Consider the following 57,495-nt stretch of genomic DNA (forward strand, 5'->3'; position numbering starts at 1 on the left):
TCCGGTGGTTACAAGCAGTCTTCGGTGGAGCGGTAGTTCAGTCGGTTAGAATACCTGCCTGTCACGCAGGGGGTCGCGGGTTCGAGTCCCGTCCGTTCCGCCACTTATTAAGACGTTAAGCCTGCCAGTAATGGCAGGCTTAATGGCAAAAAACTTTAGGGGCGTAGCTCAGTTGGTAGAGCACCGGTCTCCAAAACCGGGTGTCGCGAGTTCGAGTCTCTCCGCCCCTGCCATATAGAATCCTTTGCTTCGGCAAAGGATTTTTTTTGCCTGAAACCTGGTGAAACTTCACCATTCTTAAATGCAGCCAGCATCCCTGCTGGCCTCAGCATCAATCCATTATATTGATTTTTAATAGATCTTTTATCTGCGATTGCTTGTCGCTATTTTGCAGCCAAATTGCATACAGCGGCCGCGAAAGGGTGGTTGAATCCACCACGGTATGCAGTCCAGGCCTGGTGTCTGCCCAACGGACTGGTAACCAGGTGCAACCCTTCAACAGGGGAAGTTGCTGACAGGCAATCTCGGCAGAACTGGTTGTTAACTGTGGAACATCATCAGGTGCAATCAATCCCGTCTCATGCTGCTGAAAATCAGGTCCCCATTCCAGCCGCAAATAGTTCAGGTCTGCCTTCATCATTGAGGGTTCAGAAGCATAAAGAGCCAGACCGAACTGCCCTACAATCTGGCTGCTAAATTCGTCCATCTTGGGGGCTTCTGTTGTAATAAGCAGATCCAGCTGACGCTCATGGAGTTGCTTAACCAGCGACTGACGTTGCGCAATTCTGGCTTCAAATTGTAAATGGCCATGAGAGTGATATAGCCGGGTAAGCCACTGACTGAGCATGCATTCCCACAGAGATGCGCTGGCCCCTATCGAGAACTCGTTGTGCCTCGACGTATGCGCAACCTCTTTGCGCGCTGCCTGCCAGGTATTCATCAATGTCTCCGCATACGGAAGCAGTTTTTCACCGGCAGGCGTGAGACGGATGTTGTTGCGATGGCGGGTAAAAAGATTCACACCCAGTTGATTTTCCAGCTGTCGAATACGAAAACTGACTGCTGACTGCGTCAGGTAAAGGGCTTCAGCGGCTCGCCCGAAGTGACGCGTTCTGCTCACTTCAAGGAAAGTTTTTAGCAATTCCGTATCCACATCTTTCTCCGCAAAATAATTTGTCGTTATGATTTAAATGTTTTGTTTTACACTCTGTCAAGCGTAACTAATACTCCGCGCCATAAATAGCTCGGCCAAAGAATTAGGAGCGTGTAGGATGGCGGAAAGCTTTACGACGACTAATCGTTTTTTCGACAATAAACATTATCCGCGCGGGTTCTCTCGTCACGGCGATTTCACCATCAAAGAGGCGCAGCTGCTTGAGCGTCATGGTTATGCCTTTAACGAGCTGGATCTGGGTAAACGTGAGCCTGCAACTGAAGATGAAAAGCAGTTTGTTTCAGTGTGCCGTGGTGAGCGTGAGCCGCAGTCTGAAGCAGAACGTGTATGGATCAAGTACATGGCTCGCATTAAGCGTCCAAAACGTTTCCATACGCTGTCTGGCGGTAAACCGCAGATGGAAGGTGCAGAAGACTACACCGAGTCTGACGACTAATAAAAAAGGGGCTGCGGCCCCTTTTTTATGCCAATAACTTTTGCAGATGCAAAAGCAAACGATCGATCGCCCGATAGCTCAGCGCCTCCTGCAAGTGTTTCCTCTCAATGTCAGCACAGCCCTCCACGTCCGCAATGGTTCTGGCCACTTTCAATAAACGCTGCCACGCACGTATGGAAAGCCCAAAGCGCGTCAACGTCTCCTCCAGCCACGCCGCATCGTCAACGTCAAGAGAACAAAACTGTCGGATCCCGGCATTATCCAGCCGTGCATTCAGCCTGTTTTGACGGGCATACTGTCGCGCCTGCGCCGCGATAACCCGCTCGCGAACGTGCGCGGAGCTTTCACCCAGTCTATCGGTCTGCCTGAGCAGGCCCGGCGGCGGAAGGGGGATTTCCAGTGATAAATCGAAACGGTCGAGAAACGGGCCAGACAGCTTTCCCAGATAGCGCAGCGTCTGCTCTGGCGTACAGCGGTTATGGTTGCCCTGATAATGCCCCGTCGGGCTGGGATTCATCGCCGCCACGAGCTGAAAACGGGCGGGATAGCTTATTTTGGCTCGCGTGCGTGAGATATGTATCTCACCGGATTCAATGGGCTCCCTCAGTGCATCCAGCACGCGGCGCTCAAATTCAGGCAGCTCATCGAGAAACAGAATGCCATTGTGTGCCAGCGAGATCTCACCCGGCCCCGGAATAGACCCACCGCCGACCATTGCCGTCAGCGAAGCGCTATGATGCGGGGAACGAAAGGGACGTCGACGCCACTGTTTGTGCAATGACGTCGAACCGATCAGGCTGTAGATGGCGGCGCTTTCCAGCGCTTCATGGTTATTAAGCGGCGGGAGCAACCCGCTCAGCCTGCTTGCCAGCATGGTTTTGCCCGTACCCGGCGGGCCAATCAGCAGAAGATTGTGACCACCCGCTGCCGTAATCTCCAGCGCCCGTTTCCCTTGCTCTTGTCCCATGATCTCGCTGAGGTCTTCTGGCGCATCCGCTATAGCCTCGTCACTTTCTTCCGGCTCGGACAGTTCATGGCGGCCTTCCAGCCAGGCGCACACTTCCTGAAGATGCCCGGCGATGAGGCATCCTTTTTCTGCAATAAGACTCACTTCTGATGCGTTTTCATTGGCCACAACGATTTTCCGCCCTGCACGTATGGCTTCCAGCGCTCCCGATATCGCACCGGGAACGCCTCTCAGCGCGCCTGTGAGCGCGAGTTCACCCACGAACTCATACGAGCCTAGCCTGGTCGTATTAAGCTGCTCAGAAGCCGCGAGAAGCGCAATTGCGATAGGTAAATCGTATCGACCACCCTCTTTGGGCAGGTCGGCGGGAGCAAGGTTGATGGTGATCTTCTTTGCGGGGAAGGTATAACCGCTGTTTATTATTGCGCTACGAACGCGGTCCCTGGCCTCTTTGACCGTGGTTTCAGGTAACCCGACAAGCGTGAGTCCGGGCAGCCCATTACTCAAATGAACCTCAACGGAAATAAGCGGAGCCTTTACCCCGAGAGCCGCTCGCGTATAAACAACTGACAGTGACATTTGTACTACCTCCTGGTGTGACTATGCCAGTGCCTGTTTTTTCTGTTTAGCGTCTTTTTACGTATTTACGCCGCCTGTTCAGAGATTTTCAGGGCGCAGTGAAACCATTGCATAACCGTGGAAGAATACTCGCAAAATGTAAAAAGGCGCGCTTTCATGGCCAGGTCCGCAATAAAAAAATGAAAAATATTCATCCCCTAATTTCCTCATATAAAACAATGCTTTCAGAAAATATGATTCGCTTGCTAACCAAGCTCGTCATAAATAAATCTTGTGTTTGATTTAAAAACTGTGATAACTCTTTAGGTATTCCTTCGAACAAGATGCAAAAAGAACTGAAAATGACAGCCCTTCTACGAGTGATTAGCCTGGTCGTGATTAGCGTGGTGGTGATTATTATCCCACCGTGCGGGGCTGCACTTGGACGAGGAAAGGCTTAGAAATCAAGCCTTAACGAACTAAGACCCCCGCACCGAAAGGTCCGGGGGTTTTTTTATGACTAAAAAACTTAAACGAGGAGCAGAGCATGACGACTAGCACAAAATTCTGTTTCTTTAGATTTATGACGGGGAACTAACTATGAATGGGGCACAATGGGTAGTACATGCGTTGCGCGCGCAGGGAGTCGAAACCGTATTCGGTTATCCGGGTGGCGCAATTATGCCGATTTACGATGCACTGTATGACGGCGGCGTGGAACACCTCTTGTGCCGACACGAGCAGGGCGCAGCGATGGCAGCCATTGGCTATGCCCGCGCGACAGGTAAAACCGGTGTATGCATGGCGACTTCAGGTCCGGGCGCAACGAACCTGATCACCGGCCTGGCTGACGCGCTGCTCGATTCCGTCCCCATCGTGGCGATCACCGGTCAGGTGGCCTCTCCGTTCATCGGTACTGATGCCTTCCAGGAAGTGGACGTCCTCGGCTTATCGCTGGCCTGCACCAAGCACAGCTTCCTCGTTCAATCTCTCGAAGAGCTGCCGCGCGTCATGGCCGAAGCGTTCGAGGTTGCCAGTTCTGGCCGTCCTGGCCCGGTTCTGGTGGATATCCCGAAAGATATCCAGGTTGCACTTGGCGATCTGGAGCCGCACTTCTCTACCGTTGAAAGCAACGATGCGTTCCCGCATGCAGACGTCGAAGAAGCGCGTCAGATGATGGCGCAGGCGAAGCAGCCGATGCTGTACGTCGGCGGTGGCGTGGGCATGGCGCAGGCCGTTCCTGCCCTGCGCGAATTTATCGCGGTGACGCAGATGCCCGCTACCTGCACGCTGAAAGGTCTGGGCGCAGTCGACGCGGACTACCCGTACTACCTCGGCATGCTGGGAATGCATGGCACTAAGGCGGCAAACCTGGCGGTGCAGGAGTGCGATCTGCTCATCGCTGTGGGGGCTCGTTTTGACGACCGCGTCACTGGCAAGCTGAATACCTTCGCGCCGAATGCCAAAGTGATCCATATGGATATCGACCCGGCGGAGATGAACAAGCTGCGTCAGGCGCACGTCGCGCTGCAGGGCGATCTCAACGCGCTGTTACCGGCACTGCAGCAGCCGCTGGATATCAATGCATGGCGTCAGCACACCGCGGACATGCGCGCGGAGCACGCCTGCCGTTACGACCACCCCGGCGAGGCCATCTACGCGCCGCTGCTGTTGAAACAGCTGTCCGACCGTAAACCCGCAGACAGCGTGGTGACGACGGATGTGGGCCAGCACCAGATGTGGTCCGCCCAGCACATGACCTACACCCGCCCGGAAAACTTCATCACCTCCAGCGGCTTAGGCACCATGGGCTTCGGCCTGCCGGCCGCCGTCGGCGCACAGGTAGCCCGCCCGAACGATACCGTAATCTGTATCTCCGGTGACGGCTCCTTCATGATGAACGTTCAGGAGCTCGGCACCGTGAAGCGCAAGCAGTTACCGCTGAAGATCGTGCTGCTCGATAACCAGCGTTTAGGGATGGTTCGCCAGTGGCAGCAGCTGTTCTTCCAGGAGCGTTACAGCGAAACAACCCTGACCGATAACCCCGATTTCCTCACCCTGGCCAGCGCCTTCGGCATTCCTGGCCAGCACATCACCCGTAAAGACCAGGTTGAAGCGGCACTCGACACCATGCTGTCAAGCGAAGGGCCATACCTGCTTCATGTCTCAATCGACGAGCTTGAGAACGTCTGGCCGTTGGTACCGCCCGGTGCCAGTAACTCACAAATGCTGGAGAAATTATCATGATGCAACATCAGGTCGCCGTGCAGGCTCGCTTCAACCCGGAAACCTTAGAGCGCGTTTTGCGCGTGGTCCGTCACCGTGGCTTTCAGATTTGCTCTATGAATATGGAAACGGCCACCGACGCGCAAAACATCAGTATCGAATTAACCGTTGCCAGCCCGCGGCCGGTCGACTTACTGTTTAGTCAGTTATCAAAGCTGGTAGACGTTGCCCATGTTGCCATCTGCCAGAGCACAACCACATCACAACAAATCCGCGCTTGAGCGTAACAGGACGAAAAAATGACGACAAAAAAAGCTGATTACATTTGGTTCAATGGTGAGATGGTTCGCTGGGAGGACGCGAAAGTCCACGTGATGTCCCACGCGCTGCACTACGGTACCTCCGTGTTTGAAGGCATCCGTTGCTACGATTCTCACAAAGGGCCAGTGGTGTTCCGCCATCGCGAACACATGCAGCGTTTGCATGACTCAGCCAAAATTTATCGTTTCCCGGTTTCTCAAAGCGTTGATGAGCTGATGGAAGCCTGCCGCGACGTGATTCGTAAGAACAACCTGACCAGCGCCTATATTCGTCCGCTGGTCTTCGTGGGCGATGTCGGCATGGGCGTAAACCCGCCAGCGGGCTATAACACCGATGTGATCATTGCCGCGTTCCCATGGGGTGCCTACCTGGGTGCAGAAGCCCTGGAGCAGGGGATCGACGCAATGGTCTCTTCCTGGAACCGCGTGGCGCCAAACACCATCCCGACCGCTGCAAAAGCGGGCGGTAACTACCTCTCCTCACTGCTGGTCGGCAGCGAAGCGCGCCGCCACGGCTATCAGGAAGGTATCGCGCTCGACGTGAATGGCTACATCTCTGAAGGTGCGGGCGAAAACCTGTTTGAAGTTAAAGACGGCATTCTTTTCACCCCGCCGTTCACCTCGTCGGCGCTGCCGGGCATTACCCGCGACGCGATCATCAAGCTGGCGAAAGATCTCGGTATCGAAGTGCGCGAGCAGGTGCTCTCCCGCGAATCCCTGTATCTGGCCGATGAAGTCTTTATGTCCGGCACGGCGGCTGAGATCACGCCGGTGCGCAGCGTAGACGGGATCCAGGTGGGCGAAGGCCGCTGTGGTCCGGTCACCAAACGCATTCAGCAGGCGTTCTTTGGCCTCTTCACCGGCGAAACAGAAGATAAATACGGCTGGTTGGATCAGGTTAATCACTAAGTATAAATTTGGGACGGCACGCACCGTCCTATTAAATAGTCAGACGGGAGTAAATAAAGCATGCCTAAGTATCGTTCAGCCACCACCACCCACGGCCGTAACATGGCGGGAGCCCGTGCGCTGTGGCGCGCCACCGGAATGACCGACGCCGATTTCGGCAAGCCAATTATCGCCGTGGTGAACTCCTTCACCCAGTTTGTACCGGGCCACGTGCACCTGCGCGATCTCGGTAAGCTGGTTGCCGAGCAAATCGAAGCCTCCGGCGGCGTGGCGAAAGAGTTCAACACCATTGCGGTGGATGATGGTATCGCGATGGGTCACGGGGGCATGCTCTATTCGCTGCCGTCGCGCGAGCTGATCGCCGACTCCGTAGAGTATATGGTTAACGCCCACTGCGCCGATGCGATGGTCTGTATTTCCAACTGCGACAAAATCACCCCGGGGATGCTGATGGCCTCCCTGCGCCTGAACATTCCGGTGATCTTCGTCTCCGGCGGGCCGATGGAAGCGGGAAAAACCAAGCTCTCCGATAAAATCATCAAGCTCGACCTGGTCGATGCCATGATCCAGGGCGCGGATCCGAAAGTCTCGGACGAGCAGAGCGATCAGGTGGAACGCTCCGCGTGTCCGACCTGCGGCTCCTGTTCCGGGATGTTCACCGCCAACTCCATGAACTGCCTGACCGAAGCGCTGGGCCTCTCGCAGCCGGGCAACGGCTCGCTGCTGGCGACCCATGCCGACCGCAAGCAGCTGTTCCTCAACGCGGGTAAACGCATCGTTGAGCTGACCAAACGCTACTACGAGCAGGACGACGCCAGCGCGCTGCCGCGCAGCATCGCCAGCAAAGCCGCGTTCGAGAACGCCATGACGCTGGATATTGCCATGGGCGGTTCCACTAACACCGTTCTGCACCTGCTGGCCGCCGCGCAGGAAGCCGAAATCGACTTCACCATGAGCGATATCGACAAGCTCTCCCGCAAAGTGCCGCAGCTGTGTAAGGTTGCCCCGAGTACCCAGAAGTACCATATGGAGGACGTACACCGCGCGGGTGGCGTCATTGGTATTCTCGGCGAGCTGGATCGTGCCGGGCTGCTGAACCGTGACGTGAAAAACGTGCTCGGCCTGACGCTGCCGGAGTCGCTGGACCAGTACGACGTGATGCTGACCAAAGACGACGCGGTGAAAAAGATGTTCCGCGCCGGCCCTGCCGGTATTCGTACCACCCAGGCGTTCTCGCAGGACTGCCGCTGGGACACCCTGGACGATGACCGCGCCGAAGGCTGCATCCGCTCGCTGGAACACGCCTACAGCAAAGACGGCGGTCTGGCCGTGCTGTACGGTAACTTTGCGGAAAACGGCTGCATCGTGAAAACCGCAGGCGTGGACGACAGCATCCTGAAATTCACCGGTCCGGCGAAAGTGTACGAAAGCCAGGATGAAGCGGTAGACGCCATTCTCGGCGGCAAAGTAGTGGAAGGCGACGTGGTTGTCATTCGCTACGAAGGGCCGAAAGGCGGTCCGGGCATGCAGGAGATGCTCTATCCAACCACCTTCCTGAAATCCATGGGGCTCGGTAAAGCCTGTGCGCTGATCACCGACGGGCGTTTCTCCGGCGGCACCTCCGGCCTCTCCATCGGCCACGTCTCCCCGGAAGCGGCAAGCGGCGGCAACATCGCCATCATCGAAGACGGCGACCTGATTGAAATCGATATTCCGAATCGCGGCATCCAGCTGAAGCTGAGCGACCAGGAGATTGCGGCCCGTCGTGAAGCGCAGGAAGCCCGCGGCGACAAAGCCTGGACCCCGAAAGATCGCCAGCGTGAAGTCTCCTTCGCCCTGCGCGCTTACGCCAGCCTTGCCACCAGTGCAGATAAAGGCGCTGTGCGCGATAAATCTAAACTTGGGGGCTAATGATGGCCGAGTCTCAACCCTTATCCGCCGCCCCCGAGGGGGCGGAATACCTGAGAGCGGTGCTGCGCGCGCCGGTCTATGAAGCCGTGCAGGTTACGCCCCTGCAGAAAATGGAAAAACTCTCTTCGCGCCTCGACAACGTTATTCTGGTGAAGCGCGAAGATCGCCAGCCGGTGCACAGCTTCAAGCTGCGCGGCGCCTACGCGATGATGGCCGGGCTGACCGACGAGCAGAAAGCGCGCGGCGTGATTACCGCGTCGGCGGGCAACCACGCCCAGGGCGTGGCGTTCTCGTCCGCTCGTCTGGGGCTGAAAGCGCTGATCGTGATGCCGGTCGCTACCGCAGACATCAAAGTCGACGCGGTCCGCGGTTTCGGCGGGGAAGTGCTGCTTCACGGTGCCAATTTTGACGAAGCGAAAGCCAAAGCGATCGAGCTGGCGCAGCAGCAGGGCTTCACCTGGGTGCCGCCGTTTGACCACCCGATGGTGATTGCCGGGCAGGGCACGCTGGCGCTTGAGCTGCTGCAGCAGGATGCCCACCTTGACCGCGTCTTCGTTCCGGTGGGAGGTGGCGGGCTAGCGGCGGGCGTGGCGGTGCTTATCAAACAGCTGATGCCGCAGATCAAAGTCATCGCCGTTGAAGCAGAAGACTCTGCCTGCCTGAAGGCGGCGCTGGATGCCGGTCATCCGGTAGACCTGCCGCGCGTTGGGCTGTTTGCCGAGGGCGTGGCGGTGAAGCGCATTGGCGACGAAACCTTCCGCCTGTGCCGGGAATATCTCGACGATATCGTCACCGTAGACAGCGATGCTATCTGCGCGGCGATGAAGGATCTGTTCGAGGACGTGCGTGCGGTGGCGGAACCGTCCGGCGCGCTGGCGCTGGCGGGGATGAAAAAATACATCGCGCAGCACAACATTCGCGGCGAGCGTCTGGCGCACGTGCTTTCCGGCGCCAACGTGAACTTCCACGGCCTGCGCTACGTTTCCGAGCGCTGCGAGCTGGGCGAACAGCGTGAAGCGCTGCTGGCGGTGACCATCCCGGAAGAGAAGGGCAGCTTCCTCAAGTTCTGCCAGCTGCTGGGCGGTCGTTCGGTAACGGAGTTCAACTACCGTTTTGCCGATGCCAAAGATGCCTGCATCTTTGTCGGCGTGCGTCTGAGCCGGGGCGTGGAGGAGCGCAAAGAGATCCTCAGCCTGCTGCATAACGGCGGCTACAGCGTGGTCGATCTTTCTGACGATGAGATGGCAAAGCTGCACGTGCGTTACATGGTTGGCGGTCGTCCCTCAAAGCCGCTCCAGGAACGTCTGTTCAGCTTCGAGTTCCCGGAATCACCGGGCGCGCTGCTCAAGTTCCTGCACACGCTGGGCACGCACTGGAACATCTCTCTGTTCCACTACCGCAGCCACGGCACCGACTACGGCCGCGTGCTGGCGGCGTTCGAACTGGGCGAGCACGAGCCGGATTTCGAAACGCGGCTGAACGAGCTGGGCTATGAGTGCCATGACGAAACCCATAACCCGGCGTTCAGGTTCTTTCTGGCGGGCTAGTGGTTCGGCAATATCTGCCAGAACGCATCAATAAGCGGCTCATGCAGCCGCTTTTTTTGTGCGCACACGCCAAGCTCAAACGGCGTCTTCTCGTCGCTGCGCTCCAGAATCATCACGCGATTGCGCACCGGTTCCGGGCTGTTTTCCAGCACCACTTCCGGGAGCAGCGCCACGCCGCAGCCGAGCGCCACCATCGACACCATCGCCTCATGGCCGCTAACGGTAGCGTAAATGGACGGGTTGCTGATTTTCTGACGGCGGAACCACAGCTCGATGCGGCGACGCACCGGCCCCTGATCGGCCATGATAAACGGCACCGTTGACCAGTCCGGTTTTTCCACCGAGACCTGATTACGCACCGGGCAGGGCAGCGCCGGGGCAATCAGCACCACCGCCAGATTCTCCAGCATCGAGAACGCCACCGCGCCCGGCAGGGTTTCGGGTTTCCCGGCGATGGCGAGATCCGCTTCGCCGGTCACCACTTTTTCCATTGCGTCGGCGGCATCGCCGGTGGTGAGCTTAATTTCAACCGACGGATGCGCCGCGCGGAAGCGGTCAAGGATCGGCGGCAGATGGCTGTAGGCGGCGGTCACGGAGCAGAAAATATGCAGCTCGCCGGAAAGCGACGGTCCCTGCTGGTCAATGGCGTGCCGCAGCTGCTGGTACTGCAACAGCGTCTGCTGGGCAAAGATGCGCAGCTCTTCTCCCGCTTCCGTGAGGGTGACGGTACGGTTATCGCGCACGAAGAGCGGCTGGCCGAGGTCTTCCTCAAGGCGCTGGATCTGGCGCGAAAGCGTGGAGGGGCTAACGTGCATCGCCCGGGCGCTGCGGCCAAAGTGACGGCTTTCCGTCAGGTGCAGGAACATTTTTAGATCGCGTAAATCCACCGATTCCACTCCCTCTTTTTACATTGCAAAAATTGCAATGTGACGTTGTGAATATATCAATTTCCGCAATAAATTTCCTGTTGTAATGTGGGTACATTCTCGCTGAAACGCGAACCGAACAATAAGACACACAACATCACGAGGTATCACCCATGGCTAACTACTTTAATACACTGAACTTGCGCCAGCAGCTGGCGCAGCTGGGCAAATGCCGCTTCATGGCGCGCGATGAATTTGCCGATGGCGCGAGCTACCTTCAGGGTAAAAAAGTGGTCATCGTCGGCTGTGGCGCACAGGGTCTGAACCAGGGCCTGAACATGCGTGACTCCGGTCTGGATATCTCCTACGCCCTGCGTAAAGAAGCGATTGCCGAGAAGCGCGCTTCCTGGCGTAAAGCGACCGAAAACGGCTTCAAAGTGGGTACTTACGAAGAGCTGATCCCGCAGGCGGATCTGGTCGTTAACCTGACGCCAGACAAGCAGCACTCCGACGTAGTGCGCTCCGTACAGCCGCTGATGAAAGACGGCGCCGCGCTGGGTTACTCCCACGGCTTCAACATCGTTGAAGTGGGCGAGCAGATCCGTAAAGACATCACCGTAGTAATGGTGGCACCGAAGTGCCCGGGTACGGAAGTACGCGAAGAGTACAAGCGTGGTTTCGGCGTGCCGACGCTTATCGCAGTTCACCCGGAAAACGATCCGAAAGGCGAAGGCATGGCGATTGCTAAAGCGTGGGCTGCGGCCACCGGCGGCCACCGCGCGGGCGTTCTGGAATCCTCCTTCGTTGCCGAAGTGAAATCTGACCTGATGGGCGAGCAGACCATTCTGTGCGGTATGCTGCAGGCGGGTTCTCTGCTCTGCTTCGACAAGCTGGTGGAAGAAGGTACTGACCCGGCATACGCAGAAAAACTGATTCAGTTCGGCTGGGAAACCATCACCGAAGCGCTGAAGCAGGGTGGGATTACGCTGATGATGGATCGCCTGTCCAACCCGGCAAAACTGCGTGCTTACGCGCTGTCTGAACAGCTGAAAACCATTATGGCACCGCTGTTCCAGAAACACATGGACGACATCATCTCCGGCGAATTCTCTTCCGGCATGATGGCGGACTGGGCCAACGACGACAAAAAACTGCTGACCTGGCGTGAAGAGACCGGTAAAACCGCGTTCGAAACCGCGCCGCAGTATGAAGGTAAAATCGGCGAGCAGGAGTACTTCGATAAAGGCGTACTGATGATTGCGATGGTGAAAGCAGGCGTTGAGCTGGCGTTCGAAACCATGGTGGATTCCGGCATCATCGAAGAGTCTGCGTACTACGAATCTCTGCACGAGCTGCCGCTGATCGCGAACACCATCGCCCGTAAGCGTCTGTACGAAATGAACGTGGTTATCTCTGATACCGCAGAATACGGTAACTATCTGTTCTCTTACGCCTGCGTACCGCTGCTGAAAGAGTTCATGACCACCCTGCAGACGGGCGATCTGGGCAAAGCGATTGCGGAAGGTGCGGTAGACAACGCGCAGCTGCGCGACGTAAACGAAGCGATTCGCAGCCACCAGATCGAGAAAGTGGGCCACAAACTGCGTGGCTACATGACCGATATGAAACGTATCGCGGTAGCAGGTTAACATCAGGTGCGGGCTGATGCCCTCACCCCGCCCCTCTCCCACCGGGAGAGGGTGCAAACATTAAAGGCCTTCTCTTAGAGAAGGCCTTGCTGTTTATTTCCGATACAAGACCTTGATCACGTGATAACCGAACTGCGTATGCAGTGGGCCAGTCGGCTCCAGCACCGGGCAGGAGAAGACCACTTTATCGAACGCCGGAACCATCTGACCCTGACGGAATTCACCTAAATCGCCGCCGCGCTTGCCTGACGGACAAATAGAGTGCTTCTTCGCCAGCTTGCCGAAGTCGGCGCCGTTTTTGATCTGCTCCAGAAGATCCAGAGCCAGTTTCTCTTCTTTAACAAGGATATGCAGTGCTGCTGCTGTTTTTGCCATGATCGTGCCTTGAGTGGTATGGATTAGGCTCGCTATACTACCACGCTGTTATTCTCCCCTCCTGACTTTCATTGAGCGATCATTTATGCGTTTAAACCCCGGACAACAACAAGCCGTCGAATTTGTCACCGGACCGTGTCTGGTACTGGCGGGCGCAGGATCCGGTAAAACGCGCGTCATCACCAATAAGATTGCGCACCTGATCCGCGGCTGCGGCTATCAGGCCCGCCACATTGCGGCGGTTACCTTTACCAACAAAGCGGCGCGCGAGATGAAAGAGCGCGTCGGCCAGACGCTGGGGCGCAAAGAGGCGCGCGGGCTGATGATCTCCACCTTCCACACGCTGGGGCTGGATATCATTAAGCGTGAATATGCCGCGCTGGGGATGAAATCCAACTTTTCGCTGTTCGATGACACTGACCAGGTGGCGTTGCTTAAAGAGCTCACCGAGGGGCTGATCGAAGATGATAAGGTGCTGTTGCAGCAGCTGATCTCCACGATCTCAAACTGGAAAAACGATCTGATGACCCCGGCCCAGGCCGCGGCGATCGCCAAAGGCGAACGGGATCGTATCTTCGCCCACTGCTATGGTCTGTACGACGCGCACATGAAAGCGTGCAACGTGCTGGACTTCGACGATCTGATCCTCCTGCCGACGCTGCTTTTACAGCGAAATGAAGAGGTGCGCGAGCGCTGGCAGAATAAAATCCGCTACCTGCTGGTGGACGAATATCAGGATACCAACACCAGCCAGTACGAGCTGGTGAAGCTGCTGGTGGGGCAGCGCGCGCGCTTCACCGTGGTAGGCGACGACGACCAGTCAATTTACTCCTGGCGTGGCGCACGCCCGCAAAACCTGGTGCTTCTGAGCAAAGATTTTCCCGCGCTGCAGGTGATTAAGCTGGAGCAGAACTACCGCTCCTCCGGGCGCATCCTGAAGGCGGCAAACATCCTGATTGCCAATAACCCGCACGTGTTTGAAAAGCGTCTCTTCTCCGAGCTGGGCTACGGTACGGAGCTGAAGGTGCTCAGCGCCAATAATGAAGAGCATGAGGCGGAGCGCGTGACGGGCGAACTGATCGCCCACCACTTCGTCAATAAAACCGAATATAAGGATTACGCGATCCTCTATCGCGGCAATCACCAGTCGCGCGTCTTTGAAAAGATGCTGATGCAGAACCGCATTCCGTACAAAATTTCCGGCGGCACCTCGTTCTTCTCACGGCCAGAGATCAAAGATTTGCTGGCCTATCTGCGCGTGCTCACGAACCCGGATGACGACAGCGCGTTTCTGCGTATCGTGAATACGCCGAAGCGCGAGATTGGTCCGGCGACGCTGCAAAAGCTGGGTGAATGGGCGATGACCCGCAATAAGAGCCTGTTTACCGCCAGCTTTGATATGGGGCTGAGCCAGACGCTGACGGGGCGCGGGTACGATAATTTAACCCGCTTCACCCACTGGCTGGGTGAGGTGCAGCGCCTGGCTGAGCGCGAGCCCGTGGCTGCAGTACGCGATCTGATCCACGGCATTGACTACGAATCCTGGCTGTACGAAACCTCTGCCAGCCCGAAAGCGGCAGAAATGCGTATGAAGAACGTTAACCAGCTTTTTAGCTGGATGACCGAAATGCTGGAAGGCTCTGAGATAGATGAGCCGATGACGCTAACGCAGGTGGTCACCCGCTTTACCCTGCGTGACATGATGGAGCGCGGCGAGAGTGAAGAAGAGGCCGACCAGGTTCAGCTGATGACGCTGCACGCGTCAAAAGGGCTGGAGTTCCCGTATGTGTATCTTGTCGGTATGGAAGAAGGGTTATTGCCGCACCAGAGCAGCATTGATGAAGATAACGTCGACGAGGAGCGCCGTCTGGCCTACGTGGGGATCACCCGCGCGCAGAAAGAGCTCACGTTCACGCTGTGTAAAGAGCGCCGTCAGTACGGTGAACTGGTTCGCCCTGAGCCGAGTCGTTTCCTGCTGGAACTGCCGCAGGACGATCTTATCTGGGAACAGGAGCGCAAAGTGATTACCGCGGAAGAGCGGATGCACAAAGGGCAGGCTAACGTGGCGAACATTCGCGCCATGCTGGCAAAAGCCAAAGAGAAAGGATAGCGATGAGCAGGCCGGGTAAGACGAAGCCGCCACCCGGCAGTGTTCAGCGTATTACTTCACCTCAAGTATCCAGTGCACATAGCTCTGCCACTGGCACTCCTGCTCGATCATCTCTGCCCCAAGCGGGTGATTCTCAATCCAGTTTTCCGGCAGCGTCAGCGTCAGCTTCTCGTCTTCGGCTTGCAGATTAATGGCGGGTAACAAATCATCGCGGCGGCGGCTGGCAAACAGAATTGCCAGACGCAGCAGGCGGCACAGATGCTCGGCCACGCGCGGCGGTACGGCATTTTGCTGATGCAAAGAGGAGAGATCGACGGCGTTGGTCTGGTTCAGCAGCAGCGTTGCCAGCAGCTTTTTCTGTGCGGGCGTGTAGCCCGGCAAATCCAGGTTGCGCACCAGATACGCTGCGTGAGCAGGTGCCTGCTTAAAATCAATGCTTAGCCCCACCTCGTGCAGCGCACAGGCGCTCAGCAATAAATCGCGGCTCAGATGATCAAGATCCCAGGCGTTAGCGACCTGGTCGGCAAAGCGTGATGCCAGCTGCGATACGCGGCCAGCCTGATCGATATCAACCAGAAAACGACGCTGGACGTTGCGCAGAGTGCGGTTGCGGATGTCCTGATCCACCGACAGATGCAGCATCCCGTAGACCAGACCTTCGCGCAGCGCGCCGCCGGCCAGGGTCATACACTGGATATTTAGTTCGGTGAATATGGCGATCAGAATGGCCAGCCCGCTCGGGAAAACCAGGGCACGTTCCAGCGTAAGACCTTCAATTTCAAGCTCTTCCAGACGTCCGCACTGAATGGCACGCTGTTTAAGCTGCTGAAGTTTGGCAAGCGTGATCCGCTCGTCCATGCCCTGCGCCATCATGATTTCCTGCAGGGCCTGCACGGTACCCGAAGCCCCCACGCAGACTTTCCAGCCGTGATAGCGCAGTTCGTCCATCACCGGGCGTAACACTTCGCGCGCGGCGTTTTCCGCCTCGTCGAAGTTCTCTTTACCCAGATTCCGGTCAGTAAAGTAACGCTCAAGCCAGGTTACGCAGCCCATCGACAGGCTGAACAGGGACGTGGCCTGCGCGCCGGTGCCGGTGACCAGTTCGGTACTGGCACCGCCGATATCCACCACCAGACGGCGATCGTCACCCCCGGTGGTGTGGGCAACGCCCTGGTAGATCAGGCGTGCTTCTTCTTCGCCGCTGATAACCTGAACCGGACACCCCAGAATTTCCTGCGCTTTGGCAATAAAATCTACGGCGTTAACCGCCAGTCGGAGCGTCGCTGTGGCGACGACGGTGATTTGGGCATGCGGGATATCCTGCAGACGCTCAGCAAAGAGCCGCAGGCACTGCCAGCCACGTTCCATGGCTTCAGGTGAGAGGTAATTATCGCTGCTCAGGCCCGCCGCGAGGCGGACCTTGCGCTTAATGCGCGTCAGCGTTTGTATGCTTCCCGCCACCTCACGCACAACCAGCATATGAAAACTATTCGAACCGAGATCAATTGCCGCATAGAGCGAGGTGGAGCTGAGCATCATGTTTTAACCTGAACGACGACGATTACGCGGTGCGCCGCCTGAACGACGCGGACCATTGCCGGAGCGCGGGCGGGTAAGACGCTTAGGCGGCGGCAGTTCGCTTAACAGCGCTTCCGGATTGTATTTACTCTGCGGAATAGAGTGACCGATGTAGGTCTCAATGGCTGGAAGATTCAGCGCATACTCTTCACACGCAAGGCTAATTGAGTGACCGCTTGCGCCCGCACGACCGGTACGACCGATACGGTGCACGTAGTCTTCGCAGTCGTCTGGCAGATCGTAGTTAAAGACGTGCGTCACGGCCGGAATGTGTAAACCACGTGCCGCCACGTCGGTTGCGACCAGAATATCAAGATCGCCACGGGTGAACTCGTCGAGGATACGCAGGCGTTTTTTCTGCGCCACGTCGCCGGTCAACAGGCCAACGCGGTGACCGTCTGCAGCCAGATGGCCCCAGATGTCTTCACAGCGGTGTTTGGTGTTCGCGAAGATAATGGCGCGATCGGGCCACTCTTCTTCAATCAGCGTTTGCAGCAGACGCATTTTCTCTTCATTGGAAGGATAGAAGAGCTCTTCTTTAATGCGGTGGCCCGTTTTCTGCTCAGGCTCCACTTCCACATATTCCGCATTGTTCATCTGCTCGAACGCCAGCTCGCGTACGCGATAGGAAAGGGTGGCAGAGAACAGCATGTTCAGGCGCTGATTGGCCGGCGGCATGCGGCGGAACAGCCAGCGGATATCTTTAATGAAGCCCAGATCGTACATACGATCAGCTTCATCGAGCACCACAACCTGGATGGCGCCGAGGTTAATGTGATTCTGTTTGGCGTAGTCGATAAGACGGCCAGTGGTACCGATGAGGATATCCACGCCGCTTTCCAGCACTTTCAGCTGCTTATCGTAGCCGTCGCCGCCATAGGCCAGGCCGAGTTTCAGGCCGGTGGCTTGCGCCAGAGGCTCAGCGTCTGCGTGGATCTGTACCGCCAGTTCTCGCGTCGGGGCCATAATTAGCGCGCGCGGCTGGTTAACTTTGCGGTCTGCAATCGCTGGGTGAGAAAGTAAATAATGAAACGTTGACGTTAAAAACGCCATCGTTTTGCCGGTACCGGTTTGCGCCTGCCCTGCAACATCGCGACCGGCCAGCGTCAGCGGCAGGGCGAGAGCCTGAATGGGCGTGCAGTTATGAAACCCTTTTTTTTCAAGGGCTTCGATCACTTTTGGGTGCAGGGCGAAGTCGGAAAACTTCTGTTCTGTTAAATGTGTTTTGCTCATAGTGTGGTAGAATATCAGCTTACTATTGCTTTACGAAAGCGTATCCGGTGAAATAAAGTCAACCTTTAGTTGGTTAATGCGACATCAACACGTCGTTGGTGGAGACAAAACCAACGTACCAGGCTTATTCCTGTGGAGTTATATATGAGCGATAAAATTATTCACCTGACTGACGACAGTTTTGACACGGACGTACTTAAGGCTGACGGGCTGACCCTCGTCGATTTCTGGGCTGAATGGTGTGGTCCTTGCAAAATGATCGCCCCGATTCTGGATGAGATCGCTGACGAATATCAGGGCAAACTGACGGTTGCCAAGCTGAACATCGACCAGAACCCGGGCACCGCACCAAAATACGGTATCCGTGGCATCCCGACCCTTCTGCTGTTCAAAAACGGTGAAGTGGCGGCGACCAAAGTGGGCGCGCTGTCCAAAGGTCAGCTGAAAGAGTTCCTGGACGCTAACCTGGCGTAAGGTTTCTCCGCTGTGCGTCCAGAGCCCCCGGCTAAATGATGTGGAACTCTGGACGCCCGGCTGAAGTCGTGCTAAGTTAGCTATGACTTCGTTTTAAACATATCTGTTGTTTGAATCTTGTTTTACCCGATACTTCCCGTTGTTGACATGAACAATGCGTGAAGTGGCTAAATTCCGGGCTTGTCACTCAATCCGTCTTGTCGTTTCAGTTCTGCGTTCTTTCCCTGTGACCAGACAGCGAACAGACATGAGGTGATGGCCGCTAAACAGGCATGGATGACCCTGCCATACCATTCACAACATTAAGTTCGAGAATCACCCCGAGTTTAAGAACCCACACCATTATGAATCTTACCGAATTAAAGAATACGCCGGTTTCTGAGCTGATCACTCTCGGCGAAAATATGGGGCTGGAAAACCAGGCTCGTATGCGCAAGCAGGACATCATTTTCGCCATCCTGAAGCAGCACGCTAAGAGTGGCGAAGATATCTTTGGCGACGGTGTGCTGGAGATATTGCAAGACGGATTTGGTTTCCTCCGCTCTGCAGACAGCTCCTACCTCGCCGGCCCTGACGACATCTACGTATCCCCCAGCCAAATCCGCCGTTTCAACCTCCGCACTGGTGACACCATTTCAGGTAAGATTCGTCCTCCGAAAGAGGGTGAACGCTACTTTGCGCTGTTGAAAGTCAATGAAGTTAACTTCGATAAACCAGAAAACTCGCGTAACAAGATTCTCTTTGAGAACTTAACGCCGCTGCACGCGAACTCTCGCCTGCGCATGGAGCGTGGTAATGGTTCTACCGAAGACTTAACCGCGCGTGTTCTGGATCTGGCATCGCCAATCGGTCGTGGCCAGCGTGGTCTGATTGTGGCACCGCCGAAAGCGGGTAAAACCATGCTGCTGCAGAACATCGCGCAGAGCATTGCCTACAACCACCCAGACTGCGTGCTGATGGTGCTGCTGATTGACGAACGTCCGGAAGAAGTAACCGAGATGCAGCGTCTGGTTAAAGGTGAAGTGGTTGCTTCTACCTTCGACGAGCCAGCATCTCGCCACGTTCAGGTTGCGGAAATGGTTATCGAGAAGGCGAAACGCCTGGTTGAGCACAAGAAAGACGTGATCATCCTGCTTGACTCCATCACCCGTCTGGCGCGCGCTTACAACACCGTGGTCCCGGCTTCCGGTAAAGTACTGACCGGTGGTGTAGACGCTAACGCCCTGCATCGTCCGAAGCGTTTCTTCGGTGCCGCGCGTAACGTGGAAGAGGGCGGTAGCCTGACCATTATCGCAACGGCGCTGATCGATACCGGTTCTAAAATGGACGAAGTGATTTACGAAGAATTTAAAGGTACAGGTAACATGGAACTGCACCTTTCTCGTAAGATCGCAGAAAAACGCGTCTTCCCGGCTATCGACTACAACCGGTCCGGTACCCGTAAGGAAGAACTGCTCACCACGCAGGAAGAGCTGCAGAAAATGTGGATCCTGCGCAAAATCATCCATCCAATGGGTGAAATTGACGCGATGGAGTTCCTCATTAACAAACTGGCGATGACCAAAACTAACGACGACTTCTTCGACATGATGAAGCGCTCGTAACGCAAATAAAGCCAGCGAACGCCACGTTTTTACGTGGCGTTTTTCTTTTATGGACTATACGCTAGTAGCGCCTACTCCCAATTTTGACCGGTCAGTGCGACAATAAGATAATTCGCACAGTAAAAACATTAATAGCTTGAATAATAAACAAATGGAATTGTAAGAGGTTTGCTTTATAACTTCAGGCGCGGCGCCTTGATGGTTATACTTCCTTGACTAACATTTGTTGAGAACATCCATTGTGAACCTACTTGATACGTTTACTGAACTAACCAGTATTTTCTTATTTACCACCTGCTTTTTGTTTCTGGCACGTAAGGTGGCGAAATATCTGGGTTTAGTGGATAAACCCAACTTCCGTAAACGTCATCAAGGTATGATCCCTCTGGTCGGTGGTATCTCTGTTTTTGCGGGGATCTGCTTCACTTTTGCTATTGCAGATTACTATATTCCGCATGCCAAGTTGTATCTCTCTTGCGCAGCAGTTCTTGTCGTGATTGGTGCGCTTGACGATAGATACGACATTAGCGTCAAAATCCGCGCTTTCGTTCAGGCAGCTGTCGCTATTGCGATGATGGTGTTTGCTAAGTTGCACTTGAGTAGCCTGGGCTATATTTTCGGGGCCTGGGAGATGGAACTCGGCCCATTCGGTTATTTCCTGACACTTTTTGCCGTGTGGGTGGCGATTAACGCGTTCAACATGGTTGACGGCATTGATGGTTTGCTGGGGGGCCTGTCCTGCGTCTCATTTGCCGCCATTGGTTTCATTTTATGGTTTGATGGGCAATATAGCCTTGCTATGTGGTGTTTCGCCATGATTGCGGCCATCCTGCCTTATATCCTGTTAAATCTCGGCGCATTGGGCCGACGCTATAAAGTCTTCATGGGCGATGCGGGTAGCACGCTTATTGGCTTTACTATCATTTGGATCTTGCTGGAAACTACTCAGGGCGATGTACATCCCATCAGTCCGGTAACAGCTTTATGGATTATCGCCATCCCCTTAATGGATATGGTTGCGATTATGTATCGCCGCCTGCGTAAAGGAATGAGCCCATTCTCTGCTGACCGTCAGCACATTCATCATTTGATCATGCGAGCCGGATTCACTTCCCGGCAGGCATTTGTGCTTATTACGCTTGCGGCTGCTATTCTAGCGGGGATTGGCGTGACGGCAGAATATACGCACTTTGTGCCTGAGTGGGCCATGTTGGTATTGTTCTTGCTAGCATTTTCTCTCTACGGCTACTGCATTAAGCGCGCATGGAAAGTGGCGCGATTCATTAAACGTATTAAGCGCAGGATGCGACGTAACAGTGGCAAAAACACAACATTAACTAAGTAAAACCGGGACTATGATGACTCAACCGTTGGCGGGAGCGAAATCAGTGGTAACAGAGAATGAACTGGACATTCGGGGTTTATTTCGCGTGTTATGGGCAGGCAAACTTTGGATTGCGGGGATCGCGCTGGGGTTTGCACTGTTAGCGCTGGCCTATACGTTCTTTGCAAAACAAGAGTGGAGCGCCACGGCAATCACGGACAGGCCAACGGTTAACATGCTCGGGGGGTACTATTCCCAGCAGCAGTTCCTGCGAAACCTGGATATCAAAGCCAATCTTGCCACACCTGATCAGGCCTCCGTTATGGATGAAGCCTATAAAGAGTTTGTAATGCAGCTGGCCTCGTGGGATACGCGTCGCGACTTCTGGTCCCAGACGGATTACTACAAACAGCGCCGGGTTGATAACACCAAAGCCGACGCCGCGATGCTGGACGATCTGATTAACAATATTCAGTTCATGCCGGGCGATGCGCTGCGTAACGTCAACGACAGCGTCAAGCTGATTGCCGAAACCGCGCCGGATGCCAACAACCTGTTGCGGCAGTACGTTGCGTTTGCCAGCCAGCGTGCCGCAAGCCATCTGAATGAAGAGCTTAAAGGCGCCTGGGCAGCCCGCACTATCCAGATGAAGGCGCAGGTCAAACGTCAGGAAGAGGTGGCAAACGCCATTTTTGCGCGCCGCGTGCATAACATTCAGCAGGCGCTGAAAATTGCGGAACAGCACAACATTTCCCGCACTGAGACGGATGTCCCGGCTGATGAATTGCCTGATTCTGAAATGTTCCTTCTTGGTCGCCCAATGCTGCAGGCGCGTCTGGAAAACCTGCAGGCCGTTGGGCCTGATTTTGACCTCGACTACGATCAAAACCGCGCGATGCTTAATACGCTAAATGTCGGCCCATCCCTGGACCCGCGTTTTCAGACCTATCGTTATTTGAGAACGCCTGAAGAACCTGTAAAACGCGACAGTCCACGCCGCGCATTCCTGATGATCATGTGGGGGATTGTGGGCACACTCGTTGGGGCTGGTGTGGCGTTAACGCGTCGTCGTACAAACTAAGAACGCCGTTTACGATGAAGGCTGAGGCCTTCATCGTCTAATCGAAGAGAATCGATGTGAAAGTACTTACCGTATTTGGCACCAGGCCGGAGGCCATTAAGATGGCGCCTCTGGTTCATGCGCTGGCCAGCGATCCTGATATTGAAGCGAAGGTCTGCGTCACGGCCCAGCACCGTGAGATGCTCGATCAGGTCCTAACCCTCTTTTCTATCGTCCCGGATTACGACCTCAATATTATGAAGCCGGGGCAGGGATTGACGGAAATAACCTGCCGCATTCTGCAGGATCTCAAGCCGATCCTGGAGTCATTCAAGCCCGACGTCGTGCTGGTGCACGGCGATACCACGACGACGATGGCAACAAGCCTGGCCGCGTTTTACCAGCGTATTCCCGTCGGCCATGTTGAAGCGGGCCTGCGCACCGGCAATCTTTATTCTCCGTGGCCAGAAGAGGCCAACCGTACGCTTACCGGGCATCTGGCGATGTACCACTTTGCGCCAACCGAGAACTCTCGCCAGAACCTGCTGCGTGAAAATGTCGCCGATAACAACATCTTTGTGACCGGCAATACGGTCATTGATGCGTTGATTTGGGTACGCGATCGCGTGCTGGCAAATAGCGATTTGCAGAAAGAGCTCGCTGCCCGCTATCCGTTCCTGAATAACGGTAAAAAAACCATTCTGGTCACTGGCCACCGTCGCGAAAGCTTTGGACGGGGCTTTGAGCAAATCTGTCACGCGCTGGCTGAGATCGCCGCGCAGAACGACGATGTGCAGATTGTCTATCCGGTACACCTTAACCCTAACGTCAGCGAGCCGGTCAACCGCATCCTGGGCCACGTCGAAAACGTCCTGCTGATTGAACCGCAGGACTACATGCCGTTTGTCTGGCTGATGAACCACGCCTGGCTGATCCTCACCGATTCCGGCGGTATTCAGGAAGAAGCGCCCTCTCTTGGCAAGCCGGTGCTGGTGATGCGTGAAACCACTGAACGTCCGGAAGCGGTTAAAGCCGGAACGGTGCGTCTGGTCGGCACCAACGCACAGCTCATCGTTGAAGAGGTCACGCGCCTTCTGCACGACGATGAAGCGTATCAGGCGATGAGCCGGGCCCATAATCCCTATGGAGACGGGCAGGCTTGTGGCCGTATTTTGCATGCACTTAAACACAATCGGGTATCGCTATGAGTTTTACTACCATCTCTGTCATTGGTCTTGGCTATATTGGCCTGCCCACGGCGGCGGCATTCGCCTCTCGTCAAAAACAGGTTGTCGGTGTGGACATCAACGCACGGGCGGTAGAAACCATTAATCGTGGCGAAATTCATATTGTGGAGCCCGATCTTGACCGCGTGGTGAAAGAGGCGGTTGATGGCGGCTTCCTGCGCGCCAGCACGACGCCAGTGGAAGCGGATGCTTACCTTATCGCCGTCCCAACCCCTTTTAAAGGCGACCACGAGCCGGATATGGCCTACGTCGAGGCCGCGGCAAAATCCATTGCCCCCGTGTTGAAGAAAGGCGCGCTGGTGATCCTGGAGTCAACCTCTCCGGTGGGGGCCACCGAGCAGATGGCGCAGTGGCTTGCAGAAGCGCGTCCTGATTTACGCTTTCCACAGCAGGCCGGCGAGCAGGCGGATATCAACATCGCCTACTGCCCGGAGCGCGTGTTGCCGGGGCAGGTGATGGTCGAACTGATTAAAAACGACCGCGTCATTGGCGGCATGACGCCGGTCTGCTCTGAACGCGCCAGCGCGCTGTACAAGATTTTCCTGGAAGGCGAATGCGTGGTGACCAACTCCCGCACCGCAGAGATGTGCAAGCTGACGGAAAACAGCTTCCGTGACGTTAACATCGCCTTTGCAAACGAACTGTCGCTTATTTGCGCCGATCAGGGGATTAACGTTTGGGAGTTAATCCGCCTGGCGAATCGCCATCCGCGCGTCAACATTCTCCAGCCTGGCCCGGGCGTGGGCGGCCACTGTATCGCCGTCGACCCGTGGTTTATCGTCGCGCAGAACCCCGCGCAGGCGCGTCTGATTCGCACCGCGCGTGAAGTGAACGACAGCAAACCTCACTGGGTGCTCAACCAGGTTAAAGCGACGGTAGCGGATTGTCTGGCAGAGAGCGGCAAGCGCGCCAGCGAGCTGAAAATTGCCTGCTTCGGTCTGGCATTTAAACCCAACATTGACGATCTGCGCGAAAGCCCGGCGATGGAAATTGCTGAGATGATTGCCGAATGGCACAAGGGCGAAACGCTGGTGGTCGAGCCAAATATTCATGAACTGCCGGCAAAACTTGCGGGGCATTGCACGCTGACGGCGCTCGATGACGCGCTGGCGTCGGCGGACGTGCTGGTGCTGCTGGTGGACCACAAAGAGTTTAAAGCGACGTCCGGCGTTGCAGTGCGTCAGCAGTATGTGGTTGATACGAAAGGCGTCTGGCGTTGAGTGCACTCCACGGCATGCTTGAATCCCTTGAGTGGGAAAGCGCATTTTTTGCCCGCCCCTCGGCGATAGTCCGCTGGCGCGAGAATGCGCCCGCCCTGCAGGAAGCGGACTTCAGCGCCTGGCAGCGCGTGCAGGCTAAGATCCCGGCGGACCGTGCCGACCTGCTTGACGCGCTCCAGCAGCACGGTTTTCAGCTGGTTGAGGGTGAGGTGGACCTTTCCATTGCCCTTACCCGGCACGATGCGTCCGGCGCGGAAATTGCAACGGAACAGGACATTCCTGTGCTGCGCCAGATGGCGGCCCGGGCGTTTGCGCAGAGCCGCTTTCGCACGCCCTGGTATGCACCTGACGACAGCGGACGTTTCTATGCCCAGTGGATAGAGAATGCGGTCAAAGGTACCTTTGACCACGTCTGCCTGATTTTTCGTGCAGCGAACGGTCAGATTCAGGGATTTGTCTCGCTGCGCAAGCTTAACGAGCGCGAGGCGCGTATTGGCTTATTAGCCGGGCGCGGCATGGGTGAGAAACTCATGCAGGCGGCGCTGCACTGGGCGCAGCAGCAGCAGGTTGAGACGCTGCGGGTGGCGACCCAGGTGGGCAACACCGCCGCGCTTAAACGTTATATTGCGAGTGGTGCCAACATCGACGCCACCGCCTACTGGTTATACAGGTGACAAGATGATTCCATTTAACGCACCACCCGTCGTGGGAACCGAACTCGACTATATGCAGTCTGCCATGGGCAGCGGCAAACTCTGCGGTGACGGCGGTTTTACCCGTCGCTGTCAGCAGTGGATGGAGCAGCGTTTTCGCAGCGCTAAAGTGCTGCTGACCCCGTCCTGCACGGCATCGCTGGAAATGGCGGCCCTGTTGCTGGATATCCAGCCCGGTGATGAAGTGATTATGCCGAGCTATACCTTCGTCTCTACCGCGAACGCATTTGTCCTGCGCGGGGCGAAAATCGTTTTTGTGGATATCCGCCCGGACACCATGAACATTAATGAGACGCTGATTGAAGCGGCGATCACCGACAAAACTCGCGCGATTGTGCCGGTTCACTACGCGGGCGTGGCCTGTGAAATGGACACCATCATGGCGATCGCCAAAAAGCACAGCCTGTTTGTGGTGGAAGATGCCGCGCAGGGCGTGATGTCCACCTACAAGGGGCGCGCGCTGGGCACCATCGGCCACATCGGCTGCTTCAGCTTCCACGAAACGAAAAACTACACCGCTGGCGGTGAGGGCGGTGCGACGCTGATTAACGATCGTGCCCTGGTTGAGCGTGCGGAGGTGATCCGTGAAAAAGGCACTAACCGCAGTCAGTTCTTCCGCGGTCAGGTTGATAAGTACACCTGGCGCGATATCGGCTCAAGCTATCTGATGGCGGATCTGCAGGCGGCATACCTGTGGGCACAGCTGGAAGCGGCAGAGCGAATTAATCTCCAGCGCCTGTCCCTGTGGCAAACCTATTACGATGCGCTTGAGCCGCTGGCAAAAGCCGGGCGTATTGAGCTGCCAACCATTCCGGCCGATTGCGTCCACAATGCCCACATGTTCTACATTAAGCTGCGCGATAACGACGATCGCAGCCAGCTTATCGCCTGGCTAAAAGAAGCCGAAATTATGGCGGTCTTCCACTATATTCCGCTGCACTCCAGCCCGGCGGGGGAAGCGTTTGGGATGTTCGCAGGTGAAGACCGTTACACCACGAAAGAAAGTGAGCGTTTGCTTCGCCTGCCACTGTTCTACAACCTCGCGCCAGTTAACCAGCGTACGGTGATTAATACCCTCCTGAGCTATTTCGGCTGATATGTCTCTGGCAAAAGCATCGGTGTGGACCGCCGCGTCCACGCTTGTAAAAATTGGTGCCGGACTGCTGGTCGTCAAGCTGCTGGCCGTCTCATTCGGTCCTTCAGGCGTTGGGCTGGCGGGCAACTTCCGTCAGCTTGTTACCGTCCTTGGGGTGCTGGCCGGTGCCGGAATCTTCAACGGCGTGACCAAATACGTTGCTCAGTATCATGATGATGCGGCCCAGCTTCGCCGGGTGGTGGGCACCGCGTCGGCGATGGTGACGGGCTTTTCGACCCTGCTGGCGATTGTGTTTCTGCTGGCGGCGGCCCCCATCAGCCAGGGATTGTTCGGGCACACCCATTATCAGGGGCTGGTGCGTCTGGTCGCGCTGGTGCAGATGGGCATTGCCTGGGCCAACCTGCTGCTGGCACTGATGAAAGGTTTTCGCGATGCTGCCGGCAACGCGCTTGCGCTTATCCTGGGGAGCGTCATCGGCGTAATTGCCTATTACTTCTGCTACCGCCTGGGCGCCTATGAAGGCGCACTGCTGGGGCTGGCGCTGGTCCCGGCACTGGTTGTTGTGCCTGCGGCGTTCATGCTGATGCGCCAGGGCGTTATCCCTCTGAGCTACCTGAAACCGCAATGGGACAAGGTGCTTGCCAGCCAGCTGGGTAAGTTTACCCTGATGGCGCTCATTACTTCCGTCACGCTGCCGGTGGCCTACGTGATGATGCGAAACCTGCTGGCGGCGCATTACAGCTGGGATGAGGTGGGGATCTGGCAGGGCGTAAGCAGTATTTCCGACGCTTACCTCCAGTTTATAACGGCTTCCTTTAGCGTTTATTTACTGCCAACCTTATCGCGTCTGACGTCCCGGCAGGATATTACCCGCGAAATTTCCCGCTCCCTGCGTTTCGTATTACCCGCAGTGGCGGCGGCCAGCTTGACCGTCTGGCTATTGCGAGATGTTGCCATCTGGCTGCTTTTTTCCGCAAAGTTTACCGCCATGCGCGATCTCTTTGCCTGGCAACTGGTGGGCGATGTGCTGAAAGTGGGGGCTTACGTTTTCGGCTATCTGGTGATTGCGAAAGCCTCGCTGCGGCTGTATATCCTGGCGGAGATAAGCCAGTTTGTGTTACTGACGGCATTTTCACACTGGCTGATACCCGCGCACGGTGCGCTGGGGGCGGCTCAGGCCTACATGGCAACCTATATCGTTTATTTCGCTGCCTGCTGCGGCGTATTTTTATTGTGGCGTAAACGCGCATGACTGCACTGATTCACATCCTGGGATCGGATATCCCACACCATAACCAGACCGTTTTGCGGTTCTTCAACGACGAGCTGGCATCGGGTAATCCTGATGCGCGCGAGTTTATGGTTGCAGGTCAGGATAATGGCCTGAGCGCGGCGTTTCCGGCGCTGAAAATCGCCTTCTGGCCGGATAAAGCTACCCTGGCGAAGGCGGTTATTGCCAAAGCCAAAGCGGATCGTGAGCAACGTTTCTTTTTCCACGGACAGTTCAATACCGGCCTGTGGCTTGCTCTGCTCAGCGGGGGAATTAAACCCTCCCAGTGCAGCTGGCATATCTGGGGAGCCGATCTCTACGAAGTTTCCCGCGGCTGGAAATTCCGGCTTTTCTATCCGCTGCGTCGCATGGCGCAGGGAAGGGTGGGCTGCGTTTTTGCCACCCGTGGCGATCTGAATTATTTTGCGAAGCAGTACCCTAACGTGCGCGGTGAGCTGCTCTATTTCCCAACCCGTATGGATCCGGCGCTGAACACCATGGCGAATGACGCGGTTCGCGAAGGCAAGCTGACGATCCTGGTGGGGAATTCCGGCGATCGCAGCAACGAACATGTCGCCGCGCTCCGGGCGGTACACCAGCAGTTTGGCGACACGGTGAACGTGGTGGTGCCGATGGGGTATCCGTCCAACAACGACGCCTACATTGATGAGGTTCGCCAGCAGGGGCTTGCGTTATTCAGCGAAGGAAATCTGCACATTCTCAGCGAAAAGCTGGAGTTTGATGACTATCTTGCGCTGCTGCGAAAATGCGATCTGGGCTATTTCATCTTTGCCCGCCAGCAGGGGATTGGTACGCTGTGCCTGCTGATTCAGGCGGGTGTGCCGTGCGTGCTTAACCGTGAAAACCCGTTCTGGCAGGACATGGCCGAGCAGCATATTCCGGTGCTGTTCACCTCAGACACGCTGAATGTCGAAGTGGTACGTGAAGCACAGCGCCAGCTCACGCTGGTGGATAAAAATAGCATCGACTTTTTCAGCCCGAATTACCTCACGCCGTGGCACCGCGCGCTGCGTATCGCTTCAGGAGACAACGCATGAGTCAGTTGCAGTTTAGCGGCTTGCTGGTTGTCTGGCTTCTGAGCACGCTGTTTATCGCTACGCTCACCTGGTTTGAGTTCCGCCGCGTGCGCTTCAACTTTAACGTGTTCTTCTCGTTGCTGTTTCTGCTGACCTTCTTTTTCGGCTTCCCGCTGACCAGCATTCTGGTCTTCCGTTTTGACGTGAGCGTCGCGCCGCCGGAAATTCTTCTCCAGGCCCTGCTGGCGGCGACCTGCTTCTATGCGGTTTACTACGTCACCTATAAAACGCGTCTGCGGCCCGTGCAGGCTGCTGCCCCGCGTCGGGCGCTCTTTACCATGAACCGGGTGGAGACCCATCTGACGTGGGTGATGCTCATGACCATCGCCCTGGTTAGCGTCGGCATCTTCTTCATGCATAACGGCTTCCTGCTGTTTAAGCTCCACTCCTACAGCCAGATTTTTTCGGCGGAAGTCTCAGGCGTGGCGCTTAAGCGATTCTTCTATTTCTTCATCCCGGCGATGCTGGTGATCTTCTTCCTTCGCCAGGACAGCAAGGCGTGGCTGTTCTTCCTGGTCAGTACCGTTGCGTTCGGTATCCTGACCTACATGATTGTGGGCGGTACGCGCGCCAACATCATTATCGCTTTCGCTATCTTCCTGTTTATCGGCATTATCCGCGGCTGGATCTCGCTGTGGATGCTGGTTGCGGCAGGGGTGTTTGGCATAGTGGGGATGTTCTGGCTGGCGCTGAAGCGCTACGGGATGAACGTGGCGGGCGATGAGGCGTTTTACACGTTCCTCTACCTGACGCGCGATACCTTCTCGCCGTGGGAAAATCTGGCATTGCTGCTGCAAAACTACGACAAGATTGATTTCCAGGGGCTGGCGCCGATTGTCCGCGATTTCTACGTCTTTATCCCGAGCTGGCTCTGGCCGGACCGCCCTGGCGTGGTGCTCAATACCGCGAACTATTTTACCTGGGAAGTGCTGAACAACCATTCGGGCCTGGCGATCTCGCCAACCTTGATTGGTTCTCTGGTGGTGATGGGAGGAGGCTGGTTTATCCTGCCGGGCGCGTTTGTCGTAGGGTTGATTATTAAGTGGTTTGACTGGCTTTACGTGCGCGGTAACGAAGAGTCCAACCGCTATAAAGCGGCCATTTTGCACAGTTTCTGCTTTGGTGCCATTTTCAATATGATCGTTCTGGCGCGCGAGGGGCTGGATTCATTCGTTTCGCGCGTAGTGTTCTTCATGGTCGTTTTTGGCATCTGCCTGTTACTGGCCAAACTGCTGTACTGGCTGTTCGACAGCGCAGGGCTTGTGCACAAGCGCGAGCCACAGGGCAGCACAACGCTGTCGCAAGTCTGAGTAGGGAAAGTAATGACTGATAAAATTTCTGCACCGCGCTATGCGCTTCGTGGCTTGCAGCTGATTGGCTGGCGCGACATGCAGCACGCGCTGGATTTTCTGTTCGCCGACGGGCAGATGAAATCCGGTACGCTGGTCGCTATCAATGCGGAAAAGATGCTGGCGGTGGAAGATAACGCTGAAGTCAAAAGCCTGATTGAAGCGGCTGAATTTAAATACGCGGACGGTATCAGCGTGGTCCGCTCTATCCGTAAAAAGTATCCTGACGCTAATGTTTCCCGCGTGGCGGGTGCCGATCTCTGGGAGCAGCTTATGGCCCGCGCTGGCGCGGAGGGCACGCCGGTGTTCCTGATTGGCGGTAAGCCTGAGGTGCTGGCCGAGACCGAAGAGAAACTGCGTCGTCAATGGAATGTTAATATCGTTGGCAGCCAGAATGGTTACTTCAAGCCTGAAGACCAGCAGGCTTTGTTTGCACGCGTGCGCGACAGCGGGGCGAAAATCGTCACCGTGGCGATGGGGTCCCCGCGCCAGGAGATCCTGATGCGCGACTGCCGCCTGGTCAGCCCGGATGCGCTTTATATGGGCGTCGGCGGCACCTACGACGTCTTTACCGGCCACGTGAAGCGCGCGCCGAAGATTTGGCAAAATATGGGGCTGGAGTGGCTGTACCGCCTGCTCTCCCAACCCACCCGCATTAAACGACAGATTCGCCTGCTTCGCTACCTCGCCTGGCACTATACCGGTAAGATGTAATCAAAATGTAGCGCGATATGCTGTTCGCGCTGCAACTCACCTGCAAAACTGCTGATAATTTGCGCAATGCATTCATTTTTTTAATGCATCGTTTGCCATTTGGCCGATTTTAAGAAACCATTCGCACCGTATTTTAGTACCCCTAAAAAACAATAACCGGTATTAAGCCGGGAAACAGCAAACACAATCGAGGATCTATGGCAGAGAAACAACCGGAGCTACAGCGTGGGCTGGAAGCTCGTCATATCGAACTGATAGCGCTGGGCGGCACTATTGGCGTTGGCCTGTTTATGGGCTCCGCAAGCACCCTCAAATGGGCAGGCCCTTCCGTATTACTGGCGTATATCATCGCCGGACTGTTTGTTTTCTTCATCATGCGCTCAATGGGCGAAATGCTCTTTCTGGAGCCGGTGACCGGTTCCTTCGCCGTTTACGCGCACCGTTATATGAGCCCGTTCTTCGGCTACCTGACGGCCTGGTCATACTGGTTTATGTGGATGGCGGTAGGCATCTCTGAAATCACCGCGATAGGGGTTTACGTCCAGTTCTGGTTCCCGGACATGGTCCAGTGGATACCGGCACTCATTGCCGTGGGGCTGGTGGCCCTGGCAAACCTTGCAGCCGTGCGCCTTTACGGTGAAATCGAGTTCTGGTTTGCGATGATCAAAGTGACCACCATCATCGTGATGATTGTTATTGGCCTGGGCGTGATTTTTTATGGCTTTGGCAACGGCGGACGCGCCATCGGCTTTGGTAACCTGACTGAACACGGCGGCTTCTTCGCCGGCGGCTGGAAGGGCTTCCTGACGGCGCTGTGTATCGTTGTGGCCTCGTATCAGGGCGTGGAGCTGATCGGGATTACCGCCGGTGAAGCTAAAAATCCGCAGGTCACGCTGCGTAGCGCGGTGGGGAAAGTGCTGTGGCGTATCCTGATTTTTTACGTGGGCGCGATCTTCGTCATCGTCACCATCTTCCCGTGGAACGAAATCGGGACGACGGGTAGCCCGTTCGTATTAACCTTCGCGAAGATTGGAATTACAGCAGCAGCGGGTATCATCAACTTTGTGGTCCTGACGGCAGCGCTGTCAGGCTGTAACAGCGGGATGTACAGCTGTGGCCGTATGCTCTACGCGCTCTCGAAAAATAACCAGCTGCCTGCGGCGATGAGTAAAGTCTCACGTGCTGGCGTGCCGGTAGCGGGCGTGGCGGTCTCCATTGTCATTCTGCTGATTGGCTCCTGCCTGAACTACATCATCCCTAATCCGCAGCGCGTGTTTGTTTACGTCTACAGCGCCAGCGTGCTGCCGGGCATGGTGCCGTGGTTTGTTATCCTCATCAGCCAACTGCGTTTCCGCCATGCGCATAAAAAAGCGATCGCCAGCCATCCGTTCCGCTCGATTCTTTTCCCGTATGCGAACTATTTGACGATGGCGTTCCTGATTTGCGTATTAATTGGAATGTACTTTAATGAAGATACCCGCATGTCGCTGTTTGTCGGGCTAATCTTCCTGGCGGCAGTGACGGCCGCGTATAAGCTTTTTGGCCTGGGTCGCCGTGCCACCACGCAGAAAGTGGAGGAATAAGCGGCAAAATGTGCAAACCATAACCAAACGCGCATTTTTTTCAAAAAAGCACTAGACAGCGGGGGCGGAGGTACGTAATATCCAGCCCCGCAACGGCGCTAAGCGCCCGTAGCTCAGCTGGATAGAGCGCTGCCCTCCGGAGGCAGAGGTCTCAGGTTCGAATCCTGTCGGGCGCGCCATTTTAGTTCCCGGCGCTAGAGCTGCGGTGGTCTGAGAAGTAGTCAGTACCGCGTGAAAGAATACAGTGGTGGCTATAGCTCAGTTGGTAGAGCCCTGGATTGTGATTCCAGTTGTCGTGGGTTCGAATCCCATTAGCCACCCCATTATTGAAAGAGTTGTGAATTGCGAAGGTGGCGGAATTGGTAGACGCGCTAGCTTCAGGTGTTAGTGTCCTTAGGATGTGGGGGTTCGAGTCCCCCCCCTCGCACCACGACTTTTTAAATGAATTGAACTAAAAATTCAAAAAAGCAGTACATCGGCGAGTAGCGCAGCTTGGTAGCGCAACTGGTTTGGGACCAGTGGGTCGGAGGTTCGAATCCTCTCTCGCCGACCAATTTTGAACCCCGCTTCGGCGGGGTTTTTTGTTTCCTGCAACTTTTCTCCCCTGTAGTTATCCCCCGACAGCGCCTTGTATCACTGTCGCGATTAAGCGACATTCAACTCATTGAAAAAAGAAGAAATAATTATTTATGGGATTTGCTGTCTCTTCCTGGCGACATATTTCTGCTTTTGCCGATACGCTGTGAAGCATCAGATGCTACTTAACAGCATAATTTCCTTTTATCTTAAAATGTTGCGCCATGTAAAAGTTCTGCGTGTAAATCTGGCACGTTACGTGCAATAATATACGTGTAGATGCTCATTCCATCTCTTATGTTCGCCTTAGTGCCTCATAAACTCAGGAATGACGCAGAGCCATTTACGGTGCTTATCGTCCACTGACAGATGTCGCTTCGGCCTCATCAGACACCATGGACATAACGTTGAGTGAAGCACCAAATATGTTGTCTTACCGACCTGTTTTAACGCCTGCTTTTATAGCAGGCGTTTTTTTATGCCTTATTCCCGATAAAAGCGCATGATGAGGGCAACCATCAGCAGAGCCGCTGACGAAACCATATAAAGCGCCTGTACTGAGCCAAACCCTGATGCGGCTATCGCTGCTAATCCGGTAAAAAGAGAGGCACTGAGCGTTTGCCAGCGCCAGGCTTTACCGCTGGCTACAGCGGTTTGCGTGGCCTGAAAACTACTGAGCACGCCAAACGTACCCGCCGCAAAGAGCACGTTTGAGGCCAGGTGCGCGACAAAGATCATTCCCAGCGCGTACCCTGTCCAGCCGGCCATAAACGGCAGCATTCCATAAGCGGCCACAAAGATACCGAGGCAAAGCAACAGTCGCGGCGTATGAGCCGCAAAACGCGCCAGGCTGTCTCTTTTCAGCAGTAAGGGGCCGCAAAGCTGCCCCATACTCCTTGCGAAAAGCAGAGGCAGCGCAAGGCCCGCCGCATCCTGAGGACGGAGCTGCTGGGCCAGCGCCGGAAGAAGCGCCATCGCGGGTGATCCGACGGCGGCCAGCGCTGGCAAAATGAGCAAGCTGCGTTTCTGCCGAACGGTCAATGTCTGCCAGCGCAATATAGCTGAAGCCCTCTTTTCCATATGGCCAGTGCGCGACGCCGAAGAAAACAGGCGTCCCGCCAGCCATAACATGACCAGCGACCCGAGAAAGCTGATGGCATCAATGGTCAGCAAGGCGAGCACGGGTATCTTCTGAAAAAGCACCACGCCCAGACCGGTACCTAACAACACCTGAGACGCAAAAATCACATTTTCCAGGCAGGTGGCGGCAGGCAGTTCCGTTTCGCTGAGGCCGCGCTTGAAGAGCAACGTCAGGGCGGGCCAGCTCATCCCGCTGAGCAGCGCTTCGGTGGATTGCACGGCGAGTAACGCTGCAACGCTATGATAACCCACGCCAAGCAGGGGAAAGAGCAGGGCAAGCAAGCCCAGTCCTTCGGTCAATATCAGCAGGGATACCGGAGAATAGCGCGAACACAGCCTTTCACCGAGCATACTGCCGATAAACCCCGGCACCGTGGCGAACAGAAAAGCGAGGGTCAGCAGCGCTGGCGGGGCCGACCACGCTAACAGCAGGCCGAAGACGACGACCTGGGTTAACCCATTTCCCAGAGAAGAGAAGATAAAAGCACAGGCAAGCAGGCGCAGCCAGCGGTGGCAGCGCAGCGCTTCAATAAGCGCATACAAAAGCGAGTTCATGACGATTTCCTTTCAGAAACGATTTAGTCCATGCGCAAATCGCGCATGTGCGAAAAAAGGTTAATGAAAAGATATCGTTACATTGGCGGGTTCGTTTGCAGCTGTCGGTGTAAAGAATGTAGCAGGAGAACCGTGATAAAAAAAGGAGGCCGTCTGGCCTCCTGTTGAATTACGGCTGGGTACCGTTATTTTGCAACGTCAATAACAGCCCATCACGCCGCATGGCGGCCGCCTCTTCCGGCTTATGCTGTTTGTCCAGCGTATCGGCAAGCCACGCGTAGTCAAACGCGTCCGGACGCTGTTTTAGCGCCGCACGGAAGGCCAGGCTCGCCTCCTGCCATTCGCCGTGCTTCATCAGCGACTGGCCCAGCGTGCTCCACAGCAGCGGACGGTCACCGACGGTTTTGATCTGCTGGCGCAGCACTTTTTCGACCTGCTCAGGGTTATTGGTTTTCAGGCGCGGGATCACCATGACCAGACGATCGTCGTACTGGCGCTTCAGGCCGTCGAGGAGGATCTCCTGCGCGGTGTCATGATCGTCACATTCAATAAGATGTTCCGCCATGGCCACCTGCAGGGGGACCTGCTGGCGCGTTTTCCGGCTTTGATTCTTCCACCAGGTTTTCAGGCCGTCGCTGCCCAGGTCGGCGCGCGCCTGATCCATCAGGCCAATCCATGCCAGACGCTGAAGCTCATCACGATGCTCATCATCGCCCACCTCGGCCTTCGCCATCGACGGAATGATGTCCAGCAGCGAGCCCCACGCGCCGGTACGAATATAGGCTTGCTCCGCAAGGCGCAGGACTTCCGGATGACGTGGCGCAATTTCCAGCAGACGGTCAATGCCGTGGCGCGCCGCGTGGTTTTCATTGCGCGCCAGCTGCAGGCGGACGCGGGTAATTTCCACTGGGATCGGGTCGCCAGACGCCAGTTCTGACGCGCGTTCCAGATGCTGGTTAGCGCGCGCTTCATCACCGCGCTGCTGCGCCGCCTCGGCTGCCAGAAGATAGTTCACCACCGGCTGTTCCGCGTGGTCGGCGTTTTTCGACATCAGCTTCTCAACCTGCTGATAATCGCCTTCGGCCAGCTTCAGCAGCGCCTGTTCCGTTTGCTTACGGGCGCGGCGGCGCTTACGGCCAACGAACCAGCCGCGGGTATGGGCACCGGTGCGGAAAATACGGCGCAGGATCCATTCAACGGCAAGCAGGACCACGACGCCGAGGATCAGAACGATCGCCAGACCCGTTACGCTGGTTTCAATGTTGTAGTTATCGGTCTGGATCAGGACGTATCCCTGATGGCCCGCAAGCATCGGCCCCAGGACGATCCCGGCGATCAGCAGGATGAAGAGTAAAAGGACTTTTAGCATCATTACTCTCCCTGTGGCGCGCTTTCAGGCGCTGGTGCCGCCGCTGTGCCGGTCTGCTCGGCCGGTACGCCCGGCTGCGCCAGCAGGTTACGCACGCGCGTTTGCATCAGCTTCTCCAGAATCGGCTGGCTGGCCAGCTTATCCGGCACGTTCATGGTGATGTTCTGCTGGCTCAGCTTGTCGATATCTTCGAGGAACGCGGTGGTCGTTGCATCATCGGTGTTGTAGTAAGCGCGTACCCACGTCGAAACGTTATCCAGCGCCTGTTTGTAGGTCTCTTCCTGATGGCGCGGCACGGCCTGCGCCGCGACCAGCAGGCGGGAACGGATGTTTTCGCGCAGATAGATATCCTGATTCGGCGCCAGCAGCGGTACGGCGGTTTCATCGCGACGGCGGATGGTAATGAAGCTGTCCATAAAGTTCTGCCAGCTTTTCTGCAGGTTTATGCGCCATTCGCTCAGGGAGCTGGACAGCTCGGTACCGTCGGAGTCCATCGGGGAGTCGTCGTCGTTGTTATCCGCCAGCTGCAGGTTATCAATTTGATTCGAAAGCTGGTTTACCTTGAGGATAATGCCGTCGTAATCCACCTGTGAAACGGCGGAGAGGCTGGCAATATCTTCGGTAATCGCGCGGCGCGCGGTAATGAGGCTCGGGTCGTTCATGTCGGCCAGGCTCGCATCGGCGCTTTTCAGCAGCGCGGCGGCGGTTGTCACGTCCTGATCGCTCCACAGCTTACGCCCGGCGAGTTTGACGAGGAAATCGGCCTGCGAGAGCAGCCAGGTTTTGGCATCGGTTCCGGAGATCGTGGCGACTTTCTGCTGTACTTCGCCCAGCTGTTTGGTCAGCTCTTCCTGTTTGCTGTTCGCCTCGGCAAGCGCGGCGGCCTGCTGCTTGATCACCGCTTCCAGCTCGGTTTTTTGCGTTTCCTGGGCCTTTTGCAGGGAGGTAAGCTGATTGACCAGCGTATCGCTGGTGGCCGTCTGGTTAGCACTCTGTTGCTTCACCAGACCATACAGGCCGACGCCTGCGGCCAGCGCAATGGCGATGGCAATCGCGCTCAGCGCGAGGCTGGTTTTATTGCTGCCGTTTTTCTTCTCAGCGGTTTTCTCGGTCGTCTCTGGCTGTGGCGTTGTCTCCACAGTCTCCCTGGTCTCTTCAACCACGGCGGAGGATTTTTCGTGTTCCGTCATTATGGCTTCCCATTTGAGAGTTATTGTAATGCGCGCAGCAGCGCATCGTTGTCGGCGTTATCAGCGATCCGAATATCCTGCCAGCCCAGTTCCCGGGCGAGGTTCGCCAGACGCTCACTGACGACCAGAAGCCGACAGCGGAGTAACCAGTTTTCGCGATACCAAAGCGGTATCAGCGACCAAAGCTGTTGTAACATTTCACCGCTGGTGACCACCAGCGTATTAATACCGCGCGCGTGCCAGCGCATCGCCTCTTGTGCGCCATCGTAGTGTTTCGCACAGCGCTGGTAGCACTCAACAAACGTGACGTCAGCCCCGCGTTCGCGCAGCGTTTCGCCCAGCAGTTCGCGGCCGCCGTTGCCGCGCAAAATGAGCGCGCGCTTTCCGGCAATAGTTTGTAATTCAGGTAATTGTAGCAAGACTTCACTGATTTCCCGATCTAACGGATAACGAACATCCGCACCGCTTACGGTATGCAGCGCCAGTGCCGTTGTGCGGCCAATCGCGAAATAGCGCGGGGCGCCAGGCCAGGCCAGGCCCTGCTGTTGCAGCTGCGCGTGGGCAAATTCCACGGCATGCTGCGATAGCGCAAACAGCAGGTCGCCTTCCTGCAGGGTATTCATCTGGTCGGCGAGCGCAGAGAGCTCCCGGCCGGGGGAGAACTCAATCAGCGGAAAACTCCAGGCCACCTGCCCCAGTGCGCGCAGACGGCTCACTAATTGCTCTCCTGCGGGAGAAGGGCGGGTGACAAGAATACTCATGCAGGGGGTTCTCCGTTATAGACCTCGGCCAGAATTTCACGCGCGCCGTTATTCAGCAGCTCTTCCGCCAGCGACACGCCAAGCTGCTCGGCATCCTGCGGCTTGCCGCGACGTTCGCCGCGCACCATCTGTGAACCGTCCGGGGCGCCCACCAGCGCGCGCAGCCACAGTTCACCTTCGGTTAATTCAGCATAGCTGCCAATCGGCACCTGACACCCTCCTTCGAGGCGAGTATTCATCGCCCGCTCGGCTTTTACGCGGGTCGCGGTCTCGTCATGGTTCAGCGGGGCGAGCAGTTCGCGGGTGCGCGCATCGTCCAGACGGCACTCGATGCCAACGGCACCCTGGCCCACGGCCGGCAGCGACAGCTCCGGCGGCAGCGCCACGCGAATGCGTTCCTCCAGCCCCAGACGCTTCAGGCCAGCAACGGCAAGAATAATGGCATCGTAATCGCCGTTATCCAGCTTGCCCAGACGCGTGCCGACGTTACCGCGCAGCGAGCGGATGATAAGGTCAGGACGACGTTCCGCCAGCTGACACTGGCGGCGTAAACTGGACGTGCCAACTATGCTACCCTCCGGCAGCGCGTCGAGCGAGTCATAGTGGTTCGAGACAAACGCGTCACGCGGATCTTCGCGCTCGCAGATGGTCACCAGCCCCAGCCCTTCAGGGAACTCGACGGGCACGTCTTTCATCGAATGTACGGCGATATCGGCGCGGTTCTCAAGCAATGCCAGTTCCAGCTCTTTGACAAACAGGCCCTTGCCGCCCACTTTCGCCAGTGGCGTATCCAGAATCACGTCACCGCGCGTGACCATCGGCACCAGCTCGACGCGCAATCCACTGTGGCAGGCTTCAAGGCGCTGCTTAACATAATGTGCCTGCCAGAGCGCGAGAGGGCTTTGGCGTGTGGCAATTCTCAAAACATTGTCTAACATGCTTGTTACCGTCATTATCAATCGCTAACCATCCTAACATTGTTGACTCTGGGATGGCAGTTTTACGGTTGATGAAGCGTGAGAGGGACAAGGCGGCGTATTCGTCAGCCGTAGCCGTATTCAGGAATTTACACGTACAGAACGGTGCTACACTTGTATGTAGCGCATCTTTCTTTACGGTCAACCGGCAAGGTGTTAAATTGATCACGTTTTAGACCATTTTTTCGTCGGTACCACCATAATGATAAGGGCGAAAAAAGGGTAACGGTTATCTTTTTGAAATACTGCGGGCTCGCTGTTATTCGTGTTTTGAATAGCTTACGACACCCGGAAACATCAGGCGATACGTCTTGTACCTCTATATTGAGACTCTGAAACAGAGACTGGATGCCATAAATCAACTGCGTGTGGATCGCGCGCTTGCTGCCATGGGCCCTGCTTTCCAGCAGGTATACAGTCTGCTGCCGACATTATTGCACTATCACCATCCGCTAATGCCTGGCTACCTTGATGGTAACGTTCCCCAGGGCATTTGCCTCTTCACGCCTGATGAAACCCAACAGCATTATCTGAACGAGCTGGAACTCTACCGCGGCATGCCGCCTCAGGTTTCTCCGAAAGGTGAGCTGCCGATTACCGGCGTTTACTCTATGGGGAGCACCTCATCGGTAGGGCAAAGCTGTTCTTCGGACCTGGATATCTGGGTCTGCCATCAATCCTGGCTCGATAACGAAGAGCGACAGCTGCTGCAGCGTAAATGTAGCCTGCTGGAGAGCTGGGCGGCCTCGCTCGGCGTGGAAGTGAGCTTCTTCCTGATTGATGAAAACCGTTTCCGCCATAATGAAAGCGGCAGTCTGGGTGGTGAAGACTGCGGCTCGACTCAGCACATCCTGTTGCTGGATGAATTTTACCGTACTGCCGTTCGTCTGGCCGGGAAGCGTATTCTGTGGAATATGGTCCCGTGCGAAGAAGAAGAGCATTACGACGACTACGTCATGTCGCTTTACGCGCAGGGCGTACTGACGCCAAACGAATGGCTGGACCTGGGCGGCCTCAGCTCCCTGTCCGCCGAAGAGTACTTTGGCGCAAGCCTCTGGCAGCTCTATAAGAGCATTGATTCACCGTATAAAGCGGTGCTGAAAACGCTGCTGCTCGAAGCTTACTCGTGGGAATACCCTACGCCGCGCCTGCTGGCGAAAGATATCAAGCAGCGCCTGCACGATGGCGAGATTGTCTCCTACGGGCTCGACGCCTACTGCATGATGCTGGAGCGCGTTACCGAATACCTGAAAGCCATTGATGACGTCACGCGTCTTGACCTGGTGCGTCGGTGTTTCTATCTCAAAGTCTGTGAAAAGCTGAGCCGCGAGCGCGCCTGCGTGGGCTGGCGTCGTGAAGTGGTCAGTCAGCTAGTGAAAGAGTGGGGATGGGACGAAGCGCGTCTGTCTATGCTCGATAACCGCGCCAACTGGAAGATCGATCAGGTGCGTGAAGCGCACAACGAACTGCTCGACGCGATGATGCAAAGCTACCGTAACCTGATCCGCTTTGCGCGCCGGAACAACCTCAGCGTGTCCGCCAGCCCGCAGGATATCGGGGTGTTAACCCGTAAGCTGTACGCCGCGTTTGAAGCGCTGCCGGGCAAAGTGACCCTGGTTAACCCGCAGATTTCGCCTGACCTGTCTGAACCAAACCTGACCTTTATCTACGTGCCGCCGGGCCGCGCAAACCGCACAGGGTGGTATCTGTACAACCGTGCGCCAAGCATGGATTCGATTATCAGCCATCAGCCGCTGGAGTATAACCGCTACCTGAACAAGCTGGTGGCGTGGGCCTGGTTTAACGGCCTGCTGACCTCGCGCACGCGGCTGTTTATCAAGGGCAACGAGGTCGTCGATTTAGCCAAGCTGCAGGAGATGGTGGCGGATGTCTCGCACCACTTCCCGCTGCGTCTGCCTGCGCCGACGCCGAAAGCGCTCTACAGCCCGTGCGAGATCCGCCACCTGGCGATTATCGTCAACCTGGAGTACGACCCGACGGCGGCCTTCCGCAATCAGGTGGTCCATTTTGACTTCCGCAAGCTGGACGTCTTCAGCTTTGGCGAGCAGCAAAACTGCCTGGTGGGCAGCGTAGACCTGCTGTACCGCAACTCGTGGAACGAAGTGCGTACCCTGCACTTCAACGGCGAGCAGGCGATGATCGAAGCGCTGAAAACCATTCTCGGCAAGATGCACCAGGACGCCGCGCCGCCGGACAGCGTCGAAGTGTTCTGCTACAGCCAGCACCTGCGCGGTTTAATTCGTACCCGCGTACAGCAGCTGGTCTCCGAGTGCATCGAACTGCGTCTCTCCAGCACCCGTCAGGAAACCGGGCGCTTTAAAGCGCTGCGTGTCTCCGGGCAGACCTGGGGCCTGTTCTTCGAGCGTTTGAACGTGTCGGTACAGAAGCTGGAAAACGCCATTGAGTTCTACGGCGCGATTTCGCACAACAAGCTGCATGGCCTGTCAGTTCAGGTGGAAACCAACCACGTCAAGCTGCCGCAGGTGGTGGACGGCTTTGCCAGTGAAGGGATTATTCAGTTCTTCTTTGAAGAGTCGGGCGACGATGCCGGGTTCAACATCTACATTCTGGATGAGACCAACCGCGCCGAGGTGTATCACCACTGTGAAGGCAGCAAAGAGGAGCTGGTGCGCGACGTCAGCCGCTTCTACTCTTCCTCGCATGACCGCTTCACCTACGGCTCCAGCTTTATCAACTTCAACCTGCCGCAGTTCTACCAGATTGTGAACGTGGATGGGCGAGCGCAGGTGATCCCGTTCCGTACGCAGGCGATTACCCCTGCGGTGCCTGCGAATCAGGATACCGCACCGCTGTTGCAGCAGTATTTCTCCTGAGCCTTTGTAGGCCCGGTAAGGCGTAGCCGCCACCGGGCACAGAAACTACCTGAAACTCACATCCTCACCCGCCTGCGCGGTCGCCGCCTGTTCCAGCAGATCCCAGAACGTTTCGCCGCTGCGGTCGCAAACCCACTCGTCACCCTTCAAATCAAAGTGATAGCCGCCCTGTTTGGCCGCCAGCCACACCTGGTGAAGCGGCTCCTGGCGGTTAATAATAATTTTGCTGCCGTTTTCGAAGCTCAGGGTCAGAATGCCGCCGTTGATTTCACAATCGATATCGCTATCGCTGTCCCAGTCGTCGATACGTTCTTCGATGGTCATCCACAGGGTGTCGGCAAGGCGATGGAATTCACTGTCGTTCATGGTTTTGTTCCTGTTTTTCGTGATGGCGGCAGTATAACGCTAAATAATTCCCGTTGCAGGAAAGCGGCAAACTCTTGCTTTTGTGTCTTCTCCTGCGATGATAGAAACAGATTTGAACTTACGGGCAACTTTATAATGAAAAACGCTTTCCGAACGCTTGCCGTTCTCATCACGCTGTTTAGCCTGACCGGCTGCGGACTGAAGGGACCACTCTACTTCCCGCCTGCGGATAAAACCGCGCCGCCGCCGACAAAACCGGTTAACAGCGGCATTGAGTCTTCCACGCCAAAGACTAACGATCGTGGCGACAACGGCGGTCCGACTCAGGTTAACCTCTGACGACAACGTTCTGTACCCGCGCAATGGAGCAAATGATGCAGTTCTCTAAAATGCATGGCCTTGGCAACGATTTTATGGTCGTCGACGCGGTAACGCAGAATGTGTTTTTCTCCCCGGAACTGATCCGTCGCCTGGCGGATCGGCACGTGGGCGTGGGGTTCGATCAGCTGCTGGTGGTTGAGCCGCCTTACGATCCTGACCTCGATTTCCACTACCGTATTTTTAACGCGGACGGCAGTGAGGTGAATCAGTGCGGCAACGGCGCGCGCTGTTTTGCCCGCTTTGTCCGCCTGAAGGGGCTGACCAACAAGCGCGATATCCGCGTCAGTACCGCTAATGGTCGTATGGTGCTCAGCGTCACTGACGACGAGCTGGTGCGCGTAAATATGGGCGAGCCGAACTTCGAGCCTTCCGCCGTGCCGTTTCGCGCAAACAAAGCGGAAAAGACCTATATTATGCGTGCGGCCGAGCAGACAGTATTGTGCGGCGTCGTCTCGATGGGTAACCCGCACTGCGTGATTCAGGTGGATGACGTGGAAACCGCGGCGGTTGAAACGCTCGGTCCGGTTCTGGAGAGCCACGAGCGGTTCCCGGAGCGCGCGAACATCGGCTTTATGCAGGTGGTGAAGCGTGAACACATCCGCCTGCGGGTTTACGAGCGCGGCGCGGGCGAAACTCAGGCCTGCGGAAGCGGCGCCTGTGCAGCTGTCGCCGTCGGTATCTCTCAGGGGTTACTGGCAGAAGAGGTTCGCGTGGAATTACCGGGCGGTCGGCTTGATATCGCCTGGAAAGGACCGGGTCATCCACTGTATATGACGGGCCCGGCGACACATGTTTATGACGGGTTTATCCATCTATGAAACAACCAGGGGAAGAACTGCAGGAAACAGTGACGGAACTGGACGACAGCGCTGTTGTTGATTATCTGCTGAACAATCCTGAGTTTTTTATTCGCAATGCACGCGTCGTCGAACAGATGCGCGTGCCGCATCCGGTTCGCGGGACCGTGTCGCTGGTCGAATGGCACATGGCGCGCTCGCGTAACCAAATCAACCAGCTTGAAGAGAACATGACGCTGCTGATGGAGCAGGCCAGCACCAACGAAAGCCTGTTCTATCGCCTTCTGCACCTGCAGGCGCGTCTGGCCTCGGCGCACAGCCTCGAAGAGTTTCTCAGCCGCTTCCACCGCTGGGCGCGCGAGCTGGGGCTGGCGGGCGCAACGATTCGTCTGTTCCCTGACCGCTGGCGCATTGGCGCACCGTCGGGGTTTACCCATCTGGCGCTCAGCCGTCAGGCGTTTGAGCCGCTGCGCATTCAGCGCCTGGGCCATGAGCACCACTATCTGGGGCCGCTGAACGGACCTGAGCTGCTGGTGGTGTTACCGGAAGCCAAAGCGATTGGCTCGGTGGCGATGTCGCTGATGGGGCGCGATGGCGACCTGGGAGTCATATTATTTACCAGCCGCGACGTGCACCACTATGAGCAGGGGCAAGCCACGCACCTCCTGCAGGAGATCGCCCTGATGCTGCCCGAGCTGCTGGAGCGCTGGATTGAACGCGTATGACGGACGGACTGCTCAGCACTGACGTCTCGCGCTTTCTGCGCTATCTGGGCGTTGAGCGTCAGCTCAGCCCCATCACGCTGCTCAACTATCAGCGTCAGCTTGATGCCATCATCCAGATTGCCGAAGAAATCGGCCTGAAAAGCTGGCAACAATGTGACGCCGCCACGGTACGCGGGTTCGTCGTGCGTAGCCGTAAAAAAAATTTCAGCCCGGCGAGCCTTGCGCTTCGGCTCTCTGCGCTGCGCAGCTTCTTCGACTGGCTGGTCAGCCAGGGCGGCCTGAAAGCCAACCCGGCGAAAGGGATCGCCACGCCGAAAGCCCCGCGCCATCTGCCGAAAAATATCGATGTTGACGACGTAAACCGCCTGCTGGATATCGACCTTAACGATCCGCTGGCCGTGCGCGACCGCGCGATGCTGGAGGTGATGTACGGCGCGGGCCTGCGTCTCTCCGAACTGGTGAACCTCGACTTAAAGCATCTCGATCTGGAATCCGGCGAAGTGTGGGTGATGGGCAAGGGCAGCAAAGAGCGCCGCCTGCCGATTGGCCGCAATGCCGTCTCCTGGATTGAGCACTGGCTGGATCTGCGCGGCCTGTTTGGCGCGGAAGAGGATGCGCTGTTTTTATCTAAGCTCGGCAAGCGGATCTCCGCGCGTAACGTGCAGAAGCGCTTTGCGGAGTGGGGCATCAAGCAGGGACTGAACAGCCACGTGCATCCGCACAAGCTGCGCCACTCCTTTGCGACACACATGCTGGAATCGAGCGGCGATCTGCGCGGCGTACAGGAACTGCTCGGCCACGCGAATCTGTCGACCACTCAAATCTACACCCACTTAGACTTCCAACACCTTGCCTCGGTGTATGACGCGGCGCATCCACGCGCCAAACGGGGGAAATAATGCGTTTTTACCGCCCACTCGGTCAGATCTCAGCCCTGACGTTTGACCTTGATGACACCCTTTATGACAACCGCGAGGTGATCCTGCGTACCGAGCAGGAGTCGCTGGCGTTTGTGCAGAACTACCATCCGGCGCTGAAAGCGATGCAGAACAAGGATTTCCAGAAGCTGCGCCAGTCCCTGCGGGAGACCGAACCGGACATTTACCACGACGTGACCGAATGGCGTCGCCGGGCGGTTGAGCAGGCGATGCTTAACGCTGGCCTGAGCGCGCAGGATGCGGCCATCGGTGCCGAAGCGTCCATGGAAAACTTCGCCAAATGGCGCAGCCGGATCGACGTTCCGCAGGAGACCCACGACACGCTGGCGAAGCTTGCCGAAAAGTGGCCGCTGGTGGCCATCACCAACGGTAACGCCCAGCCGGAGCTGTTTGGCCTGGGCGATTACTTCGAGTTCGTGCTGCGCGCGGGTCCGCACGGGCGCTCGAAGCCGTTCAGCGACATGTATCACCTGGCAGCGGAAAAGCTGAATTTGCCGCTCGGTAACATTCTTCACGTGGGCGACGACCTGACCACCGACGTGGCGGGTGCCATCCGCTGCGGCATGCAGGCCTGCTGGATCAAGCCAGAAAATGCGGAGCTGATGACCGCTACAGACAGCCGTCTTCTGCCGCACGTGGAAATTTCGCGGTTGGCATCCCTCACGACGCTGATATAATCATCAATTGTTCTGTATAAATTAACAGGGTTTTGGCGAGTGGAAACATTTGCCTGCCCGACATGACGTGACGGTGCCAATGGACGTTTCATACCTGCTCGACAGCCTCAATGACAAACAGCGTGACGCGGTTGCCGCCTCGCGCACCAACCTGCTGGTTCTGGCTGGGGCGGGCAGTGGTAAGACGCGCGTGCTGGTTCACCGTATCGCCTGGCTGCAGAGCGTGGAAAACTGCTCGCCGTACTCCATCATGGCGGTCACGTTTACCAACAAGGCGGCGGCGGAGATGCGCCACCGTATCGCCCAGCTGATGGGCACCAGCCAGGGCGGCATGTGGGTTGGCACCTTCCACGGCCTGGCGCACCGCCTGCTGCGCGCGCACCATATGGACGCCAACCTGCCGCAGGATTTCCAGATCCTCGACAGCGAAGACCAGCTCCGCCTGCTGAAGCGCCTGATCAAGGCGATGAACCTTGACGAGAAGCAGTGGCCGCCGCGTCAGGCGATGTGGTACATCAACGGTCAGAAAGACGAAGGCCTTCGCCCGCACCACATTCAGAGCTTCGGCAACCCGGTCGAGCAGACCTGGCAGAACGTCTACAAGGCCTATCAGGAAGCGTGCGATCGCGCAGGCCTGGTGGATTTCGCCGAGCTGCTGCTGCGCGCCCACGAGCTGTGGCTCAACAAGCCGCACATCCTGCAGCACTACCGCGAACGCTTCACCAACATCCTGGTGGACGAATTCCAGGATACCAACAACATTCAGTACGCGTGGATCCGCCTGCTGGCCGGTGATACCGGCAAGGTGATGATCGTGGGCGATGACGACCAGTCGATCTACGGCTGGCGCGGAGCGCAGGTGGAGAACATCCAGCGCTTCCTCAACGATTTTCCCGGCGCGGAAACCATCCGTCTGGAGCAGAACTACCGCTCAACCAGCAACATCCTGAGCGCGGCCAACGCCCTGATCGAGAACAACAACGGGCGTCTGGGCAAAAAGCTGTGGACCGACGGCGTCGACGGCGAACCGATCTCGATTTACTGCGCCTTCAACGAGCTCGACGAAGCCCGCTTCGTGGTGAACCGCATCAAAACCTGGCAGGACAACGGCGGCGCGCTGGAGCAGTGCGCCATTCTCTACCGCAGCAACGCCCAGTCGCGCGTGCTGGAAGAGGCGCTGCTGCAGGTGAGCATGCCGTACCGCATTTACGGCGGCATGCGATTCTTCGAACGTCAGGAAATCAAAGATGCGCTCTCTTACCTGCGCCTGATCGCCAACCGCAACGACGACGCGGCGTTTGAGCGCGTGGTGAACACGCCGACCCGCGGCATTGGCGACCGTACGCTGGACGTGGTGCGTCAGGCCTCGCGCGATCGCCAGCTGACGCTGTGGCAGGCGTGCCGCGAGCTGCTGCAGGAAAAAGCCCTCGCCGGACGCGCCGCCAGCGCGCTCCAGCGCTTCCTGGAATTAATTGACGCCCTGGCGCAGGAAACCGCCGACATGCCGCTGCACGTGCAGACTGACCGGGTGATTAAAGACTCCGGCCTGCGCACCATGTACGAGCAGGAGAAAGGCGAGAAGGGCCAGACCCGTATTGAGAACTTAGAGGAACTGGTCACGGCAACGCGCCAGTTCAGCTACAACGAAGAAGACGAAGACCTGATGCCGCTGCAGGCGTTCCTCTCCCACGCCGCGCTGGAGGCGGGTGAAGGGCAGGCGGACACCTGGCAGGACGCTGTTCAGCTGATGACCCTGCACTCCGCCAAAGGTCTGGAGTTCCCGCAGGTGTTTATCGTTGGCATGGAAGAGGGCATGTTCCCAAGCCAGATGTCGCTGGATGAAGGCGGACGCCTGGAAGAAGAGCGTCGTCTGGCCTACGTGGGCGTGACGCGAGCGATGCAGAAGCTGACGCTAACCTACGCGGAAACCCGCCGTTTGTACGGCAAAGAGGTCTATCACCGTCCGTCGCGCTTCATCGGCGAACTGCCGGAAGAGTGCGTGGAAGAGGTACGTCTGCGCGCCAGCATCAGCCGTCCGGTTAGCCATCCACGAATGGGCTCGCCGATCTCTGAAACCGACACCGGCTACAAGCTGGGCCAGCGCGTGCGCCATTCGAAGTTTGGCGAAGGCACCATTGTGAATCTGGAAGGCAGCGGCGAGCACAGCCGCCTGCAGGTCGCGTTCCAGGGGCAGGGGATTAAATGGCTGGTGGCCGCCTATGCCAAGCTGGAAACAGTGTAACTTTCAGAAAAATATCATTATTTTGTAATAATCTGCTAGCCTTATACGTTGAAGGTCAATTAATGCCCTTCAGCGTTCCGTTGCGTGTTGACGTCGCAGTTACTGCTGGCGTAACATGCGCGCACGATTACGCTAAGAGGACATTCGCCTTGGACACACCCAGTAGATACTGGCTCAATTCCCTGTCATTCAGGAACAACTCCTAAGGCTATCTCCTCTTGCTGATGGCCTTAGTGGTTGTCAGCGACTGCATTATTCCCGTCGCGCTGAGTCAGGCTGTTTAATGGTCTGAAACCCAATTTGTTTCTGTGTGCCCACCGAACTGTCCGATATTTTTTGCATTGGGAGTCCCGGTCATGTTGAGCGCATTTCAACTCGAAAATAACCGACTGACTCGGCTTGAAGCCGAAGAGTCACAGCCCCTCATTGATGCCGTATGGGTGGATCTGGTCGAGCCGGACGACGATGAGCGCCTTCGCGTACAATCTGAGCTGGGGCAAAGCCTGGCAACCCGCCCGGAACTGGAAGACATTGAAGCCTCCGCCCGTTTCTTTGAAGATGAAGACGGCCTGCACATTCACTCCTTCTTCTTCTTTGAAGATGCGGAAGATCACGCGGGTAACTCCACCGTGGCGTTTACCATTCGCGACGGTCGTCTGTTCACCCTGCGCGAGCGCGAACTGCCGGCATTTCGCCTCTACCGCATGCGCGCCCGCAGCCAGGCGATGGTGGACGGAAACGCATACGAGCTGCTGCTCGATCTGTTCGAAACCAAAATTGAACAGCTGGCGGACGAAATTGAAAACATCTACAGCGACCTGGAAAAGCTGAGCCGCGTGATCATGGAAGGCCATCAGGGCGATGAGTACGACGAGGCGCTCTCGACGCTGGCAGAGCTGGAAGATATCGGCTGGAAGGTGCGTCTGTGTCTGATGGATACCCAGCGCGCGCTGAACTTCCTGGTGCGCAAGGCGCGTCTGCCGGGCGGTCAGTTGGAGCAGGCGCGTGAGATCTTACGCGATATCGAATCCCTGCTGCCGCACAACGAATCCCTGTTCCAGAAGGTGAACTTCCTGATGCAGGCGGCGATGGGCTTTATTAACATCGAGCAGAACCGCATCATCAAGATCTTCTCGGTGGTGTCCGTGGTGTTCCTGCCGCCGACGCTGGTGGCATCGAGCTACGGGATGAACTTTGAGTTTATGCCGGAGCTGAAGTGGAGCTTTGGCTACCCTGGGGCGATTATCTTTATGATCCTCGCCGGGCTGGCGCCGTATCTGTACTTTAAGCGTCGGAACTGGCTGTAAAATCTGGCGGGTGGCGCTGCGCTTACCCGCCCTACAAAACACCTACATTCCTCTGCGGGTTCTGCGCTGGGTATAAATCGCATCGGCGACGAAAATCGCCAGCGCCACCCAGATAAAGGCGAAGGTTACCATCTTATCCGCACCCGGCACTTCGCCGTAAAACACCACTGCCAGCAGGAACATCAGCGTTGGGCCAATGTACTGGAAAAAGCCCAGCGTGGAGAGGCGCAGGCGCGTTGCCGCACCGGTGAAGCACAGCAGCGGAATGGTGGTCACTACGCCCGCCGCCATCAGCATCAGGTTCAGCGACCACGGGTTGCTGCCCATATGGCTGGTGGCGCTGTCGGCGATACCGAACAGATAGACCGCCGCCACCGGCAGCAGCCACAGGGTTTCAAACAGCATCCCGGTTTGGGCTTCCACCGCAATTTTCTTACGTACCAGGCCGTAAAAAGCAAAGCTGAACGCCAGACCGAGGGCGATAACCGGCAGCGAGCCAAACGTCCACAGCTGCACCAGCACGCCGCAGAAGGCCAGAATCACCGCCACCCACTGCATCCGGCGGAAGCGTTCGCCGAGGAAAATCATCCCCAGCACGATATTCACCAGCGGGTTAATGAAGTACCCCAGGCTCGCTTCGAGCATGTGGTGGTTATTCACCGCCCAGATAAACAGCAGCCAGTTGCCGCCGATCAGCACCGCAGAAAGCGCCAGCAGGAAGACCTTTTTCGGGGTTTGCAGCAGCGTTTTAACGCCGGACCACTGACGGCTGAGGCTCATCAGCGCGATCATGAAGAAGAACGACCAGATGACGCGGTGAGTGAGGATCTCGTCGGCCGGTACATAGGCGATAAATTTGAAGTACGCCGGCGCGATACCCCAAATAAAATAAGCGGCAAGGGCGAGTAAAACGCCCTGCCGCGTCTGTTTAGCATCCATCGGGAAAATCCGTTACAAAAAAGTGAATCAATTTTACCCGATTTTGCCGCTTCAACCCACCATATAAGTGGCGGTTGCGCTGGCGATATAAACCTGTTCTTCGTTATGCAGCTCAACGCGGGCAACGGCAACTTTATTCCCGGCGCGCAGCAGGCTGCTGGTGCAGGTAAAGCGGTTTCCGCGCCCCGGGCGAAGATAGTCGACGCGTAAATCAATGGTGCCCATGCGCGCCAGGCGCTGGCGGAGTTCGTCTTCATTTATGGTGTCATGGCGAGTCAGCGTACTGCCCACGCAGACCAGGCCTGCCGCCACGTCCAGCGCGGAGGCAATCACCCCGCCGTGCAAAATACTTTGCGCCCAGTTACCCACCATCATCGGCTGGTTGTTGAAGCTCAGCTGGGCAAACTCTTTCTCGTAACGCTCCAGCTCCAGTCCCAGCGCACGGTTAAACGGCATATGGTAAACAAAAATCTCGCCCACGAGTTTTAACACTTCTTCGGCGGAAAGCATGGCTGACATGAGGCATCACATCCTTATTGTTAATGAAATGTTGATTTTATGCCTCAGCAATAAGGAATTCCACTTTCAGAAACGAGGATGCAGCAGTTATCGCAGAAGTCTGTAGAATGTTCGCCTCATAACTATTCAGGTAATTTTACTCTTTGCAGGAGAACACCACCGATGCGGACGTATCTGGCCTGGTTACTGGCGGCGGTTGCGCTGCCCCTCACAGCATATGCGCAGGAAGCGACGATTAAAGAAGTCCATGATAAGCCTGCCGTTAAGGGCAGCATTATCGCCAACATGCTGCAGGAGCACGACAACCCGTTCACGCTCTACCCGTATGACACGAACTACGTGATTTATACCCAAACCAGCGATCTCAACAAAGAGGCGATAAGCTCCTATAACTGGTCTGACAATGCGCGTAAGGATGAAGTGAAGTTCCAGCTTAGCCTCGCGTTCCCGTTCTGGCGCGGTATTCTGGGGCCGAACTCGGTGCTCGGTGCCTCTTACACGCAGAAATCCTGGTGGCAGCTCTCTAACAGCGGCGAATCTTCACCGTTCCGTGAAACCAACTATGAGCCGCAGCTTTTCCTCGGCTTCGCAACGGATTATGAATTCGCTGGCTGGACGCTGCGTGACGTTGAGGTCGGTTTTAATCATGACTCTAACGGCCGGTCCGACCCCACTTCACGCAGCTGGAACCGTGCCTATACGCGCCTGATGGCGCAGAACGGCAACTGGATGGTGGAAGTGAAGCCGTGGTACGTAGTCGGCAGCACGGATGATAACCCGGACATCACCAAATATATGGGCTACTACCAGCTCAAGGTCGGCTACCAGTTAGGCGAAGCCGTGCTGAGCGCGAAAGGCCAGTACAACTGGAACACGGGCTACGGAGGTGCTGAGGTGGGCTTAAGCTACCCGGTGACGAAGCACGTGCGTCTCTATACCCAGGTGTATAGCGGCTACGGCGAGTCGCTGATCGACTACAACTTCAACCAGACTCGCGTTGGCGTAGGTGTAATGCTGAACGATATTCTCTAAGCCGCTCGAATGTTTTTGCGTTAAACGTTGAAGTTTCTCTCTCAGGCGCTGAAAATAGCGCCTGTTTTATTTTTCGCAAATGGGGTTAACGTGGCGCAGGCGGAAGTATTGAATCAGGAGTCGCTGGCTAAGCAGGTTTTGCATGAAACCTTTGGCTACCAGCAGTTCCGCCCCGGCCAGGAAACCATCATTGAAACCGTGCTGGAAGGCCGCGACTGTCTGGTGGTGATGCCGACCGGCGGCGGGAAATCCCTCTGCTATCAGGTGCCCGCGCTGGTGCTGAACGGCCTGACGGTCGTGGTATCGCCTCTCATTTCTCTGATGAAAGACCAGGTGGACCAGTTGCTCGCCAACGGCGTGGCGGCGGCGTGCCTGAACTCGACGCAAACCCGCGAGCAGCAGCAAGAGGTGATGGCCGGGTGCCGCACCGGGCAGATACGCCTGCTGTATATCGCGCCAGAGCGCCTGATGCTGGATAATTTCCTCGATCACCTGGCGCACTGGAACCCGGTCCTGCTGGCGGTGGATGAAGCGCACTGTATCTCCCAGTGGGGACACGATTTCCGCCCGGAATACGCCGCCCTCGGCCAGCTGCGTCAGCGCTTCCCCGAACTGCCGTTTATGGCGCTTACTGCCACGGCGGACGACACCACGCGTCTGGACATTGTCCGCCTGCTGGGGCTGAACGACCCGTATATTCAGGTCAGCAGCTTCGACCGCCCCAACATCCGCTACATGCTGATGGAAAAATTCAAGCCGCTGGATCAGCTCCTGCGCTACGTCCAGGAGCAGCGCGGCAAGTCCGGCATTATCTACTGCAACAGCCGTGCGAAGGTGGAAGACACCGCCGCGCGTCTGCAAAACCGCGGCTTTAGCGCCGCCGCGTATCACGCCGGGTTAGAGAACCACATCCGCGCCGACGTGCAGGAGAAATTCCAGCGCGATGACCTGCAAATCGTCGTCGCGACGGTGGCGTTCGGGATGGGCATCAACAAGCCGAACGTGCGCTTTGTGGTGCACTTCGACATTCCGCGCAATATCGAATCCTACTATCAGGAAACCGGCCGCGCCGGGCGTGACGGCCTGCCGGCGGAGGCGATGCTGTTTTACGATCCGGCGGATATGGCGTGGCTGCGCCGCTGTCTGGAAGAGAAACCGCAGGGACAGCTCCAGGACATCGAACGTCACAAGCTCAACGCGATGGGCGCCTTCGCGGAAGCGCAAACCTGCCGCCGTCTGGTGCTGCTCAACTACTTTGGTGAAGGGCGACAGGAGCCGTGCGGCAACTGCGATATCTGCCTCGATCCGCCAAAGCAGTACGATGGCCTGATGGACGCGCGCAAAGCGCTCTCGACCATTTACCGCGTGAACCAACGCTTCGGGATGGGCTACGTGGTGGAAGTGCTGCGCGGTGCCAATAACCAGCGTATCCGCGACATGGGCCACGACAAGCTGCCGGTTTACGGCATCGGTAAAGACCAGAGCCACGAGCACTGGGTCAGCATTATTCGCCAACTGATCCACCTCGGCTTTGCTACGCAGAACATTGCCCAGCACTCTGCGCTACAGCTGACCGAAGCGGCGCGTCCGGTGCTGCGCGGTGACGTTGAGCTCAGGCTCGCCGTGCCGCGCGTGGTCGCCCTCAAGCCGCGCGTGATGCAGAAATCCTACGGCTGCAACTACGACCGCAAGCTGTTCGCCAAACTGCGCAAGCTGCGTAAGGCCATTGCCGACGAAGAAAACATTCCGCCGTACGTGGTGTTCAACGACGCGACGCTGATTGAGATGGCGGAACAGATGCCGCTCAGCGCCAGCGAAATGCTCAGCGTCAACGGCGTCGGCACCCGCAAGCTGGAGCGCTTCGGGAAAGAGTTTATGGCGCTCATCCGTTCCCACGTTGATGGTGATGATGAGGAGTAGTCAGCCGGGCGAAAAAGTGCCAGGATGATGACTCACTGAATTATTTCCCCGCGAGCTAATTATGTTAATGCTATTTCTCACCGTGGCGTTAGTGCACATCGTTGCGCTGATGAGCCCGGGACCTGACTTTTTTTTCGTGTCGCAAACCGCCGTCAGCCGCTCCCGAAAAGAGGCGATGATGGGCGTGCTCGGTATTACCATGGGCGTTATGGTCTGGGCGGCGGTCGCGCTGCTCGGTCTGAACCTGATCCTGGCGAAGATGGCCTGGCTGCATAACATCATTATGGTCGGCGGCGGGCTGTACCTGTGCTGGATGGGCTACCAGATGCTGCGCGGGGCGCTGAAGAAAGAAGAGAAAAAACCGGAAGAGCCAAAAGTCGAGCTGGCAACGGGCGGCCGCAGCTTTGTAAAAGGGCTGCTGACCAACCTGGCGAACCCGAAAGCGATTATCTATTTCGGCTCCGTGTTCTCGCTGTTTGTGGGTGACAGCGTCGGCGCGGGCGCGCGCTGGGGCATCTTCCTGCTGATCGTCGTTGAAACCTTTGCCTGGTTTACCATCGTGGCCAGCCTGTTTGCCTTACCGGCGATGCGCCGCGGCTATCAGCGCATCGCGAAGTGGATCGACGGCTTCGCCGGCGCGCTGTTCGCTGGGTTCGGCATTCATCTCATCATTTCTCGCTAAGCATGACGCGCTGACGCAAGCAGCGCGCCAACCAGCATAAACAGCGAGCCAAAGACTTTGTTCAGGGCCTTCATCTGCTTAGGCCCTTTAATCCACGCCGCTATCCGCTGCGCCAGCGTCGCATAACCAATCATCACGATGATATCGACAACGATCGTGGTTGCGCCCAGCACCACGTACTGCATCACCTGGGGCTGATGCGGCACGATAAACTGCGGGAACAGCGCGGCGAGGAACACAATGCTTTTCGGGTTGGTCAGGTTCACGAACACCGCGCGCTTAAACAGGTGGCCGCGCGTTTGCGTCCGGGAGAGGGTATTCAGGTCAATCGAGCCTGCCGCGCGCCACTGCTGGATACCGAGCCAAATCAGATACGCTGCCCCGGCCCATTTCAGCACCTCAAAGGCCAGCACGGAGCGGGAGAACAGCGTTCCCAGACCAATCCCCACCAGCACAATGTGAATGCCGAGCCCGGTTTGCAAACCGGCAATCGACGCCGCCGCACCGCGATAGCCGTGGTTGATGGAGGTGGTCATCGTGTTAATGGCGCCAGAGCCGGGCGAAAGGCTGAGGATGATGGATGTCAGCAGGTAGGCGAACCACCACTCGAAGGTCATTTGAAACTCCCGAACCGTCTATTTTTATGCCACAATACGCTATTGTTGAGTCATTTTGTGACCAGTGACGAAAAAAAACGATATTCCCTGGATTACGTGAGTGGAAACCCAATGTTTCAGCAGAAAAAGGACTGGGAAACACGAGAAAACGCATTTGCTGCTTTCTCTATGGGGCCGCTGACCGATTTCTGGCGGCAGCGTGAGGAAGACGAGTTTACGGGCGTCGGGGGCATCCCGGTGCGCTTCGTTCGCTTCCGCAATGAAAAAAATGACCGGGCGATCGTGGTCTGCCCCGGCCGTATCGAAAGCTACGTTAAATATGCCGAACTGGCCTACGATCTGGTCAACATGGGTTTTGACGTGCTGATCATCGACCACCGTGGGCAGGGGCTGTCCGGGCGCATGCTGCCGGATACGCACCGTGGGCACGTGGATAACTTCAGCGATTACGTCGACGATTTTGCCGCGTTCTGGCAGCAGGAAGTTCAGCCCGGCCCCTGGCGCAAGCGGTATATCCTTGCGCACTCCATGGGCGGCGCCATTTCGACGCTGTTTTTGCAGCGGTACGAGCACCAGTGCGACGCCATTGCGCTCACCGCGCCGATGTATGGGATTGTCATTCGTTTTCCCGACTGGATGGTGCGCCATCTTCTCGACTGGGCTGAGGGCCATCAGCGCATTCGTGAAGGCTATGCCATCGGAACCGGACGCTGGCGCGCATTGCCGTTCGCCATCAACGTCTTAACCCACAGTCGGCAGCGCTATCGCCGCAACCTGCGCTTTTATGCCGATGAACCGCGCCTGCGCGTCGGCGGCCCGACCTGGCACTGGGTGCGTGAGGGTATTCTGGCCGGTGAGCAGGTGCTGGCGGGCGTAGGCGATGATGACACGCCGACGCTTTTGATTCAGGCGGAAGAAGAGCGTGTGGTGGATAACCGCATGCATGACCGCTATTGTGAACTGCGCGCTGCCGCCGGTCACCCTTGTGAAGGGGGTAAACCGCTGGTCATCAACGGCGCGTACCATGAGATCCTTTTTGAAAAGGACGCTATGCGCTCAGTCGCGCTCAACGCCATCGTCGAGTTTTTCGACCGGCATAACTGATTTTCTATTGAGGTTAAATTTTCCTATGTACCAGGTTGTTGCATCTGATTTAGATGGCACGCTGCTTTCCCCCGACCACACCCTGTCGCCTTACGCGAAAGAGACCTTAAAGCTTCTGACCGCCCGTGGCGTGAACTTTGTGTTCGCCACCGGCCGCCACCACGTGGACGTGGGGCAGATCCGCGATAATCTGGAGATCAAGTCGTACATGATCACCTCCAACGGTGCGCGCGTGCATGATACCGACGGCAACCTGATCTTCACCCATAACCTGGATCGCGATATTGCCGCCGATCTCTTCGGCGTGGTGCATAACAACCCGGCTATCGTCACTAACGTATACCGCGACGACGAATGGTTCATGAACCGCCACCGCCCGGATGAAATGCGTTTCTTCAGGGAAGCGGTATTCAACTACTCCCTGTATGAGCCGGGCCTGCTGGATCCAGAGGGGATCAGCAAGGTGTTCTTCACCTGCGACAGCCACGAAGAGCTGCTGCCGCTGGAGCAGGCGATCAACGCCCGCTGGGGCGATCGCGTCAACGTGAGCTTCTCCACCCTGACCTGTCTGGAAGTGATGGCGGGCGGCGTTTCTAAAGGTCACGCGCTGGAAGCGGTTGCGAAACGTTTGGGCTTCGAGCTGAAAGACTGCATCGCCTTCGGTGACGGCATGAACGATGCGGAAATGCTTTCTATGGCGGGTAAGGGCTGCATTATGCAGAACGCGCACCAGCGCCTGAAGGATCTGCACCCGGAGCTGGAAGTCATCGGCACCAACGCAGACAACGCGGTACCGAAATACCTGCGCAAGCTGTTTCTTGAATAATCTTCATTCGGTTATTTATTGCTCAGTTGTCAACTAAAGAGTTCGCTACAATGCCTGTCCTTCATTCTGAGAGACAAGCATTGTGGCGCTACTCATTATCACCACTATCCTGTGGGCCTTCTCCTTTAGCCTGATTGGCGAATACCTTGCCGGTTCGGTCGACAGCTACTTCTCGGTGCTGATGCGCGTGGGGCTGGCGGCGCTGGTGTTCCTGCCGTTCCTGCGCACGCGCGGACAATCGCTGAAAACCATTCTGCTTTACATGCTGGTGGGCGCGATGCAGCTTGGCATCATGTATCTGTTCAGCTTCCGGGCTTACGTCTACCTGTCCGTCTCCGAATTCCTGCTCTTTACCGTGCTGACGCCGCTCTATATCACGCTGATTTACGA

At 56.7% G+C, this 57,495-nt stretch carries 52 protein-coding genes and 6 tRNA genes (1 of these 58 only partly in view); 43 read left to right on the forward strand and 15 right to left on the reverse strand.

The features are described 5' to 3' along the window. Positions 1-26 precede the first annotated feature (26 nt). Both USG84_RS21385 and USG84_RS21390 read left to right on the forward strand, forming a co-directional pair. Positions 27-103 (forward strand) — tRNA-Asp (locus USG84_RS21385). Between the two features lie 54 nt (positions 104-157). Further along, positions 158-233, forward strand: a tRNA-Trp gene (locus tag USG84_RS21390). A gap of 98 nt (positions 234-331) precedes the next feature. On the opposite strand, the gene hdfR is transcribed toward USG84_RS21390, so the two are convergent. After that, entirely contained in the window at positions 332-1,153 is an 822-nt protein-coding gene (hdfR, locus tag USG84_RS21395; RefSeq protein ID WP_253543429.1) for an HTH-type transcriptional regulator HdfR, read from the reverse strand. Between the two features lie 118 nt (positions 1,154-1,271). Between hdfR and USG84_RS21400 the strand changes: the two genes are divergently transcribed. Then, positions 1,272-1,610 carry a DUF413 domain-containing protein gene (locus USG84_RS21400; protein ID WP_008501577.1) on the forward strand — a complete coding sequence of 113 codons (339 nt, stop codon included), beginning with the start codon at positions 1,272-1,274 and terminating at the stop codon, positions 1,608-1,610. Positions 1,611-1,635: 25 nt separating this feature from the next. Here USG84_RS21400 and USG84_RS21405 read toward each other — a convergent pair whose 3' ends face one another. Next, the gene (locus USG84_RS21405) at positions 1,636-3,156 is read right to left on the reverse strand and encodes a YifB family Mg chelatase-like AAA ATPase (protein WP_151413018.1); all 1,521 of its coding nucleotides are present in this window, start codon (positions 3,154-3,156) and stop codon (positions 1,636-1,638) included. Positions 3,157-3,497: 341 nt separating this feature from the next. Here USG84_RS21405 and ilvL point away from each other — a divergent pair, with 341 nt between their 5' ends. The 6 genes from ilvL to ilvA all read left to right on the forward strand — a co-directional run bounded on the left by ilvL (position 3,498) and on the right by ilvA (position 10,048). Further along, a complete protein-coding gene (gene ilvL, locus USG84_RS21410) occupies positions 3,498-3,596 on the forward strand; it encodes an ilv operon leader peptide (RefSeq protein ID WP_001311244.1) in 99 nt (32 codons plus the stop codon). Positions 3,597-3,735: 139 nt separating this feature from the next. After that, positions 3,736-5,382: an acetolactate synthase 2 catalytic subunit gene (ilvG, locus tag USG84_RS21415; protein WP_253543428.1), complete on the forward strand. Its 1,647-nt coding sequence runs from the start codon at positions 3,736-3,738 to the stop codon at positions 5,380-5,382. Then, positions 5,379-5,642: an acetolactate synthase 2 small subunit gene (ilvM, locus tag USG84_RS21420; RefSeq protein ID WP_003860184.1), complete on the forward strand. Its 264-nt coding sequence runs from the start codon at positions 5,379-5,381 to the stop codon at positions 5,640-5,642. The genes ilvG and ilvM overlap by 4 nt, the downstream gene beginning before the upstream one ends. A gap of 18 nt (positions 5,643-5,660) precedes the next feature. Beyond that, positions 5,661-6,590 carry a branched-chain-amino-acid transaminase gene (gene ilvE / locus USG84_RS21425; protein ID WP_023326297.1) on the forward strand — a complete coding sequence of 310 codons (930 nt, stop codon included), beginning with the start codon at positions 5,661-5,663 and terminating at the stop codon, positions 6,588-6,590. Between the two features lie 60 nt (positions 6,591-6,650). Then, positions 6,651-8,501 (forward strand): dihydroxy-acid dehydratase, encoded by a 1,851-nt coding sequence (gene ilvD / locus USG84_RS21430; RefSeq protein ID WP_045909248.1) that lies wholly within the window; start codon positions 6,651-6,653, stop codon positions 8,499-8,501. Between the two features lie 2 nt (positions 8,502-8,503). After that, positions 8,504-10,048 (forward strand): threonine ammonia-lyase, biosynthetic, encoded by a 1,545-nt coding sequence (gene ilvA, locus USG84_RS21435; protein ID WP_154643336.1) that lies wholly within the window; start codon positions 8,504-8,506, stop codon positions 10,046-10,048. On the opposite strand, the gene ilvY is transcribed toward ilvA, so the two are convergent. Beyond that, positions 10,045-10,935 carry an HTH-type transcriptional activator IlvY gene (gene ilvY / locus USG84_RS21440; RefSeq protein ID WP_253543427.1) on the reverse strand — a complete coding sequence of 297 codons (891 nt, stop codon included), beginning with the start codon at positions 10,933-10,935 and terminating at the stop codon, positions 10,045-10,047. The two genes, ilvA and ilvY, sit on opposite strands and share 4 nt — an antisense overlap. 152 nt (positions 10,936-11,087) lie before the next feature. On the opposite strand from ilvY, the gene ilvC reads away from it, so the two are divergent. After that, entirely contained in the window at positions 11,088-12,563 is a 1,476-nt protein-coding gene (gene ilvC / locus USG84_RS21445; protein WP_021242831.1) for a ketol-acid reductoisomerase, read from the forward strand. A 93-nt stretch (positions 12,564-12,656) separates the two neighbouring features. On the opposite strand, the gene ppiC is transcribed toward ilvC, so the two are convergent. Then, the gene (gene ppiC, locus USG84_RS21450) at positions 12,657-12,938 is read right to left on the reverse strand and encodes a peptidylprolyl isomerase PpiC (RefSeq protein ID WP_008501570.1); all 282 of its coding nucleotides are present in this window, start codon (positions 12,936-12,938) and stop codon (positions 12,657-12,659) included. Positions 12,939-13,023: 85 nt separating this feature from the next. On the opposite strand from ppiC, the gene rep reads away from it, so the two are divergent. After that, positions 13,024-15,048, forward strand: a complete 2,025-nt coding sequence (gene rep, locus USG84_RS21455) for a DNA helicase Rep (protein WP_028014817.1) — start codon at positions 13,024-13,026, stop codon at positions 15,046-15,048. Positions 15,049-15,099: 51 nt separating this feature from the next. Here the strand turns inward: rep and gppA are convergent, their stop codons facing one another. Together gppA and rhlB are read right to left on the reverse strand one after the other, a co-directional pair. Beyond that, positions 15,100-16,584, reverse strand: coding sequence for a guanosine-5'-triphosphate,3'-diphosphate diphosphatase (gene gppA, locus USG84_RS21460; protein ID WP_151413045.1), 1,485 nt, complete (start codon positions 16,582-16,584; stop codon positions 15,100-15,102). Positions 16,585-16,590: 6 nt separating this feature from the next. Then, positions 16,591-17,859 carry an ATP-dependent RNA helicase RhlB gene (gene rhlB, locus USG84_RS21465; RefSeq protein WP_253543426.1) on the reverse strand — a complete coding sequence of 423 codons (1,269 nt, stop codon included), beginning with the start codon at positions 17,857-17,859 and terminating at the stop codon, positions 16,591-16,593. A 144-nt stretch (positions 17,860-18,003) separates the two neighbouring features. Here rhlB and trxA point away from each other — a divergent pair, with 144 nt between their 5' ends. The 17 genes from trxA (at position 18,004) to USG84_RS21550 (ending at position 33,163) form a co-directional block, all read left to right on the forward strand. Then, positions 18,004-18,333, forward strand: a complete 330-nt coding sequence (gene trxA, locus USG84_RS21470; protein ID WP_004386384.1) for a thioredoxin TrxA — start codon at positions 18,004-18,006, stop codon at positions 18,331-18,333. A 344-nt stretch (positions 18,334-18,677) separates the two neighbouring features. Then, positions 18,678-19,937 (forward strand): transcription termination factor Rho, encoded by a 1,260-nt coding sequence (gene rho / locus USG84_RS21475; RefSeq protein ID WP_008501566.1) that lies wholly within the window; start codon positions 18,678-18,680, stop codon positions 19,935-19,937. Between the two features lie 241 nt (positions 19,938-20,178). Further along, positions 20,179-21,282 (forward strand): UDP-N-acetylglucosamine--undecaprenyl-phosphate N-acetylglucosaminephosphotransferase, encoded by a 1,104-nt coding sequence (gene wecA / locus USG84_RS21480; protein ID WP_151413020.1) that lies wholly within the window; start codon positions 20,179-20,181, stop codon positions 21,280-21,282. 13 nt (positions 21,283-21,295) lie between these two features. After that, entirely contained in the window at positions 21,296-22,342 is a 1,047-nt protein-coding gene (gene wzzE / locus USG84_RS21485) for an ECA polysaccharide chain length modulation protein (protein WP_061096747.1), read from the forward strand. A 56-nt stretch (positions 22,343-22,398) separates the two neighbouring features. Beyond that, a complete protein-coding gene (wecB, locus tag USG84_RS21490) occupies positions 22,399-23,529 on the forward strand; it encodes a non-hydrolyzing UDP-N-acetylglucosamine 2-epimerase (RefSeq protein ID WP_151413021.1) in 1,131 nt (376 codons plus the stop codon). Then, a complete protein-coding gene (gene wecC / locus USG84_RS21495) occupies positions 23,526-24,788 on the forward strand; it encodes a UDP-N-acetyl-D-mannosamine dehydrogenase (RefSeq protein ID WP_151413022.1) in 1,263 nt (420 codons plus the stop codon). The genes wecB and wecC overlap by 4 nt, the downstream gene beginning before the upstream one ends. Further along, positions 24,785-25,462 carry a dTDP-4-amino-4,6-dideoxy-D-galactose acyltransferase gene (gene rffC / locus USG84_RS21500; RefSeq protein ID WP_151413023.1) on the forward strand — a complete coding sequence of 226 codons (678 nt, stop codon included), beginning with the start codon at positions 24,785-24,787 and terminating at the stop codon, positions 25,460-25,462. The genes wecC and rffC overlap by 4 nt, the downstream gene beginning before the upstream one ends. A gap of 4 nt (positions 25,463-25,466) precedes the next feature. Next, the gene (gene rffA / locus USG84_RS21505; RefSeq protein WP_151413024.1) at positions 25,467-26,597 is read left to right on the forward strand and encodes a dTDP-4-amino-4,6-dideoxygalactose transaminase; all 1,131 of its coding nucleotides are present in this window, start codon (positions 25,467-25,469) and stop codon (positions 26,595-26,597) included. A 1-nt stretch (position 26,598) separates the two neighbouring features. Beyond that, a complete protein-coding gene (gene wzxE, locus USG84_RS21510) occupies positions 26,599-27,849 on the forward strand; it encodes a lipid III flippase WzxE (RefSeq protein WP_151413025.1) in 1,251 nt (416 codons plus the stop codon). Further along, positions 27,846-28,925 (forward strand): TDP-N-acetylfucosamine:lipid II N-acetylfucosaminyltransferase, encoded by a 1,080-nt coding sequence (locus tag USG84_RS21515; RefSeq protein ID WP_151413026.1) that lies wholly within the window; start codon positions 27,846-27,848, stop codon positions 28,923-28,925. The genes wzxE and USG84_RS21515 overlap by 4 nt, the downstream gene beginning before the upstream one ends. Continuing rightward, positions 28,922-30,274 (forward strand): ECA oligosaccharide polymerase, encoded by a 1,353-nt coding sequence (gene wzyE / locus USG84_RS21520; protein ID WP_151413027.1) that lies wholly within the window; start codon positions 28,922-28,924, stop codon positions 30,272-30,274. Before USG84_RS21515 ends, wzyE begins: the two co-directional genes overlap by 4 nt. Positions 30,275-30,286: 12 nt before the next feature. Then, complete coding sequence (wecG, locus tag USG84_RS21525; protein WP_151413028.1) at positions 30,287-31,027, forward strand: lipopolysaccharide N-acetylmannosaminouronosyltransferase; 741 nt, start codon at positions 30,287-30,289, stop codon at positions 31,025-31,027. Positions 31,028-31,224: 197 nt separating this feature from the next. Further along, positions 31,225-32,610, forward strand: coding sequence for a bifunctional threonine/serine APC transporter ThrP (gene thrP / locus USG84_RS21530; protein ID WP_151413029.1), 1,386 nt, complete (start codon positions 31,225-31,227; stop codon positions 32,608-32,610). A gap of 102 nt (positions 32,611-32,712) precedes the next feature. Next, positions 32,713-32,789: transfer RNA gene (locus tag USG84_RS21535), tRNA-Arg, on the forward strand. Positions 32,790-32,857: 68 nt separating this feature from the next. Continuing rightward, a tRNA-His gene (locus USG84_RS21540) sits at positions 32,858-32,933 on the forward strand. 21 nt (positions 32,934-32,954) lie between these two features. Beyond that, positions 32,955-33,040: transfer RNA gene (locus USG84_RS21545), tRNA-Leu, on the forward strand. Between the two features lie 46 nt (positions 33,041-33,086). Beyond that, positions 33,087-33,163, forward strand: a tRNA-Pro gene (locus tag USG84_RS21550). A 506-nt stretch (positions 33,164-33,669) separates the two neighbouring features. Here USG84_RS21550 and USG84_RS21555 read toward each other — a convergent pair. The 5 genes from USG84_RS21555 to hemC form a co-directional block, all read right to left on the reverse strand. Further along, positions 33,670-34,881: an MFS transporter gene (locus USG84_RS21555; RefSeq protein WP_151413030.1), complete on the reverse strand. Its 1,212-nt coding sequence runs from the start codon at positions 34,879-34,881 to the stop codon at positions 33,670-33,672. A 169-nt stretch (positions 34,882-35,050) separates the two neighbouring features. Next, positions 35,051-36,250 (reverse strand): protoheme IX biogenesis protein HemY, encoded by a 1,200-nt coding sequence (gene hemY, locus USG84_RS21560; protein ID WP_061099609.1) that lies wholly within the window; start codon positions 36,248-36,250, stop codon positions 35,051-35,053. A 2-nt stretch (positions 36,251-36,252) separates the two neighbouring features. Then, the gene (gene hemX, locus USG84_RS21565) at positions 36,253-37,440 is read right to left on the reverse strand and encodes a uroporphyrinogen-III C-methyltransferase (protein ID WP_061096757.1); all 1,188 of its coding nucleotides are present in this window, start codon (positions 37,438-37,440) and stop codon (positions 36,253-36,255) included. A gap of 20 nt (positions 37,441-37,460) precedes the next feature. Continuing rightward, positions 37,461-38,201 (reverse strand): uroporphyrinogen-III synthase, encoded by a 741-nt coding sequence (hemD, locus tag USG84_RS21570; RefSeq protein ID WP_151413031.1) that lies wholly within the window; start codon positions 38,199-38,201, stop codon positions 37,461-37,463. After that, positions 38,198-39,139 carry a hydroxymethylbilane synthase gene (gene hemC, locus USG84_RS21575; protein WP_253543424.1) on the reverse strand — a complete coding sequence of 314 codons (942 nt, stop codon included), beginning with the start codon at positions 39,137-39,139 and terminating at the stop codon, positions 38,198-38,200. Before hemC ends, hemD begins: the two co-directional genes overlap by 4 nt. Before the next feature lie 350 nt (positions 39,140-39,489). Between hemC and cyaA the strand changes: the two genes are divergently transcribed. Then, positions 39,490-42,033, forward strand: a complete 2,544-nt coding sequence (gene cyaA / locus USG84_RS21580) for a class I adenylate cyclase (protein ID WP_253543423.1) — start codon at positions 39,490-39,492, stop codon at positions 42,031-42,033. A 45-nt stretch (positions 42,034-42,078) separates the two neighbouring features. Here cyaA and cyaY read toward each other — a convergent pair whose 3' ends face one another. After that, positions 42,079-42,399: an iron donor protein CyaY gene (cyaY, locus tag USG84_RS21585; RefSeq protein WP_151413032.1), complete on the reverse strand. Its 321-nt coding sequence runs from the start codon at positions 42,397-42,399 to the stop codon at positions 42,079-42,081. 135 nt (positions 42,400-42,534) lie between these two features. Between cyaY and lptM the strand changes: the two genes are divergently transcribed. The 8 genes from lptM to corA all read left to right on the forward strand — a co-directional run bounded on the left by lptM (position 42,535) and on the right by corA (position 49,466). After that, positions 42,535-42,738, forward strand: coding sequence for an LPS translocon maturation chaperone LptM (gene lptM / locus USG84_RS21590; protein ID WP_041911830.1), 204 nt, complete (start codon positions 42,535-42,537; stop codon positions 42,736-42,738). 35 nt (positions 42,739-42,773) lie between these two features. Then, positions 42,774-43,598 (forward strand): diaminopimelate epimerase, encoded by an 825-nt coding sequence (dapF, locus tag USG84_RS21595; protein ID WP_061096761.1) that lies wholly within the window; start codon positions 42,774-42,776, stop codon positions 43,596-43,598. Further along, on the forward strand, positions 43,595-44,302 hold the full coding sequence (locus tag USG84_RS21600; protein ID WP_320738453.1) for a DUF484 domain-containing protein: 708 nt from the start codon (positions 43,595-43,597) through the stop codon (positions 44,300-44,302). Before dapF ends, USG84_RS21600 begins: the two co-directional genes overlap by 4 nt. Then, positions 44,299-45,201, forward strand: a complete 903-nt coding sequence (xerC, locus tag USG84_RS21605; RefSeq protein ID WP_151413033.1) for a tyrosine recombinase XerC — start codon at positions 44,299-44,301, stop codon at positions 45,199-45,201. The genes USG84_RS21600 and xerC overlap by 4 nt, the downstream gene beginning before the upstream one ends. After that, positions 45,201-45,917, forward strand: a complete 717-nt coding sequence (gene yigB / locus USG84_RS21610; RefSeq protein ID WP_061096764.1) for a 5-amino-6-(5-phospho-D-ribitylamino)uracil phosphatase YigB — start codon at positions 45,201-45,203, stop codon at positions 45,915-45,917. The genes xerC and yigB overlap by 1 nt, the downstream gene beginning before the upstream one ends. A 79-nt stretch (positions 45,918-45,996) precedes the next feature. After that, positions 45,997-48,159 (forward strand): DNA helicase II, encoded by a 2,163-nt coding sequence (uvrD, locus tag USG84_RS21615; protein ID WP_045631335.1) that lies wholly within the window; start codon positions 45,997-45,999, stop codon positions 48,157-48,159. 62 nt (positions 48,160-48,221) lie between these two features. Beyond that, on the forward strand, positions 48,222-48,365 hold the full coding sequence (gene ysgD, locus USG84_RS24110) for a YsgD/CorL family protein (RefSeq protein ID WP_414146796.1): 144 nt from the start codon (positions 48,222-48,224) through the stop codon (positions 48,363-48,365). Positions 48,366-48,515: 150 nt separating this feature from the next. After that, the gene (gene corA / locus USG84_RS21620; RefSeq protein ID WP_008501540.1) at positions 48,516-49,466 is read left to right on the forward strand and encodes a magnesium/cobalt transporter CorA; all 951 of its coding nucleotides are present in this window, start codon (positions 48,516-48,518) and stop codon (positions 49,464-49,466) included. Positions 49,467-49,508: 42 nt separating this feature from the next. On the opposite strand, the gene rarD is transcribed toward corA, so the two are convergent. Together rarD and yigI are read right to left on the reverse strand one after the other, a co-directional pair. Beyond that, positions 49,509-50,405 carry an EamA family transporter RarD gene (gene rarD / locus USG84_RS21625; protein ID WP_061096766.1) on the reverse strand — a complete coding sequence of 299 codons (897 nt, stop codon included), beginning with the start codon at positions 50,403-50,405 and terminating at the stop codon, positions 49,509-49,511. 51 nt (positions 50,406-50,456) lie between these two features. Continuing rightward, a complete protein-coding gene (gene yigI / locus USG84_RS21630; RefSeq protein ID WP_151413034.1) occupies positions 50,457-50,924 on the reverse strand; it encodes an acyl-CoA thioesterase YigI in 468 nt (155 codons plus the stop codon). A gap of 162 nt (positions 50,925-51,086) precedes the next feature. Between yigI and pldA the strand changes: the two genes are divergently transcribed. The 3 genes from pldA (at position 51,087) to rhtC (ending at position 54,558) form a co-directional block, all read left to right on the forward strand. Continuing rightward, positions 51,087-51,956: a phospholipase A gene (pldA, locus tag USG84_RS21635; RefSeq protein WP_151413035.1), complete on the forward strand. Its 870-nt coding sequence runs from the start codon at positions 51,087-51,089 to the stop codon at positions 51,954-51,956. Positions 51,957-52,046: 90 nt separating this feature from the next. Beyond that, positions 52,047-53,876: an ATP-dependent DNA helicase RecQ gene (recQ, locus tag USG84_RS21640; protein WP_151413036.1), complete on the forward strand. Its 1,830-nt coding sequence runs from the start codon at positions 52,047-52,049 to the stop codon at positions 53,874-53,876. Positions 53,877-53,937: 61 nt separating this feature from the next. Further along, positions 53,938-54,558, forward strand: a complete 621-nt coding sequence (gene rhtC, locus USG84_RS21645; protein ID WP_010426287.1) for a threonine export protein RhtC — start codon at positions 53,938-53,940, stop codon at positions 54,556-54,558. Here the strand turns inward: rhtC and rhtB are convergent. Then, a complete protein-coding gene (gene rhtB / locus USG84_RS21650; protein WP_151413037.1) occupies positions 54,555-55,175 on the reverse strand; it encodes a homoserine/homoserine lactone efflux protein in 621 nt (206 codons plus the stop codon). The genes rhtC and rhtB overlap by 4 nt on opposite strands. Positions 55,176-55,286: 111 nt before the next feature. Here rhtB and pldB point away from each other — a divergent pair, with 111 nt between their 5' ends. The 3 genes from pldB to USG84_RS21665 all read left to right on the forward strand — a co-directional run. Beyond that, positions 55,287-56,279 carry a lysophospholipase L2 gene (gene pldB, locus USG84_RS21655; protein ID WP_061096769.1) on the forward strand — a complete coding sequence of 331 codons (993 nt, stop codon included), beginning with the start codon at positions 55,287-55,289 and terminating at the stop codon, positions 56,277-56,279. Between the two features lie 25 nt (positions 56,280-56,304). Continuing rightward, positions 56,305-57,105 carry a sugar/pyridoxal phosphate phosphatase YigL gene (gene yigL, locus USG84_RS21660; protein ID WP_151413038.1) on the forward strand — a complete coding sequence of 267 codons (801 nt, stop codon included), beginning with the start codon at positions 56,305-56,307 and terminating at the stop codon, positions 57,103-57,105. Between the two features lie 82 nt (positions 57,106-57,187). Next, on the forward strand, positions 57,188-57,495 hold the start of the coding sequence (locus USG84_RS21665; RefSeq protein WP_032644934.1) for a carboxylate/amino acid/amine transporter. Its footprint extends 592 nt past the window's final position; the window shows 308 of its 900 coding nt (coding positions 1-308); the start codon lies at positions 57,188-57,190; the stop codon falls past the right edge of the window.

The sequence above is a fragment of the Enterobacter sp. 168J2 genome (genome assembly GCF_034107265.1).
GTDB classification, from domain to species: Bacteria; Pseudomonadota; Gammaproteobacteria; order Enterobacterales; family Enterobacteriaceae; genus Enterobacter; species Enterobacter nematophilus.

Coding starts and splice junctions, on each gene's coding strand:
- USG84_RS21400 (WP_008501577.1), top strand. CDS start 1,272: ATGGCGGAAAGCTTTACGACGACTAATCGTTTTTTCGACAATAAACAT.
- USG84_RS21405 (WP_151413018.1), bottom strand. CDS start 3,156: ATGTCACTGTCAGTTGTTTATACGCGAGCGGCTCTCGGGGTAAAGGCT.
- ilvL (WP_001311244.1), top strand. CDS start 3,498: ATGACAGCCCTTCTACGAGTGATTAGCCTGGTCGTGATTAGCGTGGTG.
- ilvG (WP_253543428.1), top strand. CDS start 3,736: ATGAATGGGGCACAATGGGTAGTACATGCGTTGCGCGCGCAGGGAGTC.
- ilvM (WP_003860184.1), top strand. CDS start 5,379: ATGATGCAACATCAGGTCGCCGTGCAGGCTCGCTTCAACCCGGAAACC.
- ilvE (WP_023326297.1), top strand. CDS start 5,661: ATGACGACAAAAAAAGCTGATTACATTTGGTTCAATGGTGAGATGGTT.
- ilvD (WP_045909248.1), top strand. CDS start 6,651: ATGCCTAAGTATCGTTCAGCCACCACCACCCACGGCCGTAACATGGCG.
- ilvA (WP_154643336.1), top strand. CDS start 8,504: ATGGCCGAGTCTCAACCCTTATCCGCCGCCCCCGAGGGGGCGGAATAC.
- ilvC (WP_021242831.1), top strand. CDS start 11,088: ATGGCTAACTACTTTAATACACTGAACTTGCGCCAGCAGCTGGCGCAG.
- ppiC (WP_008501570.1), bottom strand. CDS start 12,938: ATGGCAAAAACAGCAGCAGCACTGCATATCCTTGTTAAAGAAGAGAAA.
- rep (WP_028014817.1), top strand. CDS start 13,024: ATGCGTTTAAACCCCGGACAACAACAAGCCGTCGAATTTGTCACCGGA.
- gppA (WP_151413045.1), bottom strand. CDS start 16,584: ATGCTCAGCTCCACCTCGCTCTATGCGGCAATTGATCTCGGTTCGAAT.
- rhlB (WP_253543426.1), bottom strand. CDS start 17,859: ATGAGCAAAACACATTTAACAGAACAGAAGTTTTCCGACTTCGCCCTG.
- trxA (WP_004386384.1), top strand. CDS start 18,004: ATGAGCGATAAAATTATTCACCTGACTGACGACAGTTTTGACACGGAC.
- rho (WP_008501566.1), top strand. CDS start 18,678: ATGAATCTTACCGAATTAAAGAATACGCCGGTTTCTGAGCTGATCACT.
- wzzE (WP_061096747.1), top strand. CDS start 21,296: ATGACTCAACCGTTGGCGGGAGCGAAATCAGTGGTAACAGAGAATGAA.
- wecC (WP_151413022.1), top strand. CDS start 23,526: ATGAGTTTTACTACCATCTCTGTCATTGGTCTTGGCTATATTGGCCTG.
- rffA (WP_151413024.1), top strand. CDS start 25,467: ATGATTCCATTTAACGCACCACCCGTCGTGGGAACCGAACTCGACTAT.
- wzxE (WP_151413025.1), top strand. CDS start 26,599: ATGTCTCTGGCAAAAGCATCGGTGTGGACCGCCGCGTCCACGCTTGTA.
- USG84_RS21515 (WP_151413026.1), top strand. CDS start 27,846: ATGACTGCACTGATTCACATCCTGGGATCGGATATCCCACACCATAAC.
- wzyE (WP_151413027.1), top strand. CDS start 28,922: ATGAGTCAGTTGCAGTTTAGCGGCTTGCTGGTTGTCTGGCTTCTGAGC.
- wecG (WP_151413028.1), top strand. CDS start 30,287: ATGACTGATAAAATTTCTGCACCGCGCTATGCGCTTCGTGGCTTGCAG.
- thrP (WP_151413029.1), top strand. CDS start 31,225: ATGGCAGAGAAACAACCGGAGCTACAGCGTGGGCTGGAAGCTCGTCAT.
- USG84_RS21555 (WP_151413030.1), bottom strand. CDS start 34,881: ATGAACTCGCTTTTGTATGCGCTTATTGAAGCGCTGCGCTGCCACCGC.
- hemY (WP_061099609.1), bottom strand. CDS start 36,250: ATGCTAAAAGTCCTTTTACTCTTCATCCTGCTGATCGCCGGGATCGTC.
- hemX (WP_061096757.1), bottom strand. CDS start 37,440: ATGACGGAACACGAAAAATCCTCCGCCGTGGTTGAAGAGACCAGGGAG.
- hemD (WP_151413031.1), bottom strand. CDS start 38,201: ATGAGTATTCTTGTCACCCGCCCTTCTCCCGCAGGAGAGCAATTAGTG.
- hemC (WP_253543424.1), bottom strand. CDS start 39,139: ATGTTAGACAATGTTTTGAGAATTGCCACACGCCAAAGCCCTCTCGCG.
- cyaY (WP_151413032.1), bottom strand. CDS start 42,399: ATGAACGACAGTGAATTCCATCGCCTTGCCGACACCCTGTGGATGACC.
- lptM (WP_041911830.1), top strand. CDS start 42,535: ATGAAAAACGCTTTCCGAACGCTTGCCGTTCTCATCACGCTGTTTAGC.
- dapF (WP_061096761.1), top strand. CDS start 42,774: ATGCAGTTCTCTAAAATGCATGGCCTTGGCAACGATTTTATGGTCGTC.
- USG84_RS21600 (WP_320738453.1), top strand. CDS start 43,595: ATGAAACAACCAGGGGAAGAACTGCAGGAAACAGTGACGGAACTGGAC.
- xerC (WP_151413033.1), top strand. CDS start 44,299: ATGACGGACGGACTGCTCAGCACTGACGTCTCGCGCTTTCTGCGCTAT.
- yigB (WP_061096764.1), top strand. CDS start 45,201: ATGCGTTTTTACCGCCCACTCGGTCAGATCTCAGCCCTGACGTTTGAC.
- uvrD (WP_045631335.1), top strand. CDS start 45,997: ATGGACGTTTCATACCTGCTCGACAGCCTCAATGACAAACAGCGTGAC.
- ysgD (WP_414146796.1), top strand. CDS start 48,222: ATGCCCTTCAGCGTTCCGTTGCGTGTTGACGTCGCAGTTACTGCTGGC.
- corA (WP_008501540.1), top strand. CDS start 48,516: ATGTTGAGCGCATTTCAACTCGAAAATAACCGACTGACTCGGCTTGAA.
- rarD (WP_061096766.1), bottom strand. CDS start 50,405: ATGGATGCTAAACAGACGCGGCAGGGCGTTTTACTCGCCCTTGCCGCT.
- yigI (WP_151413034.1), bottom strand. CDS start 50,924: ATGTCAGCCATGCTTTCCGCCGAAGAAGTGTTAAAACTCGTGGGCGAG.
- pldA (WP_151413035.1), top strand. CDS start 51,087: ATGCGGACGTATCTGGCCTGGTTACTGGCGGCGGTTGCGCTGCCCCTC.
- rhtC (WP_010426287.1), top strand. CDS start 53,938: ATGTTAATGCTATTTCTCACCGTGGCGTTAGTGCACATCGTTGCGCTG.
- rhtB (WP_151413037.1), bottom strand. CDS start 55,175: ATGACCTTCGAGTGGTGGTTCGCCTACCTGCTGACATCCATCATCCTC.
- pldB (WP_061096769.1), top strand. CDS start 55,287: ATGTTTCAGCAGAAAAAGGACTGGGAAACACGAGAAAACGCATTTGCT.
- yigL (WP_151413038.1), top strand. CDS start 56,305: ATGTACCAGGTTGTTGCATCTGATTTAGATGGCACGCTGCTTTCCCCC.